The organism is Streptomyces zaehneri (genome assembly GCF_032248645.1).
Taxonomy (GTDB): Bacteria; Actinomycetota; Actinomycetes; order Streptomycetales; family Streptomycetaceae; genus Streptomyces; species Streptomyces coriariae.
In genome coordinates this window covers 167,374-225,044 of the sequence record NZ_JASTTJ010000009.1, presented here as the reverse complement: position 1 = coordinate 225,044, position 57,671 = coordinate 167,374, and the positions used below count along the sequence as shown (strand labels likewise).

Below are 57,671 nucleotides of genomic sequence, written 5' to 3'. Positions count from 1 at the left end.
CCTGGCCATGCCTACCCCGGCGTACGCGGGCTTCTCCTGCGACTTCACGGGCGACGACAGCTACCAGATGGACACCCCCGGCACCAACGGCGAGTCCATGTTCGCCGCGGTCATGCAGTGGGACAAGGACACCAAGCAGTCGACGACGCTCCTGGACGACTCCGGGACGACGACCGGCGCGGTGAAGATGGCGAACCCGCCCGACACGTACACGATGTACGAACTCAACGGCATGCGCGGCATGAACTGGTCCCAGACCTTCAAGGGCCAGGGTGACGCCTCCGAGAACAACGGCGACTGGGGCAGCGGCGCCGACGACTGCTCGGTGATGTCCTACGTCAACAACGGCATCGCCGACTCCATCCTCAACGGCACCAAGATCTTCACCCGGGCCGCCATCTCCATCAAGGAGTCCGCCTCCAACCCCAGCCCGCTCGCCGGCCTCTACGAGGGCCGCGACAGCGTCGTGACGACGCTGAAGGAGAACGTGCTGCGTCCGGCCGTACCGGTCATGATCGTGCTGGTCGGCCTGTGGGTGTTCACCAAGTGGCGCAAGGGCGACATGCGCGAGGTGTGGGCGGGCATCTCGTGGTCGGCCCTGACGATCATCGCCGTCACGGCGTTCCTGACGGGCGGCAACTACGACAAGTTCGTGAGCACCGCCGACTCCTACATCGCCCGGGCGAACTCCGCCCTGACCGAAGTCGTCCTCGCAGGCGTCTCGGGGGAGACACAAGCGCCGTGCGACCTGGACAAGGGCGCTTACAACCGGGGCCTGCGCATCTCCAGTTGCGCCATGTACGACACCCTCGTCTTCCGGCCCTGGGCCCTCGGGCAGTTCGGAGACGCGGGCAAGAACTGCATCTTCAAGAAGGAGGGCGGCGGCGAGATCAAGAACGGCGTCTGCGTCCCTGCCGAGAAGAGCAAGAACTGTGCCTGGGGCAAGGGCGCCCGCTGCGAGGACCTCCGGGTGATCCAGCTCGTGGCCCAGTCCAAGACGAACGTCGACGCGTTCAGCGACAAGAAGCTCGACAAGTTCAAGGACGACTGGATACCCATCCGCCAGGAAATAGCGGGCGGCAAGGACAAGGGCGACGACGTCGAGGACATGCACATCTACCCGGTGTCCTTCGACGAGTGGGCCGGAAAGAACGCCGGCAACCGGGTCGGACTCGCCTTCTACTCCATCATCGCCGCGCTCATCGTCGGCCTGATGGTCATCGTCCTCAGCGGCCTCACCCTGCTGTGGCACGCGGTCACCCTGATCCTGGTCATCCTGCTTCCGCTGGTGGCCACGATCGGCATCCACCCCTCCCAGCAGAAGCTGCTGAAGAGCTGGCTGGAGACGTTCATCCACAGCTTCGTGCTACGCGCCGGCTTCGGCGTGATCCTGACCGTGCTGCTGGTGCTCTATCAGATGATCCTGCCGGCCAAGGTCGCCCTCGGCACCCAGCTGCTCATGCTGCTCCTGGTCACCATCGCCATCGTGATGATGCTCAAGAAGCTCCTCGGCGGGAACTTCACCCCGCAGGTCGCGGGCGGCGAGGACATGCTCGGCCTGCGGGACGTCGCGGGCAAGGTGACCGCCATGGCGCCGGGTCTCGCCGCCTCCACGGCCAAGACCTCGGGCCGCGTCGCCGGCGGCGGCGCGAAGGGCGTCGCCTGGACGGCGGACCGGGTCGTCACCGGCGGCAAGGGCCGCGGCAAGATGCAGCAGTGGGGCTGGGTCGGTCAGTCCAAGCGCGAGCAGCGCAAATCCCAGAACCAGGCGTCGGAAACGACGCGCATGAAGTACGAGCAGACGCGCGAGGAGCACGAGGCACGCGCGGCGGCGGAGCCGGAGGCTCCCGCCGCTCCGAAGCGCAGCGGCCGGGTCAGCGGCGGCACCGGCCAGTCGTCCCCGCAGCCGACGACCCCGTCCGAGCCTCGCCCGGCATCGGCTCCCTCCCCTGCCCCCGCCTCCGCTCCCCGGCAGCCGCAACAGCAGGCCCCGCAGCAAGCGCCCCGCCCCCGCCCCGCCCCGGTGGAACAGCCCCCGGCCCAGACTCCGCCGCCTCCGCCGCCCCGGGACCCGCGCGGCCCCAGCGGCCGCGTCTGACCCCGCCCGGCCGCCCCGCCGTACCTTCCACACCAAGGAGCCATCCGATGCCCGTCCTGACCGCCGACCGCACTCCCGACCAACTGGTCGCGGAACTGCAGCGGCTCATCGGCGTGGACTGGCCCACGGTGTGGGCGGGGGTCCCGGAGGACGCGGAGAAGCGGGCGAGGTGGTGCACGGGGTTCGGCTGGCGGGCCCTGTGGTTCGAGGCGGGCCAGTGGGTCCGTACGACACAGGGCAGCCGCCTACACCTCGCCTCGGTCGCCCCCGGCGGCCCGGTGACCCGCCTCGAGCACGTCCTGTGGTCGGTCCGTGCGGGCGCGGCGGCGGAGAACGAGGCGCTGATGTCCCTCACCGCCAGGAAGTGGCCTGCGTACGTCGCCGCCGTCCAGGAGGTACTGAGCGTGCCGTCCTGGTCCGGCGACTGGGACTCGACGGGCTTCCCGGAGTCTCCCGGCCATGCGTACTGGCGGGACGCCGAGTGGCGAGCGGAGCACCGGGACCCGTACCGGCTGGCGGTGTGGTCCTTCCGTACGCCGGGGGCACCGCTGTTCGTGCTCAAGGCGAACCTCGCGGCGGGTACGGCGGCGGGTCCGGGGCTGGGCAGTGCGACGATCTCTCTCGCCTGCCACGGACCGACCGCCCCCGAGGACGACGGCCCCGGCTGGCTGCTGTGACGACGACCGAGACGAGAGACTGATCATGGGCCTCACTTCAGGACCCCAGGACCGCACCCCGCAGGAACTGGTCACCGAGCTGCGGGGACTGACCGACGTGGACTGGCCGACCGTCTGGTCCGGGCCGCCCCGTCCGGGCCAGGGGCTGGACATGTGGTGCGCCCAGTTCGAGTGGACTCCGCTCAGCTTCGAACGGGTGCTTCAGGTACGGACCGAGACGGGGGGCGAGTTCGTCCTGAACGCACCGGGCGGCAGCTGGGCGCCCGTGAACGCCGTCAGTCACTGGCTCTGGAGCGCCGGAGCCGAGACCGCGGCGGACAATCCCTCGGTGCTGGCGGAGGCGGCTCGGGCTTGGCCGGTCTACCTGACGGCGGCCTGTTCGGCACTGGGTGAGCCTGTCTGGGAGGGGGCCTGGGACGCAGACGACTTCCCCGACTCGATCGTCGGCAGGGAGATCGCCGACCCGGAGGTCCGGATCGAGGAGCAGGACCCGTACCGGCTGGCCTACTGGCTGCCTCCGTCGAGCACTGCCCCGCTCATCGTCCTGCGCGTCGCCCTCGCGGTGGGAACGGCGCAGCACGACTGGGACGGCGCCGCGAATCTGTCCGTGCAGTTCCGTCCGCGTCCTGTCGAGAGGGGAGCAGTGTGAGCACCCAGCCGATCCCGCAGGACATCGAGGTCCTCGCCGTCCGGCTCGCCAACGAGGAGGCGGAGCGCGCCGCTTTCGCCAGATCTGCCAAGGGTCGCCGCGAGATCGTCCAGCGTCTGCGGACGGAAGCCGCGGCCCAGGGTCTTCCGGTCAAGGAGTACATCGAAGCTCTGACCAAGGACCCCAAGGGGGTGACACCTCCGCATGACGCCGCCCCCACCAGCGCCTTCTGGTCGTTCGGCATCGACCATCCGGATGCCCCGACGAACCGCTGGAACGAGAACTTCCTCGACAACCGCTACATCGCCGAAGCCTGGGCGAGCTTGCAGAACGACCGGCAGGAGGGTTCCGCGCGGACACTCGAGACGACCGAGGGCGGCCGCAGGCTGAACGCCATGTACCTCTGGGAAGCGGAGGTCCTGAACGCGCTCGGTGGAGCCGACAAGGGCTTCACCGAGGACTGGACTCGCGAGTGCTGGGCCACGATCTCCGAGACGTACGCCAACGAGGCGAAGGGCCCCGTCGCCGTCTTCGCCCAGTACGCCGACACCCGCTCGATCCTCTACAACCGCGAACTCCCCACCCTCCAGACCAACACGGACGTCGGTCTCGACAACATCCACTTCGCCTACGAGGCTCCGCAGACGTGGCCGAAGGAGACCAGGACCGAGGTCGGCACCGACGCGGCACGTGCGCAGTTGCAGTACAACGACCCGACCAAGGCGCACTACGTCGATCCCAAGACCTACCCGGACCAGGACCCCACGGCCCGCAAGGCCGCCCTGGAGTCGCAGTTCACCTCGGTGACGGCCGAGCGCAACGAGCGCGCTGCCGAGAAGAAGGCGGAGCAGGCAGCCGCGAAGACGACCGAAGCGGAACAAACGGAAACCGCAGAACCGACGAGGCAGACGGAGCAGACGGAGCAGACGGAGCAGACGGAGCAGACGGAGGAGTCGACGTCCGATACGGGGCCTCGGCCCACCGTCGAAGCGAAGGAACAGGACAACCCCAAACCCTCCGCCTCCGTTCCCCTGTGGCAGCTCGGCTTCACCCCCAAGCCGGTCGCCGTCGATGCCGGTTCCTCCAGCCCCGCCGCCTCGACGGCCCCGCCGGCGCCCGACCTCCAGAAACAATCCACCGGACCGGGGCTGGGATGAGCGCGAAGATGAGCAAGAAGCCGAACTCGAGGTCGACACCGGCCTCGAAGCCGACGCCGGCCTCCAGGCCAAAGCCGGGGACAGCCCCGAAGCCGCGGCAGAGCACCCCCGCCGCGACCCGTCCCGCAGGCCCCCTGCCCCGCTTCCGCCGTCTCCTCCACCAGGACAAGAACGACCCCTGGGCGATCAAGCTCCTGCCCCGCATCGTCTTCGGCCTCGCGGCCGTCTACACCTTGTTCACCCTGGCCTCCCAGAGCGGCTCGTCCTTCGTCGCGGTCGGCACACTGATCGTCCTCGGCATCGTCGTCTGGCTGCTCCGCCGCCGCGTCCAGCTCCTGCTGGCCCTGGCCTCGACGACGATCGGCGCCGCACTCACCGGCTACTTCTCGGCCGCGGGCGACGCCGCTCGCTGGAACACGGGCGCGGAAGTCAGCGGACAGGCGGTGTTCGGCTACTGGGCGCTCGCCGGAATGGCGCTCCTCGGCGCCTGGATGGTGAAGGAACACCCGGGCCGACGGGGCGTCACCGTCGTCATCGCGGATGTGATCCTCGTCATCGCGTCCGTCGTCGGGATGTTCCTACCGGAAGCGGGCGTACCGCTCGGATTCCTCGGCGTGATCGGCGTACTGGCGATGCGCGGAAGCAGCGCGAAAGCGGTTGCGGGCCGGGTCCGCCAGGCCTTCGGCCGCCTGCGGAAGCGCAAAGCCAGTGCCCCGTCGGACAGTTGAGGCCCGTGTGAACGTTTCGTCTCGTCACTGTGCCAAGTCGGCACACGCTTTGCAGATGCGTTGCACGGGGTTGACGGAACGCTTTAGGCTCCCCCCCGATCACGTATCACCACGGGGGAAGACACACATGCCTATGGCCAGCCATACGGCGCTGCCCACGCGCCCCGCGCGCGGGGCGGTACGGGGAGCGGGGGCGGGGGCGGGGGTCCACACGCCCGACGCCGCTCTGCCCTGCCAGCGCCGACCGGACGTCTTCCAGCACCCGCTGCTGGAGGCGCCCACGGACATTCCGCACACCTCGCCCGAACAGCGCCACCAGCACCTCGTACTGCTCCGCACCGCCCGTGACCTCTGCGCCTCCTGCCCGCTCTGGGCGGAATGCCTCCAGGACGCCGTCGCCCACGCCGAGCCCTACGGTTACGCGGCCGCGACCACTCTCGACGACCGTCGCTGGATCCGCCGCGCCCTCGGCGTCGGCGACACGAACGGCGACCTGCCCACCCACACGGTGGACGGCCCCGGCGCGGGCCCCGGCTACAGCTCCGGCGAAACGTCCCGCCGGCTGCTGCGCCTGCGCTCCCGCAGCACCGACACGGCCGCCCGGCACGACGCCGAGCGCGGTCAGCCCACGCTGGAGCGAATCCTCGACGCGTTCGACGCACGCCAGGACCAACTGGCCAGGCCACGGCGCGAGTTGCCCGCAATCCCGAGGCAGTTGCACGAGCACACCACCGCACGGCAGCCGCACAGCAGCGGCCACCATCTCAGACCCACCCACCCGGAAAGCAGGAGCGAGGACATGGCAGCGGCCGAGTCCGGGCAGCGGATCGCCTTCTCGTACGAGGATCCCGCCCAGGCCGTACGACAGGCTCTGCTGGCCCCCCTGATCCGCTCCGCACTGCCCACGCTCACCGGCCTGGAACAGCTGGTCGCGATGCTGGCGAGCGTGCCCGGCGGCGAGATCGCGCCGGAGATGCCGGACACCATCCGCGCGGCGCGCAAGGCCGTGGAGGCACTGGCTCCGGAAGGGGGCCGAGGCTCCTGCGACTCCGCCGACGGCACCCCGGACACCACCGGCCCGCTCCGCGCCCTCACCGGCTCGGTCTCCGTCGAACTCGCCACCACCGACCCGGTGGCGGCCCTGCGCCGCGACTTCCTGGAACCCCTGCTGCGCGAACTGGCCTCTTCTCTCGCCAACATAGAGAAGGTGGCGACCATGCTGGCCGCGACCGAGGCCTCGGCAGACGGCGACGAGAACCACCTGGAGCCGATCCGCACCGCGCTGCAAGGCATCCGCGCGTGCCTCCCGCACCCGGCCCCGACCGGCAAGACCTCCGCCGGCACGGGCCAGGCCGCCGCCCTCGTGCCCTCCGGCGCCCCCAGCATCAGGGCGGCCGTGGAGACGGCCGTGTCGACCTTCCCCGGCCCCTTCTCCGCCCGTGACGTCCTGCGCGCCCTCCCGCCGGGCGTCTACGGCGACCCCTCGAAGACGATCAGCAACGTACTGTCCGCCCTCGTCAAGTCGGGCCGCCTTCAGCGCCTCGCCCGGGGCACGTACGCTCGCACCGTCGACGTCCCCATCGACACCGCCGTGGACGTCCCCGAGCAGGACGAGGCGAAGAGCGCCTGAGCCGGAACTGATCCGGAACCGAGCCGGAAGGAACCCCGACCCCCGATGACCGAACCGACGCCGCCACCCCCCGCCACGGCGGACGCCCAGGTGCACGTCTTCTCCCCCAACGCCGGCCTGATCGACGGCGTCCCGGTCACCGCCCCGCCCTACGGCGACATCCAGGACGTGGTCCTGGCGATCCTCCAGCAACGCGCCCAGCAACTCGGCGCCCCCACCCCGGCCACCATCACCGACAACCGCTACGGCGGCGCGATCCGCCTCCTGATCCACCCGGACGGCACGACGGAACAGCTGGGCTGAGCCGTCCGCACCGCCGAGCCGGCTCTCAGGCCCGGGGGCCGGTCCCCCCGGGCGGAGGGCTGACCTCATCGATGTCGGCGAGGATCTTCCGTGTGAGGTTGATGTCGATGTCGAGGATGTCGCGGTCGAACTTCGCCGGTTCCCGCTCGTAGTAGGCCCTGCCCGCCTCGGAGGTGAAGGCGGAGGCGGGAACCGCGTCCTGCCCCGGAGGAATGAACTTCGGAACCTCCTCGGAGGCGGCCAGCGCGTACGCCATCGCACCCCGGTACTTGTGGTGTTCGGATTCGGGAGAGTTCAGCATCTTCAGCCCTGCGCGCCGCGAGACGTCGTGCGCGACCTGAGCGAACTCACCGGGGTCGATGATCTCGGACGGCTCGGGGCCGCCGAAGGCCGGCGGAGGCGGCGGGATCTCGTCTGCCATCAGGAAGGCGAAGTTCCGGTTGCGGCCGCACTGGGTGCACGGTCCCTCGTACACGGCGACGATGTCGTCACCACGCTGCTCCAGGCGGTGCCGACGAGCGAAGTCGGAACTCCCGCACTCACACGGACGCAGGTCCATGTACAGGTGCGCTTCGAGTGAGGAACGGGCTCTCAACATGACATGACCCTAAGGCTGTTGTGCGAAGTGAACATGCATCGGGCCCCGGTCCGGGGGCCTGGCCCGACGCCAGGTGGCGTACGGCCGAGGCCTGGAGCACGTTCGAGTCGGCGACCCGCACCGTGCTCGGCGATCCCGTGTTCTCAGGCGGCTGGGACGATCCGGGGTTCCCTGAGCCTCCGCGCGAGCACCTCTGGCTCGTGCGGCGCGGGAACCGCCTGGAGGACATGGATCCCTGCCGAACGGCCGTGTGGCCGGCCGCCGGGCCAGAGGGCCGCGTCACGGTGCTCACCGTGAACCTCGGGCTCGCGTCTCTCCCGGGAGAGCCGCGAGGCGCACTGATCCAGGACGACTGCTGTCCGCCGGAAGGCTTGTGACCGAGCAACAACCGGCTGACGAAGCCGTCGATCACCTGGTGCAGGAGCACCAACTGTTCTCGCACGACGCCCTGTTCGCCCACATCGCGAAGTGCGCCCTCGCTCCCATCGACGTATCGTCGGGCCCCCGAACCACACTCGGTGAAGGACCCGTCGACCCGGATCCAGCGCCTGCTCCACCCTCTCCGAGCCCTCATCAGCTCACCGGCGGCCAACTGATCCGCCCTCAGGCCCTCGTGATGAACTCTGGGTGTGAGTGAATCCCAGGTCGCCGAGTTCGACGAAACGTTCGTAGCCCTGTTCCAGCACGCGCCGCCAGAGGCCGCCGCCAGGACCGCCGAGAAACTCGGGGCGGAAGCCCGGCTGTCCGTCCTGCGTCAGCAGCGGTTCGGGCCCCCGCAGGGACTGGGCGACTGGGTCGCCGCGCACGGCGGTGCCGATGAGGTACAGGCCCTGTACGACGGCTGGGGCCTGAGCGCCCGTCAGGCAGAGCTCGTCGTAGGACGTCGCGACCTTCTGGCCCACCTCGACAACGGCCTGGTCAAGGCACTCGGCGCCGGACGGACGGAGCTGGCGCCCCCCACGGTGGAACAGCAATGGCGGGCGAGGCCCGCCGGCCGCTTCCGGCTTCCCGGCACCTTCTCCGACGCACCCAGGCCGGAGGTGGAGGACCGCGTGCGGGCAAGGCTCCGCTCCGACGAGCGAGCCTGGGAGTGCGCGTTCGATCTGCTGGCGGGCGGCTTCCCCGGAGACCTCCCCACCCTGCTCCAGACCGCCCTGCGGTACCACTCCACCGTCGCCACACCCTGCAAGCACGTCGACCCGGGCCTCCACGTGAGCTGGCTGGCCCGCATCGCCCCGGGCGATCTGCCCGCGCGCCTCCTCACCCGCCTCGGCGCGTGGCCCCTCTCGGAGGCCGCTTCCGGAAGCGAGCGCGCTCGGCTCGCGCCCCTGATAGCGAACATGGACAACCGGGCCTTGTGGGACGGCGCGTGGGGAGGTCGTGGCAGCTCCTTCAACGAGGTGAAGTCCAAGGACGCGGACGTCGAACGTGCCTTCCTCCACCGCGACGACCCCCGGCTCAACGAGTGGCTGCTCACCGGCATCACCCGCCCGGAACTCCGGCCGGCCCCCGCCACCCGTCTGGCGCTGCTGGAGGGTCGTCCCTTCGGATCCGGCACCACATACCCGCTGCCGCGCACGGAAGCGGTACGGGCCCGGATCGCCTTCCCGCCGCCTACGCCCTGGGACACCGGCCTGCTGAGGCTGTGCTACGACTCCCGGGAGCCGGGGCTCGTCGCCCAAGCGCTGAGTGCCGCCTGGACGAGCGGCGAAGAGGTGCTGACCCCGTACCAGCAGCTGGTGGCCGGCATCCGCCTGTGGGATGCCGGCCAGGCCGACGTCCTGGCGACCCTCGTGCCCGAGGGCCCGGCGGGCATCCGGGAGGAGGGCACGCGCGAGGCATTCGCCCAGGCACTTCGCCTCCACTCCGCGGAGCCTCTCCACGCCGCCGCACGGGCCCACCGGGAGCGGCCTGACGAACACCTGGACGAGGCGCTGCGAACCTGGCGGCTACGACTGCCCTCCGCGCTGGGCGAGTCCGACCTGTACAGGCTGACGCAGAGCGAGGTCGCCGCCGTGAGCCGGTCCATCACGGAGGACCGCTGGTACGACGTCGACTGGGACCTGGTGCGCAGTCGTCTGGACGCGCCCGAGGCGAGCGGCCACCGCAAGGTCACACGCGAGCGGTACGGCATCCTGCTGGCCCGGGCCGACTGCCCGACCGACGTCGCCCGTACGTTGACCGACACGCACTTCACCCCGCTGGACCTGTCGCGGATCTACGCCGACCGGGACACCGCCATCGCCACCCTGTCCACCCGCTGCGTTCCCGCGTGGACCCTGCGGACCGGCGGCGCCCTTGCGCAGTCGGTGGTGCGCGCCGCCTCCCCGCAGCCCGGCTGGGACCCCGCCGTGACCGTCGAGGACGTGCTGCGCCACGCCCGCCCGGCACGAGGCGTCGTCCGGTACGCCGACCCCGCGGCCGTCGGCCGGGTCGTGACCGAGGCCCTCGAAGCGGCACGGTCGGCGCAAGACCTGGACGAGGCGGAGCTGTGGACTCAGTTGTACCGCACCGTCGCGCACTGCACGGTCCCCGTGCCCGAGCTTGTGCGACTGGCCGCGGCGCTGACAGGGGGCGAGGAGCGGGCCGACACGCTGCCGGCCGCCGAGTTCGTCGTCAGCCCCGAGTTCGACGACTGGGCCGGCAAGGTCCGCGGGCGTCTCGACGTGTTCCCCTCCCGCTGGGCCCGGGCGGTACGCCTGCTGGCCGGCGGCTTCGACGGTCCGCTGCCCGCGCTGCTCGAAGCCGCGCAGCGGCGGGAGGACGAGATCCCCAGGCCCAACGGCGCCCTCGCCGACCACTGCGCCCCGGCCCTCCTGCTCGGCCTCGCCCCCGGCCCCGTCATCGAGACCGTCGTGGCCCGTCTCGACCTGCCCCTGTGCACGCTGCTTGCGCGGACCACGTACAGCGGCGTCATCGTGCGGGCTCTGGTGCGGCGGGGTGACAGGCAACTGTGGGACACGCTCATCGACGAAACCAGGACGAACCGGCCGCCGGAGCGGCCGAGGAGCGATCGCTTCCTCGCATGGCGAAAGTTGCTGAAGGACACGCTCATCCCGGCGCTCCTCGCCCAGGACGACCCCCGGCTCAACGCCCGTCTGGTGCGCGAGCAATTCGCCTGGAGCACCGACGCTGAGCGCGTGCGGGCGATCCTCTCGGGTACGCCGTTCGGACCGGGCGACGCACCGGTGCCCGTGGCGGCCGAACTGCTCGCCGACTTCACCGGCTGGACCCCCGACTCCGGCCGGGAGCTGCCTGATTGGACCAGCAGCGAGCACTTCTGGGATCTCGCGGAGCCGGTGCTGGCCCTGCAGGCGCTGATGGCCGTGCGCCAGACCAACCACCAGGACGGACCGTATTCGCGACTGTCCCTGCGCCAGAGCCTGACCGCCGCGACGACGATCGCCGATGCGGGGCGCTTCGACCTCCTGCAGTACGTCATCGACCACTGGCACATCCGCTACCCGTGGCGCGACCACCTCGTCGAACGGGAACTGTTCGAGGAGGCGGTGAACCTGCGCTCCGCCGAGCCGCTCAGGACACGGCTGGCCAGACTGGGCTGACCCGAGCCTCTCGTCCATTCGACCCGAGCGAGAACGACCGTCCAGTCTCGCGTCGGGGAATCGAGGTTCTCGATCCGCTCCGACTTCCGTCCCTGGTCGCGGATCGGGAACACGTCACCGAGTTTCAGCGAATGGTCGGTCGCGACGCTTCGACAACGACGACGAGGCCCTCGCGCTCGCGAAGATGCCGGACGGAGAACCGGGCAAACCCCTTGTTCGCCTGCAAGTCACATCAGAGCGCAATCTCCTGCACCGTCCCCTTCTTCGCGCCGCGATTCTATTCGGCCCTCTTCAGGACAACGCACCAGTCCCTGTCGCCGGGATTCTCCACTCGATCGACCTTCCAAGCCCGCCCCCGAACCAGAAAGGATTCCCCTACTTCAAGGGTGTACCTCTGCTCACCATCAGCAGCAACTCCCAACCGCACCGTCAGCGGCACTTCGGGCCTGGCGTCGACGTGAATCACACCGAATTGAATCCCGTTCTCGAACGCAGGAATACCATGCACGATTCTCACTTCGGACACTTGACCATCACTCCAATGTGACATAGCGGTGGTTGATATATTTCTTGAATTCCGCGACCGTCAGCTCCTCGGGATCGTTCATGTCATGCGGATTCCTCAGGTAGAAGTAGCCTCGGTCGTCCACCTTGGTCACCTCGTAGGCATGTCCCGAAATGAGGTCCTTGGCCAGGGGGGCCTCACTCCTCTCCGTGGACACCGAACCCACGGCCAGGCTGCGGAGTTACTCCCCTGGTTCCTCGGGCTCTCCGACCGCATCCGATTCCCGGCGTGCCGAGATGTCGGTCCGCTGGGCCGGCACATCCGGAACCACTGGTCGTTCGGTCTCGCGGATTTCGCTCACTGTCCGTCCCCCGTCGTGGTCCCCGCGGTGTCCGGTCGTCGGATCGTGCGCTCGAAACACGACAGCGTCCGCCCGAACCGCTTTCGCCACTCCTCCGACGGATCCCCGCAGCAACCCGGTGGCGGCTGGACCCAGGGCCCGCCCCCGAGCTGGCCCGGCCGGCAGCCGTAAGGTCTCGGGTGACCGATCAGGCCCGGGGGCCGGTCCCCCCGGGCGGAGGGCTGACCTCGTCGATGTCGGCGAGGATCTGCCGCGTGAGGCGGAGCTCGATGTCGAGGATGTCGCGGCGGAACTTCCCCGGATCCTTTGCGTAGCGGGCCCTGCCCACTTCGGAGGTGAAGGCCGATGCGGGGACCGCGTCCTGGCCCGCGGGGATGAACTTCTGGACCTCCTCGACGGCGGCCACCGCGTACGCCACCGCGCCGCGCTGCCGGTGGTGCTCGGATTCGGGTGAGTTGAGCAACTTGAGTCCGGCACGGCCGGCGACATCGGCCGCGACCGCCGCGAACTCACCGGGGTCGATGATCTCGGACGGCTCGGGACCGCCGAAGGCCGGCGGGGGCGGCGGGATCTGCTCGGCCATCAGGAAGGTGAAGTTCCGGTTGCGGCCGCACTGCGCGCACGGTCCCTCGTACACGGCGACGATGTCGTCACCACGCTGCTCCAGGCGGTGCCGTCGGACGAAGTCGGAGCTCCCGCACTCGCACGGGTGCAGGTCCATGTACAGGTGCGCTTCCAGTGAGGAACGGGCTCTCAACATGGGATGATCCTAAAGTCTGTTGTGCGGTGTGCATATGTACAGAGCCTGGGGGAGGGCATCACGTGGACACATCGGCCGATCCGCAGATCGTCATGGGCACGCTCCGCACGGGCGGACCCGCGCAGCAGCAGGATCTCGTGTGGGCCGCGAGGCGGGACATGGGTGCGGTGGCGGCCGTCGTCCTGGGGGACAGCCTGGTCTCCCTCACTCCGGCTCAGACCGAGGACGGGCGTCAGTATTTCGTGCTGCGGGACAGTCAGGGGGAGTCCGCCCAGATCTGGGTGGACGCCATTCCGCTGACGACGGGAGCGATCGCCGACACGGCGACGAACACCGCCTCGCAGAACTACGTCATCCGGGTGTCCGACCGCCTTCCCACCGCGATGCTGGGACGAGTCCTCGCCCACGAACTCGGTGAGCTCGCCGCCGTGCGCGAACGCGCGGCCGACGGTTTGGTCCCCGTCCGGGAAGACCTGTTGCGGGAAGGGGCGGAGCTCCCCGCAGACCGTCAGCTGTCAGCCGCGGACAGGGGACGTATCGGGGAGCTCAACTGGCTCGCCGGACAGTGCAAGGACACCGCGCTCTCCTCACAGCAGCAGATGGAGGCGCGCGCGCAGTTCTCCGCACTGCTCGACCCGTACGGCATCCGACCCACCGTCGCTCTGAGCGACGAGGCGGCGTTCCGCACCCAGGAAAAGGCGGCACGCGTCCGATACCTGGTGTCGTACGCCTCTCTCTCAACAGATTCGGTGAGTCTCCTCGAGGATCTCGCCCACCCCATAGAAAACCTCTCCCCCGCCGACGCCACCGCCCTCCAGGCCTCCCGGGACGCCGCGCTGCGGGCCGAGCGGCAGGTCGAGGCGTTCATCGGGCGGCGTGACGTCACCATGCCCATGCCCGGCTACGACCAGAACGGGCTGCCGCTTCCCCGCGACGAGCTGGAGCCGGCCGCCGAGCGGTGGGCCGAGTACCGCGCCCAGGTCAGCGAGCGCACCGTACAAACGCTGGAGGGGCAGCTCGCCGAAGGGCAACTCCCGCTGCGCAAGGTCGTGATCGGCGGCGGGGCGAGTCTCACCGGGCGGGATCCGGAGGCGCTGCTGGTGGACGGGGCGGGCCGCTGGCACCTGGACCCCGGTGCCGGGATCGTGCAGTCGGCGGACCAGGACCGCGACCTCGTGCAGTGGATGGGCGTCGACCCGTACTCGGCGGTCGAGGATCCCCGGCACCGCATCTCCATCCACGCCGTGCGGGTCTGGGAGGACCAGCTCGCCACCCAGGGCGACGTGGTGAACGGCCACGCCCGGCTGCGACTGGGGCAGAACGGCGAACTCCTCGCCGAAGTACGCACCTTGGGCGAGGACGGCGCGGAGAGTGCGACCCCCCTCTGGGTGGCCTGCGACGGCACGCCCAGCATCGCCACCGGCCTCACGCCGGAACTCGTACCGGGAATGCCGCGCGGCGAATTCGCCGTGGAGAGCCGCGGCGAAGCCGTACGGCTGATCGGCGATCGTCTGCGAGAGCTGGAGGGGCAGGGGTTTCCCGGCGCGGGCGAGATGGGCGCCTGGCTGACCCAGGCGGAGCGGGGCGGCGCGGACACCGGTACCGTGCTCGGCGCCCTGAACTCCTATGCGGAACTGAAGGACGCCCTCTCGGCCGGCCTGGGCACCGCGGACGAGACGCGCATGGGCAACTGCTTCACCGCTCTCGACTCGACGCGGAAGTGGGAGGCGGCGCGGAAGGCCGCGGAGGGGCGGGCGCTGCTGGGCGACGAGGTCGCCGAGAGCCGTTTCGATCCGCACGCCGCCCAGGAGTGGATCGTCGTGGGCTCCGGCGGCACGGCCGTCGCCAACGCGGAGATCATCCTGATCCAGAATCCCGACGCCCAGGTCACGATCATCGGCTCGAGGCCGCCGCCGGCGCTGCAGCACCAGGTCCAGTTCCCGGCGATGGAGGCGAAGTACGGACACGGCGAGGGCGGCGAGAGGCGTCTGAGCTTCGTCGAGGCACGCGTCGGGGCCATCGAGACCTACCAGGACGAGAAGGGCGAGACCCGCTTCCAAGTCCCCTACGTCGAAAAGGGAACCAAGGAACAGAGAGTGGCCCGGAGCGACGGATACGTCACCAGTCTCGGCCGCACCAACCCCCTTCCGCCCGCCCTCCAGGTCCTCGCCGACGAGGTGCGCGACCGGGGCGGGGAGATCTCCGGGGACCTGCTGTTCGACAAGGACGACCAGTACATCGGCTACGGGCTCACCTTCGCCGTGGACGGCAGGGAACACCGCGTCGACGTGGACGGCGCGGCCTCCTGGCAACTGCCACGCGAGATCTTCGCCCCGGAGACGGGAATCCAGGGCCGGTTGAACGGGATGGGCGTCCGCGGTCTGCCCTCCGAGACCGGCAACGCGGCTCCCGGCTTCTCGCCCATCGCCCGCCAGAGCGCCCTGCGCGCACGCGCCGTCGCGGCGGCAGCGGCGGGCGACCCCGAAGCCGTACGACGGCTGTCGACGATCCCGGAACGCTGGCGGCGCCCGGACCTGGGCCAGGACCAGGATCACGGCCAGGACCAGGACCAGGACACGAGCAAGGACACAGAGAAGGGCACGGACACCGGCACGGAGGCAAAACCACCGGCTACGGGCACGGAGGCAAAACCACCGGCTACGGGGACGGAGGCAAAACCACCGGCTGCGGGCACGGAGGCAAAACCACCGGCTGCGGGCACGGGCAGCGCCACCCCGCACCAGGAGAAGGCCAAGCCCGCACCGGCACGGGAACAGCAACAGGAAGAAGACCGGGTGCGAGAGCCGGACCCGGAGCCCGTCCCCACCCCCGACTCGGCCACAGCCCCGGGCACGGCCCCGACGACAACCCCGTCCCCGACCACGACGACAGGCCCAGCTCCGGCACCGGGACCTGCCTCTCCATCGACCCCGGCCCCGTCCCCCGCCCCGACGGCACCCGCGGCACCCGCACCGGCCCCGGCCCCGTCCCCCGCCCCGGACATCCCCGGCTCCCACCTGTGGCAGATGGGCGTGCCCCGGGGCGGCGGCAACCGGCCCCCCGCTCCCGTCCGGAAGCCGGAGCAGCAGCCGCCGGGTCACGAGCGGCCGGAGCCGGGCGTCGACATGGGCGAGTGACGGCCGTGGAGAACGAGGCAGGGGCCCGGAGACGAATCTCCGGGCCCCTGCCTCGTACGCGTATGCCTCGGTCCTGCGGTCCTCAGGTCCCGCGGTCCTCAGGTCCTGCGGTCCTGAGGTCCTGAGGGTCTCAGTCGGACGACGGCTGTGACCGCTTGGGCCGCCAGACCACCAACGCGCTGGTCTGCTGCACCTCCTGGTACGGCACCAGGTCCCGCCGGTAGGAGGCGTGCACCGCCGCCTCCCGCTGCTGCATCGCCGTGGCCGCGCCGTCCAGCGCGGCTTCCAGCTCCGCGGCCCTGGCCTGGAGCGCGGCCACCTGGTTCTCCAGCTCGATGATCCGCTTGATGCCTGCCAGGTTGATGCCCTCGTCCTGGGACAGGGCCTGCACCGTGCGCAGCAGCTCGATGTCGCGGGCCGAGTAGCGACGCCCCCGGCCGGCGGTGCGGTCGGGGGAGACGAGACCCAGGCGGTCGTACTGGCGTAGCGTCTGCGGATGCAGGCCCGAGAGCTGGGCCGCCACCGAGATGACGTAGACCGGGGTCTCCTGGGTCAGTTCATACGGGTTACGCCGACGGCCGTCCATCACTCTCATGCTCCCTTCGCGGCCTCGAACAGCTCCGCCCGCGGGTCCTCGCCCGCGGTCGCCTCGTGATACGCCTCCAGCGCCTCACGAGCCTTCCCCGACAAGTCCTTCGGAACACTCACCTCGACGGTGACCAACAGGTCGCCGCGGGTGCCGTCCTTGCGGACCGCGCCCTTGCCCCGCGCCCGCATGGTGCGGCCGTTGGGCGTGCCGGGCGGAAGCTTCAAGGTCAGGGACGGCCCGCCGAGCGTCGGCACCTTGATCTCGCCACCGAGTGCCGCCTCGGTGAACGTCACCGGCACGGTCACCGTCAGGTTGTCCTCCTTGCGGCCGAACACCGGGTGGGCGCCGACATGGACGACGACGTACAGGTCGCCCGCCGGGCCGCCACGCTCGCCCGGGGCGCCCTTGCCGCGCAGCCGGATGCGCTGACCGTCCGTCACCCCGGCGGGGATGCGGACCTGCATGGTCCTGGACGACTTCGCGCGGCCGCTGCCCTTGCAGTCCAGGCAGGGATGCTCGGCGATCAGGCCGCGCCCCTTGCAGTCCGGGCAGGGGTCGGTCAGGGAGAAGCCGCCTCCCGAGCCCCGCGCCACCTGGCCCGTGCCCACACAGGTGGGGCACACGCGCGGGGTGCCGTTCTTGTCGCCCGTCCCCGAACAGGCCTTGCAGGGGGCCTGCGAGGACATGCGCAGCGGGACCGTCGCGCCCTCGATCGCCTCCGTGAAGGTCAGGGTGACCTCGGTGTCGATGTCCTGGCCGCGCCGGGGCTGGGTGCGGGTCGTGCCGGGGCCGCCGCGGTTGAAGAGGCCGCCGAACACGTCCCCGATGCCGCCGCCGAAGCCGCCCTGGGCACCGCCGCCCTGGGCGCCGCCTCCGAAGAGGTCGCCCAGGTCGAAGTTGAAGGAGCCGCCCGCGCCCGGCCCGGGGCGGAAGCCGCCGTTGCCGAAGAGGGCGCGGGCGTCGTCGTACTCCTTGCGCTTCTTGGGGTCACCGAGGATGTCGTTCGCCTCGGAGATCTCCTTGAAGCGCTCCTCCGCCTTGGCGTTGCCCTTGTTGGCGTCCGGGTGGAACTCGCGGGCGAGCTTCCGGTACGCCTTCTTGATCTCGGCCTCGGTGGCGTCCTTGGGGACGCCGAGGACCTTGTAGAAGTCCTTCTCGACGAAGTCTTTGGTGCTCATCCTCGACGTCCCTCCTCTCCATCACTCATCCGGTCGAGCTCAGCCCTCGTCCGGGCCACCGCTCTCCTTGTCGTCGGCCGCCTCGGCCTCGTCGGCCTTCGCCGCCGCCGCGCCGGGCTGCGGTTCGGCCACGGCCACCCGCGCGGGGCGGATGGTGCGCTCGCCGATGCGATACCCGGGCTGAAGGATCGCCACGCACGTCGTCTCGGTGACGTCGGGCGCGTAGCTGTGCATCAGGGCCTCGTGGATCGTCGGGTCGAAGGGCTCGCCCTCCTTGCCGAACTGCTGGAGGCCCATCTTGGCCGCGACGGTCTCCAGCGATTCGCCCACCGACTTGAAGCCGCCGACGAACTCGCCGTGCTCGCGCGCGCGGCCGATGTCGTCGAGGACGGGCAGGAGCTCGGTCAGGAGGTTCGCGACGGCGATCTCCTTGACCGCGATCCGGTCGCGCTCGACCCGGCGGCGGTAGTTCTGGTACTCGGCCTGGAGGCGCTGGAGGTCCGCGGTGCGCTCTCCCAGAGCGGTGCGCACCTGGTCCAGCTGGGCCACCAGACCGGCTGTCTGGTTCGTGTCCCCGGCCGGGGCCGCCCCCGCCGCCGAAGCGGAGGAGGAAGCGGCCTTCGGCTCGGCGTCTTCAGGGGTGGCGCCGGAGGGGACGTCGGGCTTCTCCTCGAAGCCCGGGGTCTCCTCCGTCACGCGGCACCGTCCTTGCGCTCGTCGTCCACGATCTCGGCGTCCACGACGTCGTCGTCCGCCTTCGGGGCGTCGGCCTGGGGAGCGTCGGCGCCCTGGCCGGCCTGGGCGTCGGCGTACATGGCCTGGCCGACCTTCTGCGAGACCGCGGCGACCTTCTCGGTGGCCGTGCGGATCTCGGCGGTGTCCTCGCCCTTGAGCGCGGCCTTCAGCTCCTCGACGGCGGCCTCGACCTCGGTCTTGACCTCGCCCGGGACCTTGTCCTCGTTGTCCTTGAGGAACTTCTCCGTCTGGTAGACGAGCTGCTCGCCCTGGTTGCGGGACTCGGCGGCCTCGCGACGACGGTGGTCCTCGTCCGCGTACTGCTCGGCCTCCTGGCGCATGCGGTCGACCTCGTCCTTCGGCAGCGAGGAGCCGCCGGTGACGGTCATCTTCTGCTCCTTGCCGGTGCCGAGGTCCTTGGCCGTGACGTGCATGATGCCGTTGGCGTCGATGTCGAAGGCGACCTCGATCTGCGGGACGCCACGCGGCGCCGGCGGCAGACCGGTCAGCTCGAACATGCCGAGCTTCTTGTTGTAGGCCGCGATCTCGCGCTCGCCCTGGTAGACCTGGATCTGCACCGACGGCTGGTTGTCCTCGGCCGTCGTGAAGATCTCCGAACGCTTCGTCGGGATCGTCGTGTTGCGCTCGATCAGCTTGGTCATGATGCCGCCCTTGGTCTCGATACCGAGGGACAGCGGGGTGACGTCGAGGAGCAGGACGTCCTTGACCTCACCCTTGAGGACACCGGCCTGGAGCGCGGCGCCGATGGCGACGACCTCGTCCGGGTTCACGCCCTTGTTGGCGTCCTGACCGCCGGTCAGCTCCCTGACGAGCTCGGCGACGGCGGGCATCCGGGTCGAACCACCGACGAGAACGACGTGGTCGATCTCGGAGAGGTTGATGCCGGCGTCCTTGATGACGTTGTGGAACGGCGTCTTGCAGCGCTCCAGAAGGTCGGCCGTCAGCTGCTGGAACTGGGCGCGCGTGAGCTTCTCGTCCAGGTGCAGCGGGCCCTCGGCGGACGCCGTGATGTAGGGCAGGTTGATCGAGGTCTCGGTGGACGAGGACAGCTCGATCTTCGCCTTCTCGGCGGCCTCGCGCAGACGCTGCAGCGCCATCTTGTCCTTGGCGAGGTCCACGCCGTGGCCGGCCTTGAACTGCTGCACCAGGTAGTCGACGACACGCTGGTCCCAGTCGTCACCACCGAGGTGGTTGTCGCCGTTGGTGGCCTTCACCTCGACGACGCCGTCACCGATCTCCAGGAGGGACACGTCGAACGTGCCGCCACCGAGGTCGAAGACGAGGATCGTCTGGTCGTCCTTGTCGAGGCCGTACGCGAGCGCGGCCGCGGTGGGCTCGTTGACGATACGAAGGACGTTGAGACCGGCGATCTCACCGGCTTCCTTCGTCGCCTGACGCTCGGAGTCGTTGAAGTACGCCGGGACGGTGATGACCGCGTCGGCCACCTTCTCGCCCAGGTAGGCCTCCGCGTCGCGCTTGAGCTTCTGCAGGATGAACGCGCTCATCTGCTGCGGGTTGAAGTTCTTCCCGTCGAGCTCGATCGTCCAGTCCGTGCCCATGTGGCGCTTCACGGAGCGGATGGTCCGGTCCACGTTCGTGACTGCCTGGCGCTTTGCCACCTCGCCGACGAGCACTTCACCGTTCTTGGCGAAGGCGACGACGGACGGCGTGGTCCTGGCACCCTCGGCGTTGGTGATGACGGTGGGCTCGCCGCCCTCCAGAACGCTGACGACGGAGTTGGTTGTGCCCAGGTCGATGCCGACCGCACGTGCCATGGTGATCTTCCTCCAGCTGACTTGAGTGGAACGGACTCAAGTGTGCACGAGGCTCACCTCTCGGTCAACAGACCTGAGTCGTACCCACTCAACTCTTATCCGTTCCTTACACGCAAGGACGCGTTGACCTGCGGCGATACGGATCGACCGGTTCGCCGTACACCGGACTGCGGGTGGTGCGCCTGGTCCTCGGATTGACGCCGGGGCGCGTACACCGACGCCGAACCCGACCCGGGACGCCGCTCGGGGCGGGGCACGGAACGGCCCGCGAGCCGCGCCTCCCGAAGAGCACCACCGACACCACGACCGGCACCGCCCGCCCCCCGGGCGACACCCACGCCACGCGGCCGCCGGGCCCGCCGGTCGCGTCGGCCACGCGCGCGTGGGGGCCCGTACACCGTGACCCGCAGCATCCCGAGCACGACGACGAGTGCCCCGCCGGCCACCCACAACACCGCCCGCGCGTCGACCCATCCGGCGTGCACCAGCACCCCGACGAGCACCGCGGCGAAGGTCGCCACCGCGACCAGGACGGTCACGCCCTGCGCGGTGAGCCCCAACCGCCGCAGCCGGTGGGCGAGATGGTCGGACGCGCCGCGCAGCAACGGCCGTCGGGCCAGCCGCCGGGACAGCACGACCAGGACGACGTCGGCCACGGCGACCGCGGTGAGTGCGACCAGCACCCCGGCGCCGGCGACCGGATCGTGCCCCGCGCGGGCGATCACGGCGGCCGCGGCGAGCAGGAACCCCGCGAAGAGCGATCCGCACGCCCCGAGGGCGACACGCGCGGGAGGCCAGTTGTGCATCAGGAACCCGGTCAGCGCGGCGGCGAACACGCTCAGCAGTACCGCCAGCCCGTCCATGACCTCGACGGCGGCACAGGCGGCCACGCCGAACGCGGTGACGACCCCGACGGTTCCGGCCACCCCGTCGGCGTGGTCAAGCGACCGGAAGGCGAGGGCGACGAAGGTGATCCAGCCGACACCGGCGACTCCGGCCACCACCCCGGTGTCGCCGTACGGCACCACGAAGGCGGCCGCGACCGCCGTGCCGACCACCAGGAACCGCGCGTTGAGCCGCCACACGTCCGCGACCAGCCCGAGCGCGGCGACGGCGCCTCCCGCGGCGAGCAGCACCTCGATGCCGTCACCGAGCGGGGCGATACCCGTCCAGTCCCCGACGACCGCGACGAGACAGGTGGCGAGCACCACGGCGGCACCCCCGAACAGAGGAACCCGCCGCTGCCGCTGCCGCCGGTCGAGCAACCCCAGGCGCAGAGCGGGTACGCGCAGCAGCGCGGCGAGGACGGCGGCGAGGAACAGGGCGGTGATGGCGGCGACGATCCCGTAGAGCACGGATATAAATTAGTCACATATGTACCAATTTGGTACGAATAACACGGCCGATTCGTCACCGGATCCCAGTCCGATCCCCAGTCGGACCCCCAGCCGGACCCCCAGCCGGACCCCCGGTCGGACCCCTGCCGGATGCCGGCCGAACCTCAACCGGAACCCAACACTCCACCCACCCGAACGCGACCGGATCCTGAGGCAACCCTCAGCGACTGAGATCACTCCGCACCCCGCTACAGTGCGACGGAGAATACGGGGTAGTCTCAAACGGACTGCATAAGTTACCGCTTAGTAATTTCCCTCGCAGGCCCGAGGAGCCCCCAAATGCAACTCGCCGCGATCATCGTGTCGCTGCTTCTGACCGTGGTCGGCGTCGCCCTGATCGCACGTGCCATCGGCCAGTTCGTCCGGTACTTCAAGCTGGGCCAGCCGCTCCCCGCCGGAACCCGGACCGACAACCCCTACGCGCGCAGTGTGACGCTGGCACGGGAGTTTCTCGGCCACACGCGGATGAACCGCTGGGGCATCGTGGGCTTCGCCCACTGGTTCGTGGCGATCGGCTTCCTGACGCTGCCGCCGACCCTCGCACAGGCCTTCGGCCAGCTCTTCGAGGCCGACTGGGTGCTGCCGGTCATCGGCGACTTCCTGCCGTTCGAGCTCTACATCGAGTTCATCGGCGTGATGACGATCCTGGGCATCGTCGTCCTCATGGCGATCCGCCTGCTGAACCTGCCGTCCCGCGCGGGCCGCAAGTCCCGCTTCGCCGGCTCCAAGTCCGGCCAGGCCTACTTCGTCGAGTACGTCATCCTCACCATCGGCCTCGCCATCTACGTGCTGCGCGGCCTGGAGGGTGCACTGCACCACGTGGAGCACTACGAGGCCGGCTACTTCGCCTCGTACCCGCTCGTCCTGGCCTTCAAGGGACTGAGCGTCACCACGCTCCAGAACCTGGTCTACCTCGTCGCGATGATCAAGATCGGGACGTCGTTCATCTGGATGATCGTGGTCTCGCTCAACACCAACATGGGTGTGGCGTGGCACCGTTTCCTGGCGTTCCCGAACATCTGGTTCAAGCGCGACGCCGACGGCGCCACCGCGCTGGGCGCCCTGCTGCCGATGACGTCGGGCGGCGAGCCGATCGATTTCACCGATCCCGGTGACGACGACGTGTTCGGTGTCTCGCAGGTCGAGCAGTTCTCCTGGAAGGGCCTGCTGGACTTCTCCACCTGCACCGAGTGCGGCCGCTGCCAGTCCCAGTGCCCCGCCTGGAACACCGGCAAGCCGCTGTCCCCCAAGCTGCTGATCATGTCGCTGCGCGACCACGCGCACGCCAAGGCCCCCTACCTCCTGGCCGGCGGCGGCAAGAGCATGGAGGGCGAGGAGAAGGCCTCCGCCGAGCAGCTCGCCGGGGTGCCCGCCGCCGCGCTCGCCGAGGCCGAACGCCCCCTGATCGGCACCGCCGAGGAGAACGGCGTGATCGACCCGGACGTGCTGTGGTCGTGCACCACCTGCGGCGCCTGCGTCGAGCAGTGCCCCGTCGACATCGAGCACGTCGACCACATCGTCGACATGCGCCGCTACCAGGTCATGATCGAGTCCGCGTTCCCGTCCGAGGCGGGCACCATGCTCAAGAACCTGGAGAAGAAGGGCAACCCCTGGGGCCTGGCGAAGAAGCAGCGCCTGGAATGGCTCAAGGAGGTCGACTTCGACATCCCCGTCGTCGGCCGCGACATCGAGGACCTCACCGAGGTCGAGTACCTGTACTGGGTCGGCTGCGCCGGCGCCCTCGAGGACCGCGCGAAGAAGACCACCAAGGCCTTCGCCGAACTCCTGCACATCGCCGGCGTCACGTTCGCCATCATGGGCGGCGACGAGAAGTGCACCGGTGACTCCGCCCGCCGCCTCGGCAACGAGCCCCTCTTCCAGGAGCTCGGCATGGACAACGTCATGGCGCTCAACACCGCCTTCGGCGAGGAACTCGACGACGACGGCAAGGTCACCGAGGAATCGCGCAAGCCGAAGTCGGCGAAGAAGATCGTCGCGACCTGCCCGCACTGCCTCAACACCATCGGCAACGAATACCCGCAGCTCGGCGGCGACTACGAGGTCATCCACCACACCCAGCTGCTCCAGCACCTCATCGACGAGGGCAAACTGATCCCCGTCACCCCGGTCGAGGGCCTCATCACCTACCACGACCCCTGCTACCTGGGCCGGCACAACAAGATCTACACGCCCCCGCGCGAGATCATCGCCAGCGTGCCGGGCCTGCGCAACGAGGAGATGCACCGCCACAAGGAACGCGGCTTCTGCTGCGGCGCCGGCGGCGCACGCATGTGGATGGAGGAGCGAATCGGCAAACGCATCAACAACGAGCGCGTCGACGAAGCCCTCTCCCTCAACCCCGACATCGTCTCCACCGCCTGCCCGTTCTGCCTCGTCATGCTCACCGACTCCGTCAACGGCAAGAAGAACGAAGGCAAGGCCAAGGACACCGTCCAGGTCGTCGACGTCTCCCAGCTGCTCCTGGAATCGGTCAAGACCACGGTCGACGACGAGCCCCCCGCGGGCGAGGCGCAGACCGAGAACGAGCCGGAGCCCCAGCCGGTGGAGTAGCCGAACGGCTGCACCCCAGCTGCACCTCAGCTGTACCGACGCCCCCGTGTCCACCGTGGACACGGGGGCGCCGCCGTTCACGCTTCGACTCCCCCTCAGCCCCCTACGACCCTCCCCTGAAGAACCACTGAATCCCGCCCCGTTACTCCCCTTAGGGGATGTCACAGCTCGGCAGCAAAGCCGTGCCCGGACGGCCGGCCCCGCCACGTCACTCTCCGGGACCAGGTACGTTCGAAGGCGTGGCTGGATTCAGGATGGGACGCGGCGGCCGGGACAACCGTGCCCCGCAAGCGCGACCGCAAGAGCCTCCGTACGGGCAGCAGGCGCCCCAGGGACCGTCGCGGTCCTCGGGGCCGTCGGGACCCTCGGGGCCGTCGTACGGCTACCCGTCGGCCCAGCCGCCGTACCCGCAGCAGCGTCCGCCGTACGGCGGCACGGGCGCGGGCGGCGGACAGTGGCCGCAGGCGAACGGCGGAGGGTACGGCGGCCAGAACGGCGACGAGCCGGAGTACTTCGGCGGCGACGCCCCGTACGGCGCTCCGGGCGGCCCCGGTGGGCCCGGCGGCCCGGGGGGTGCCCCGCACGACCCGTACGCCGCGAACAATCCGGGGCACACCCAGGCCTTCTCGATCGACGACCACCACCAGTACGACCAGTACAACCAGGGTGGTACGTATCACGCGGGCTCCGCCCCGGCGGGTCCGGTCGGTCCGCGTCTGCACTGGAAGGAGCTGCTGAAGGGCATCGTCCTCACCCCCAAGCAGACCTTCCTCCAGATGCGGGACTACACGATGTGGGGCCCCGCCCTCGTCGTCACGTTCCTCTACGGCCTGCTCGCGGTCTTCGGCTTCGACGACACGCGCGCGGACGCGATCAACGCGACGCTGTCCAACGCGATCCCGATCGTCCTGACGACGGCCGTCGCGATGGTGCTGAGCTCCTTCATCCTGGGCGTGGTCACCCACACCCTGGCCCGCCAGCTCGGCGGCGACGGCGCCTGGCAGCCCACGGTCGGCCTCTCGATGCTGATCATGTCCCTCACGGACGCCCCGCGTCTGGTCGTCGCCATGTTCTTCGGCGGCGACGCGTCGTTCGTACAGCTGCTGGGCTGGGTGACGTGGGTGGCGGCCGGCGCCCTGCTGACCCTGATGGTCAGCCGCTCCCACGACCTGCCGTGGCCGAAGGCACTGGGCGCGTCGTCGATCCAGCTGATCGCACTGCTGTCGATCGTGAAGCTGGGCACGTTCTAGAACCCGGCGGACACGGGTAGGGCCCTCGACGGATGGTCGGGGGCCCTTGGCATGCCATCACCGAAAGCGACCTTCCCTGATCACCATGACGTAGCGAGTCATCGCAAATGCCGCATGTCGCACCATGATGAATACGGAGCGTAATATATTGTGACTGTTCCCTACACCTCCTACAAGGAGTGCGCGTGAAAGCTCGCTTTGGCGTGAGGCGGGGAACGGCGCTCGTGGCCGCCCTGCTGGTCGCCGTCATCGCCCTGATCCTCCCGGGATCGGCAGCCGCCCGGACGGACGACGGCCGAGCCCACTCCGACCACTGGGGCGTGATCGCCCGCAAAACGATCGGCTCGCCGGTCGCCGAACTCCGCAACGGGCCCTACGGCCCGTTCGGCACCACGGGCACTGCTGCCGCCAGGCCGCCGTACGGGCGAGGCAGCCTCGGCATCGAGGTGGCGAACAACTCCACCACGCTGAGCCCTCACAGCGAGCAGGTCGACTTCGGCAATGAAGTGGACTTCTTCGGGAAGCAGGTGCTGGGGCTGCGGCGGGTCGGTTTCCACGTGTTCCAGACGGGCGAGAACGTCAGCTACGGCGGCCGGACGAACATGCCGAACATCAGGTTCGAGATCGACCCGAACGTGACGGGAAGCGACGACTACTCCACGCTGGTGTGGGTGCCGGCCGCGTCCCCGGTGACGAACGGCTGGAGCCCCTTCCTCGACGCCACGCGTACCGGCTACTGGTACCTCACGGGTAACGAGACGACCTGCACGAAGGCCGCCCAGTGCACCTTCGCCCAGCTGAAGGCCTCGTTCACCAACGTCAACGCCAAGCCGACGGTCTACACGGTCGCCGTGGGCAAGGGACGCGACTTCATGTGGATCGGCGCGGTCGACGGCCTCCGGCTCAACGACTACGTCTACGACTTCGAGCGGGACGGCGTCAAAGTACTTCGCGCGAAGTGACGAACGGCAACGCGGAGAAACAGAAGAGAACATGAGCCGGATCGGGCCGGCCGCCACCAGAAACGGCCGGCCCGCCTCGCTCATGCCGCAGACGGCCCGTTCCGCCCCATGTCACGGGCGCCCCGCTCCGGGGAGGGCCATGCCCCGCGGGATCGCCAGAGCGCTTCCCCGCAGGGCGTGACGGCCTCGCCCGTGCCCCTGTGAGGGAACGAACGCAGCCGGAACGAACGCAGCTTCCCAAGCTGAGGTCCCCGATACGTCGGCGCAGCCGGCCCCCGTAGAGTCGCTGCATGGTGACTGCGACTGTCCGTGAGTGGTACGACGAGGAAGGGTGGGGGGTACTCGACTCCCCCGAGACACCAGGCGGTTGTTGGGGCCACTATGCCGACATCCGGACGAAGGGCGTCCATACCCTGTCGCCGGGGCAGCGCGTAGATCTCCAATGGGAAGCCCCTGGCTTCAAGCAGGACGGCTACGCCTACCGGGCGGTGAAAATAGTGCCTCGGCCAGCCTGACGTCCACATCCGGCATCCACGTCTGGCATCCACATCCGACATCCACGTCTGGCATCCACGTCTGGCATCCACGTCTGGCATCAACAACGGCAGACAGCAGCAGCTACGAGCGGCCCCGACAGCCATGCCTTCCGGGCGTTCGAAGCTCCTGACGCCCCGTTGACCGAGCGGTCGTGCCAACCCCTGGCCTACCGGGGTCTTCGGCTCCGAGGTCCGAAGCTCGGGATGGACCGGAAGCGCACGGCAGAAGGCACATCGGTTGGCGAAGGACACACGGGCGGCCGAGCGAGAGCATCTCGGTACACCCACCCTTCAAGGCCTGGGGATGCCTACAGGACTTCCTTGGAAGGCGTGATCGGCTCCCCCGACTTACGCACCACAGGCAGAACACTCCACGGGAAGTTGATCCAGTCGTCGATCTGAATGACTTACCATGGCCCCTCGACCAGTCCGCACCACCAGGGAGCGGACGCCGCAGGGGGGGTCAGGCATGGCAAGGATGTACCCGCGTCTACAGACTGGCATGAGGGTTCTCAAGGCTCGACGGATCAGCCGCGACACAGAGACAAGCTCGGCCCTCGATAGACAGGGAACCGAGATAGACGAAGCACTCGCCGGGACTGGGACCGTGACCGTGGCCGACGTGGTCGACACCACCGTCTCCGGGGCCGTGAACCTCGATGCACGGCCGAAGCTGGGTCAGTGGATGAGGGAACCCCTCTGGCATGAGTGGGATGCCATTGTCGTGACGGCACTGGACCGAATCACTCGGGAACAGTGGCACTGGGAACAGTTCGCGGAGAAGTGCCACCAGGGCGGCAAAGAGATCATCTGCCTTGATGACCCAGCCTTGGACATCCACACGACTACCGGACGCCTGATTGCCTACGTCAAGGCATCCCAGGCCGCCGAGTACAGGCAGGCCGTTTCTCGGAAGCGAAAAGGGCAAGCTGAGTCCTTCCGGCAGGCTGAACTCTGGGGCGGGGGTATCTGGCCTTTCGGGTATCGGCCAGTCCCGGTCCCCATGGAAGACGGAAAGATCAGATACAAGCTCTTCCTTGACCCAGTTACTTCCAAGCTGGTTCGAGAGGCATACGACCGGATCGTCAATCAAGGCGATTCCATGGGAAAGATCTGCCGCGACTGGAATGACCGGGGCATACTCACCTCGAAGGACTATCAGCGGTCCGTGAACGCCGCCGAGCAGAAGGCGGGCACTCAAACCAAACTCAAGGGAAGCGTCTGGGCGTCCTCGGCTCTGGGTGCCATCCTCCGAAAGCCGACCCTCAAGGGAATCGCAATGCATAACGGCGAGCCCCTACTAAAGAAGGGGAGGCCCGTCCAGTGGGCTGAGGCGATTCTCACAGACGAAGAATACGCAAACCTCCAAAAGATCCTGGACGGATACCAGGAAGCCAAGAATGGAACTAGGCGGAACTCCGATCCGACTTCCGGCCTGTTTCTCTGCCCCTGCGCAGTTAAGCTTTATCCAGACAAGAGGGTTAACAAGAAAACCAGCAAGGGGGTGGTGATCGGCACCAGGGTTAGCCACTATTACAGGTGCGGCGCACGAATTCTTAACGGCAAGGCTTGCGATTACCAAGCATCATGGCCACGCGAACTACTCCTCTCGGAACTCGAATCGGGGTTCCTGCATCGGATCGGGGACAAGGAAGTAACAACCCGCACATGGATTCCGGGCACCGATCACCGGAAGCAAATCCAGGAACTCAAAGCGGCCAACGCGAACCTACTGACCGCAATCAAAACGGCTAAGAGTCCTACCGTCGTTGCTTCCCTGGTCGAGTCTCAGGAAGAAAATGCAACGCTGCTGGCCGAACTGGAGGCTGAGCCGTACAAGCCCGGTCACTGGCAAGAGCACGGCACTGGAATAACCTACCGGCAGAAGTGGCAAGCCATGGAAACCTGGGAGGAACGCGGCCCGTTCTTGTACCGGTCCGGATTCCGGATGATCCCTATAGGCACTGTCCGCGAGCCGTTCTTCATGCTGATGGCCCCCGAGGATGCCGGTGACGAGAAAACCGAGTTCACCTCAAAGGAATACAATCAAAGCATTCACCGGCACGCGATGAAAACGATAGCGCACCTCGGCAAACTGGTAGCGACTGACAAGGAATAGATAGAGGGGAATGCCGACCCCTACATGGGCCCCGGTCTTCGACCGGGGCTTTTCCATTCCCCCGCTCACCCCTGGCCGTTTAAACGACCTTCCTTGATTCCGCCAGGGGTTCGATGCTATGTCGGGCCTCACCTTTGATTCCGCCACCCCTGCTGACGTAGAACTGGCTCACAGACCAGCGCACAACTCAGGGGGTTCTTTAGTTGATTTCAGCACGGCACAATCAACACCCCTTCCCTGGCCATCCTGCCTAGGACCTTCTCGATGTTCGGTGACTACACGGACGGGACGGACGTGTTTCCGTCCATGGGGAACCATTGCTGAGATGGTCGGGCTATCCAATGCGACGAAGGTTCACCCGCACCGTAAGAAGCTCGTCGAGTACGGATATCTCACCGATACCGGGGTGCGTTCGTCCGCCGACACGGTTGTCTACCGTCTCACTGCCCCGGCTGAGGTTGTTGCAGCCGTCAAGGCCGGACGGGAAGGACGTACCCGCAGGAAGCCGCAGCGCGGCCCTTCGAGGGCCGCTCCAGCAAGCCTCGGCCACTCGGCCCCCTCGGCCGGAGATCGACCTTTCACGGCCCCTGTAGGGCCGATTGAGCTTTCCCTAGAACAGAAGGCTTGGTTCCTGGGCGGGAACGAGCCGCAATGCTGGCCGTGGGCGGAGATTCCTTACGCCCTGGCCGAGCGTGCCTATCGGCTATACACGGGCGAACTAGCGGCCTAGTGCCGCTACCGGTACAGGGGGTGACCCTCTTCGGGGGTCGGGGGAGGAAGCGTCACGGGGCGGCGCGAGGATGACGGCCCGGCTTCACGGCATGTTTCCAAATGTGGCCGTGGGGTCGGGCTGTCTTCCGTTCTGTCGCCGAATGCTGTGCTCCTCTCGAACGATCTCGAAGAGACATGGGACATGAACAACACAGTCGAGCTGAAGTGCTGGGCTTGTGAGAAGCCGTTCAATATCGAGTACGGCCCTGGTAGGCCGCCCCGGTATTGCGGCCCTTCCTGCAAGAACCTAGCCCGCGCCATTGCGCGCCGAGTCCGCTTCATCGAGCGGATTGAGCAACAGCGCGCGACACGCGCTGAAACGTCGAACGTGGTGAACAACTTCGCAACGTAGCGGAGCAATAGCCGCCCCCAAGCCGCCCCATCCATTTCCGGGTGTTGTGCGGCTTTGTCATTCCCGGCCGCTTCCGGCCTCGATCAATGAAGGAATATCAATGACTGACTGCACTGACCTCTATAAGCGCCAGGCAATGGCCGCCCTTGAAGAGCGGAAGAAGCTGGTTACCGAGCTCCGCTCCGTCGTGGGCGACTCGTCCCTTAGCGACGATGCGAAGCGAGGGCGCGTCGAGCGTCTCGACCGGGACATCATGCGCCTGGAGGCCGAGGCCCGAGACGCTGTCGAGCGCGGCGAGCGGGAGACCGAGGTTCGCTCTCTCGCGAGCGGGCTGGGCATGCTGACGCCTACGGCTCGCCCGGCCCGTGATGAGGGCTCCTGGCGGGCTCTGATGCCGTCGCTCAGCGAGTACCGCGCCCTGGTGGCCGAAGGCGTTCCGGGCGACGGCGGTTACACCGTCTCCCAGCAGACGGCCGCGAAGTACATCGACGCTCTTAAGGCCAAGTCGACGTTCCTGCGCGGTCTTCCGGTGGAGAGCATCGTTCCCTTCGATTCGGCGACCTTCTCTGTTCCGCAGCTTGTGTCCACTGACGGCATGGATTACGTCGAGGAAGGTCAGCCCCTTCCCGAGGGAGACATGGTCTGGGGTGAGGTCAAGTTCGAGCCGAAGAAGATCGGCCGGATTCAATGGGCGAGTACCGAAATATTGGAAGACTCCGCTATCGACCTGCGCAACTCGATTGCGAATAACCTTCTGCGTGACGCTTCCCTGAAGTTCGATGCCGACGCCTTTGTCGGCTCCGGTACCAACCCGATTAAGGGAATCCTTTCCCAGGGCACGTCTACAACTCTCGGCACCGGAAAGGTGACCGTCACCTATGACGACCTGGCCGACGCTGTAGCCCGCATTGAAGCCATGAACGGCACCCCTTCAATTGTGTGGGCATCCGTCGATATGGCTGCGGCTCTCCGTAAGGAGAAGGCCGCCGGGTCGGGCACTTATCAGGCTGGCTCCCCCACGGATTCCCCGGCTTCTACGGCCTGGGGTCTTCCGATTCTCGCTAGCGCGTTCCTGCCCCCGAAGACTGTTTGCGTGGCCGATGCTTCCCGGATCGTGGTTGGCGTTCGGCGAAACGCCACGGTGCGAGTCAGCGAAGACGCCCGATTCGATAAGGATCAGGTGGGCTTCAAGCTGACTATGCGTCTCGCGGGTGTCTCTCTGGCCGAGGCTCCCTCGGCGCAGATTGTCAAGGCTGCCGCGAGCTAAGGCAGTCCTTTTGGGCGGTTCGGAAACGGGTTTGGTCACCCCGTTTCCGGGCCGTCTCCCTTTTTTGCTCTCCTCAATGCTTGGGCGTGTGCCCAAAACTTGCCACTACCCGTCAAGGAACTCCCGTGAAATCCTTCCTCGATATGGCCGAAAAGGCCGCCGTTCTCTCATACCTTCGCAGTCGTTCAATCATCTGGCCCGAGTCCGAGGGCGGTTGTTGGGAATGGACTTGCTCGAAGACTCCGGACGGCTACGGCCGCTTCACGGCCGACAATCGGTCTTACTACTCGCATCGTGAAGCTTTCAAGGTTTCGGGCCGCCGAATACCGGAAGGCTGGACTATCGACCACCTTTGCCAGAACAAGGCTTGCTGTAACCCGGATCATCTCTCGCCCGTGACGAGAAGCGAGAACTCGCGCCGAGCGCGTAACGCCTACTGGATCGCCTTCATGAAGGATCACTTCGCGGCCCGGAACGTTCTTCAAAAGATCGGTGGCACTGTGCTCGAAGCCGAGGTTTGTGTGTGATGACTCCACTCGACGAGATCATGGCGGCTTCCAGGCCGATTATTGAAATCGGGTGCCGCATCTGGGAAGGGCGTGTCTCGCCTGACGGCGTGCCGGTCTTTGGCTACCTATTTGATACCCCGGTAACGCGGTATCTGACCGCGAACCGGTATAGGCACAAGGAACTCGTTCCGGTCTTTAGCAACAGATGCGGTAACAAGCTCTGATCAGCTCGACGTCAACCAGAGTCGGGGTTAGCTTCGCCCCTTCAATGTTGCTGATCTTTGTCTGGCTCATAGCGCACCGCTGAGCGAGCCGGGTCTGAGTGATCCCGGCCCGCTTGCGGAGCATCTTCAGCGTCTCGGCTAGGTCGGCTTTGGACTGGCCTAGCTCTTCCGGCTCAAAGGTCAAGGCCCTTCACGTACTCCTCGAAGGGCACAGACTCGGCAAGCGCGATTCGCTGATATTCGAGGAACGGGGTCACGTCTCCCTCGTACAGTTCTCGGCCGATCTGCGTTCCGTCCGCCTCATAGTGCATCAGGACGACTTCCGCTTTGTCGAACATCCAGAAGTCTTCGGCACCCGGCAACGGATTCTCGCGCTCGGTCACGTCAAGGATTCGGATATCCTCCCCGATGGGGGCCTGGTGACGGTAATACCTCTCGAACTCGAAGCGTAGATAGTCAGAGAGAGGCCGAGTCAGGATGTGCACTCGCCCCACACTTGCGCCGGATTCCCTTCGGTTTCGGATCATGGCCGTCCACGAATCCTCGTACGGCCCCGGAAACCGTTCGCCCGCCAGGAAGCGCGAGAACTCTTCGGCCTCTTGCTGCACGCGGTAAGCGGGCAGGGTTTCCAGTCGCCACGCCTCGCTCTGGAAGTCCCGGAACTTGACTTGCCAGGCTTCACCAGCCAAGAGCATTGAATGCCTCCCTCAGCACGCTTTCCGGGATCTCAACCAACCCTTCACCCTCGGGCGGCCTGAAGGCGTCGGACACGTCGCCCTGCACGACGAACGATCCCTTTTCGGTGCGGTACACGTTCGGGCAGTCCCCCTGGCCGCACTCCCCGTTCCCGTTGCCGGTAAGGCGGGTCAGTTCCTCGCGCGCCATGCCGAACCCCTTTGCGTCTGGCCCCTGTTGGGGCCCTTGAACGAGACGGTACGAGGGTTGAACGTGGTCGTCTATGCGGCATCGCCAATATTTGCGTTGTCGGGTACGCCCGGTTCACAGCGGCCGTCCCGGTGCCGCTCGACGCTCGCCATGCCCCGAAGGTGGCCGTACGCGGCCCCGTGCGGGCCGATCCAACCCGAGGGGCACCAGGGGGCGCGGCGGTGGCGTTCAGGCCGCCGGGGCGGCACCGGAAGGTCCCAGACGCCCGAGCAGCAGACCGCGTCCGGGCACACAGAAGCCCCATCCGAAGGCGGGGGCCAAAGCCTGTGACCTGCGCTTACGCGTCCAGGACCGTGGTGTGATGCTGCACCACTGGGGGATCAACCGACCACGGGAAATTAATCCAGATCGAGTCGTCGGTCCGCTTCCACACGTACTCGCACTTCACGAGCGACTGCGGCTTCTCGTAGATGACGGCGCTGCGCACCTCGGCGACGGCGTCCAGGCAGAAGTCACGGACGAGCTTGAGCGTCTTGCCCGTGTCGGCGACATCGTCGGTGATCAGGACCTTCTTGTCCGAGAAATCGATGACATCGGGGACGGGCGCGAGCATGACGGGCATCTCGAGCGTGGTCCCGACCCCGGTGTAGAACTCGACGTTCACCAGGTGGATGTTCTTGCAGTCGAGGGCATAGGCCAGCCCGCCGGCGACGAACACTCCGCCGCGGGCGATGCTCAGCACGACGTCGGGTACGTAGCCGTCGTCGGCGACGGCCTGCGCGAGCGCGCGGACGGCGGTGCCGAACTGCTCGTAGGTCAGGTTCTCCCGCGCCACGCCCGCGCCGGTCAGGTCGTCGCCGCTCACACCTGGGTCCGGTGGAAGTTGAGGAAGGACCGGGAGGCCGTCGGCCCGCGCTGGCCCTGGTACCTGGACCCGTACCGCTCGCTGCCGTACGGCGACTCGGCCGGCGAGGTGAGCCTGAACATGCACAGCTGGCCGATCTTCATTCCGGGCCAGAGCTTGATCGGCAGGGTGGCGAGGTTGGACAGCTCGAGCGTCACATGCCCGGAGAACCCGGGGTCGATGAACCCGGCGGTGGAGTGGGTGACCAGCCCGAGCCGCCCGAGGGAGGACTTGCCCTCGAGCCGCGAGGCGAGATCGTCGGGAAGCGTGATGACCTCGTAGGTACTCGCGAGCACGAACTCCCCCGGGTGGAGGATGAACGGCTCGTCGCCCTCGGGCTCCACGAGCCGGGTCAGGTCGGCCTGCTCGACGGAGGGGTCGATGTGCGGGTACCGGTGGTTCTCGAACACCCGGAACAGCCGGTCGAGCCGTACGTCGATGCTCGAAGGCTGCACCATAAATTCGTCGTAGGGATCGATCCGTACTCGCCCGGCATCGATCTCGGCCCGGATGTCCTTGTCTGAGAGAAGCACGTCCCGAGGATACGCAAAGCGCGCGGAGCGACCACCATCGGACGACTCCGCGCGCCAGACCGGCGGCGCCTCCAGCGCTTCCGGCTCCTGTTGCCGCTACCGCTTCTCGAGCATTACCGGTACGGCACTGCGCAACCGGGTACACCGAGGGCACCGGACGAGCCGCCCGGGACCGAGCCGCTCGGCCTGCTGCATCGGGAACGAAGCGGTGCTGAACACGTGCCCATCGGCACAACGGACGACGGTGCGCTCCATCAAGTCCTAGAGTCCCTTCCCCAAGAGCCCTGTCCGGCTGCTGCCCGCCGGACCACGAAAGCCACATTACGGGACGAACGGGACGACCCTCCAGGCGGCACTCCGACCCCGCCCGACCCCACTTCCACCACCCCACCGTACGCCCCAACTCCGGCCGCCCGCAGCAGGATCCACCCCCTGAAACGCCCTCAGGCCCCATGGCTTCATCGCCCGGGGCCTGGCATGGGGTAGAGTGACGGAGCGCTCAGACACCGGTCAAACCGGCGTCTTACGCGGGTGTAGTTTAATGGTAGAACATCAGCTTCCCAAGCTGAGAGCGCGAGTTCGATTCTCGTCACCCGCTCCATGAAGAAGGCCCAGGTCATCGACCGGGGCCTTTTTGCTGTGCTCGGCGATCACTCGCCGCGTGCCAGAACGGTGATCGTCCGGAGCGGCCGTCCTCGGTTCTGGCACGGCCGCAGCTTCCTGCACTTCCTGGCGGGCCCTACGGACGGTCGCGTCGAGACCGGCTGCAACTTCCTGCTGTCGGTCGTCGTCGGAGTGCTGATAGATCAGCGCGGCCTTCTCGGAGGACTGGCCGGCGCGGACCATCGTGTCCTTGAGAGTGGCACCGGACCGGGTCGAGAGCGTGTGCCCCGTGTGACGAAGGTCGTAGAAACGGAAGCCCTCGGGAACGCCGACGACGACACGGGCCTTACGCCACTTCCGGCCGAAGGTGCTGCGCCGGAACGCCGCTCCCTTCTCGCCGACGAAGACGAGCCCGTGCTGCCCCGGATCGAGCCCAACCTTCGGGCTGCCCACCCATCGACAAGACCGCCAGACGCCCGGCCTGCGGGACCTGGGCGGAAGTGCGAAGCTGGAAGCGGCCTCCAAGGAGAAGCATTCGCGCCAGCGGCACGAGGACTCGTGCTCATTCCTGTCGTGAGACGGCGCCTCCCGGAAGCGAGCTGGACATATGCACATCGAACTCAGCTATGACAGGGCCGGCCGCTTGTGTGCCATTGCCAGCTCGGCGATCACCTATAAACGGCGAGACAGGCGACCTCGCACGCTAGGTTCATGGCCGATCGAATACCAACGGTTCAGTTCACTTCTGAGCTCTGTGACGGCGTCGAGATCACTTATCGTCGATGGTCGAGCCTGCCCAGCACCGTCGGCCAGTGGAGCTGCGAACACAGCAGGTCCGGAACCCAACTGCTGCGCATCGGCCCTCATGACCTGAGGTACGACCCTCACGGCAGCAATGTGTGTGGGGTCGGCCCGCTTGAGATCTTCTATGCCGATCACGGCAGCAGCCCCATCCGGGCGCAGCTTCCTGGCGAGGGCGATTCGCTGTCCGACGAACTACTTCTCACGCTCTTCCTCGCACTGTTCTGGCAGGAGCAGACGCGGGAGGCCAACGACGCGTACTACCCGGCCAGGCGTTGACCGAGGGATGAACTGACGGGCTGCGGGCTCAACTGAGCCGGTATGCGAAGTCCCACCCTTCTGACCAGGAAATCCACGCACCACAAGCCCGATGTCACTGAGTTACAACCTTCTTTACGGGGTTCGAGTGCCGGCGAGTAGACGGTGGGTGCGGGGATGCTCCCATCCCGTCTGCCGTCGACCCAGGGCGACGGGATGGGAGCTGAGGAGAGTGGTGGGTGACGTCAGGTCAGAAGCGCGCCTAACCCCTTGGTGGTCAGTTGGCCGCCTGCTTTACTTCACGGATGGTTACGGGGATCTGGGTCTTAGTCGGCACGATGATCGGGACGGTACTCGTGGCACGGCGAGCCCGGCGGACAGCTGCTCAGGCCGAAGCAGGCGAAGCAGGCGAAGCAGTCTTCTTCCAGGTCGGGGCTAACCTGCCCGACGAGGGACACCGATACAGCCTTGGCCGGGTGCAGGCCGGAAGCGAGTTCCGGTGGAAGCCTCGCTGGCCGTGGACACGGCTGCGTGAACTCCCGACGGATCTGAACTACGTCTGCGCACGCGAAGCGACCTTGCGCGAAGTGTGGCGGCTCCCGACCGGTGCGTTGGTGATCGAATGTGAATCGTCTGCGGGGCCTGTACGACTATGGACCCGCCCGGAATATGCACGGCACGTCGTGGTGATGATCCGACGTGCAGGCACCCCGAACCTTTCGACGCCTTAGCCAGGTACGGCCGCTGGTTGCTCGTTGAAGACGGAAAAGCCGATTCCTGACGTGGGATGGCTGAGCCCAAGGCTGCGAATTGGCCTCACCCTGTGGACGGTGCACCACTGGCTTGACTTGGCCATTGAGACCCCACCACCTCGTACACCACGGACGCACAGCTATCTTCGTGCCCATGGATGCTGGGCTAGCAGCGGTACTCGGTGCCGGCGCAGGAGCGATGGCACCGACGGGAGCTGCGTTGGCGACGGGGTGGGCTTCGCCGGAACAGGCAAAGATCACCGCCCGCGCTGAGCATCGCCGACAGCGTAGGGAGCCCCGATCTCACGATCGGCGCATGGACCGGTTGCAGCACAGCGCCTGGCGGTATGTGGCGGAGGTACTCCCGTCTGACGAGCTCCCGATGCTCGCTGCTCATGCACTCGTCGACGGGCGTGACTCCCCCGCCCTGCGCGAACTGGCCGGCCTGTGATCAAGCCGTGCGCTTACTCGAAAGGTAGAGCAGCTGCTACCAGCATGCGGCTGATCGAGCCCGCGTCCGCGGCGGCTTTGGTGGGGTCGACGCTGCTTTCCTCTGCGACCGTCGTCGCCCAGCAATCCCCCCAGCTCGCCGCCCAGTCGCCGGCCAGGTCGCTGTCAGGGGCGAGATCCTCGGGCTTGCCCGTGATGCCGTAGGCGTCGAGGAGCCGTCGCTCGACTCCGAACGGCTCACCCAGGGCGCGGTCAGGGTATTCACTGATCCAACGTCTGAGGATCCGTCCGCGTTCGGCGATCAGCCAAGCCTCCCCGTCGGCCGAGCAGGGCGGGGCGGGCGATCCGGATCTGCTGGCCCGGCAGCTCAGCCTGGTCTTCGACGGCGCCAGCGCCCGCGCGGGGATTCAGGCCGACAACCTGACCGGGCTCGTCGCGCCCACCGTGACGACCCTGCTCGACGCGGCAGGCGTGCACTGACGCATCGCCGCCCAGAAGACTCCCCTCACCTCCCGCACCTCCCGCACCTCCCGCACCTCCCGGCACCCAATGGATGCCCGATGGCCGTAAGCGTGTTGCCGAGCATGCCGCAGGCGAAGAAGCTTGCGGTCTTGTCGGCATCAGCGCCCGACGACAGGCGCACGGTTTCCCGGATACTCATCCAGTCGGCCCGGACGACCTCACCGATCAGGTCATCGCCCCGCACTTCGCGGGCCGCCACGGCGGCATATCCCTGCATCTGCGTCAGGAGCGTTTCGGGGCGCGTCGAGATCAGCCGCGCATAGGCGTCCGCCATCACCTGCCGGGCTTGCTCGCCGCCCTCCACCCCGTCGGCCGCCTTCTCGAAAGCCTCCAGCGTCGTCGGCCGCGCGTACCGCGCGCCCGACGGTGCCGCCGCCTCGACGGCCGCTTTCAGCGCGTGCTCCATCGCCGAAGAGCGCGCCCGCGACTTCCCAAGCGACCAAGTATACCCGTACGGGGTATACTGGTGGCCCGCGATGGCAGGAAGTACGGACGCTCCTGATGACGGTACGAGAGTTGCCTCGGCCCCAGACCGGCGGTGCCGCGCGCCGGGTACGCGGGCTGCTCGTCACGCTGTGCGCCGTGGTCGCCGTACTGCTCCACCACGGGCTTCCCGACTCGCCGGTCACGGCGATGCCGGCAGCTGCACCGCACGCCATGTCGGGACCGGTCTCAGCTCCTGCCGCCCACCCCCACACGGGCTCGCCGGCAGCGGGCGTCGCGGCACACGGTTCCGACGGCGCCGCCTGCCCTTCCATGGCCATGCAGCTCTGCACGGCCGCCGGCGTCAACGTCGTACAGCTCCCCGCACCGCCTGAGTCGGCAGACCCGTCACTCCCGCCCCTGACCGCGGGGCTCTCGGGCGTGGGCAGGGCACGCTCCGTGAATCGTGCGCCACCCGACCTGTCCCTCCTCTCTCAACTGCGCATATAGGCCGCGTCCTACGGCTCGCCCGTGTCCCCGTGACGCCGGCGAGCCATGTCCGGACCACCCCGAACGCCTATCGCGCATCGAGAAGAGGACCTCTTCGTGAACAGCATCGACCGTCGCTCCGTCCTGCTCGCCGGACTGGGCGCGGCAGGCACTGGCCTGCTTGCCGCATGCAGCAACGACACCTCCGGCAGCCCTTCCCTCCTCAGCCCCTCCGGTTCCCAGGTCGCCCGCACGGAGAAGAGGCGGACCAGTACGGGCAGGGTGCACCGCCTCAACCTGACGGCCGCTCCCGGGACGCTCGACCTGGGCGGCGCCACCATGGCCAAGTCCTGGGCCTTCAGCGGCCGGGCCCCCGGAAAGGAGATCCGCATCTCCGCCGGCGACACCCTCGCCGCCGAGCTGTCCAACCAGTTGCCCGGCAGGACCACGACTTCCATCCACTGGCACGGCATCGCGCTGCGCAGCGACATGGACGGCGTACCGCCGGTCACCCAGACCGCGGTGCGAGCCGGGTCCACCTTCACGTACCGCTTCGTAGCCGACGCGCCCGGCACGTACTTCTTCCACCCGCACGTGGGTGTCCAGCTCGACCGGGGCCTGTACGCCCCGCTGATCGTCGAGGACCCCAGGGAGCCGCTGTCGTACGACGACGAGTGGGTCGTCGTCCTCGACGACTGGCTCGACGGCGTGACCGGCACTCCCGACGAAGCCTTCGCGGAGCTCAGGCAGGGCATGGGCGGCATGGACATGGGCGGCATGGACATGGGCGGTTCCGGCGACGCGTCGGCCCCCTCCGCTTCGGCCGGCTCGTCCGATCACGACATGGGGCACACGGACGGGACGGACATGAGCGGCTCCGGCACGGACGGGACGACGGCAGCGTCCTCCGCCGCCTCCTCCGGGGCCGGCATGTCGATGAGGTTCAGGCTCATGGGTGCCACCAGCCGGCTGCTCGGTGGGGACGCGGGAGACGTGAAATACCCGTACCACCTGGTCAACGGACGGGTGCCGACCGATCCGGCGACCTACACCGGCAAGCCGGGCAAGCGCGTCCGCCTGCGGATCATCAACGCGGGCAGCGACACCGCCTACCGGGTGGCGCTCGGCGGCCACAAGCTGACCATCACCCACACCGACGGCTTCCCCGTCGAGCACCAGGAGGTCGACGCCCTGCTGCTCGGCATGGGCGAGCGGTACGACGTCCTGGTCACCCTCGGCGACGGCGTCTTCCCGCTCGTCGCACTCGCCGAGGGCAAGGGCGCCGCCGGCATGGCCCTGATGCGCACCGGATCGGGAAGCACCCCGAAACCGGACGTACGACCGGCCGAACTGGACGGCCGGATCGTGACCGCCTCGCAACTGCGCGCGACCGACGACGTACGACTGGACACGAAGAAGACCGACCGCGTCCACCGCATCGAACTGACCGGCAGCATGGACAGGTACGACTGGGCCGTCAACGGCAAGCGGTACGACATGGCCGATCCGACCGCGAACCCGCTGCTCGTCGAGGAAGGCCAGCGCGTCCGACTCGACTTCGTCAACACCACCGGCATGTGGCACCCCATGCACCTGCACGGCCACACCTACCAGCTCGGCAGCACCGGTCCACGCAAGGACACCACCATCGTGCTGCCCAGGAGGAAGGTGTCCGTCGTCCTCGACGCGGACAACCCCGGCCAGTGGATGCTGCACTGCCACAACGCCTACCACGGCGAGGCCGGGATGATGGCGCTCGTGGCCTACGGAGCCTGAGCCTTCGGCACCCGGTCCGGGGCGGGACCAGGCAGTCCCGCCCTCCAGGTCCGGGAAGACCGGCCGGCCCTGGTCAGCGAGCACCCCCCTCGCCCGTGGCGGTCTTGGAGAAGCCGTCCTGCCAGGCGGCCTTCGCCCCGGAGTCGCCGATCCGGTACACGTCCACGACCGCGCCCGCGGCCACCCCGACGGACAGCACCACTGCCGCCACACGGACGACCAGCGCGGACCGGGACGTGGCCGACCGGGTCCGTCCCGCCGGGGCGGCCTGCGCCGCGGCCGACTTGCGGGTCGTCCACCAGATCGCCGTCGCCAGCACGAACAGGCCCGCGGCCCAGGGGAGCAGTCCGTCGCCGAGTTCCGCGTGCCTGCGCACCAGGGCGTTGCTGTCGACGTGTTCCTCCAGCCACTCGCCGGCCTCCGTGGCCAGCGGCACACTCGCCAACGTCACCAGGGCCAGCACCGGGAGCACGATCCCCATGCGCCGGGCGGCACTCGGCCATATCGCGCAGACCACGACAGCCAGTGCGCTCAGCGGGACGAGCACGACGACGAAGTGCACGATCAGGACGTGTACCGGCAGACCGTTGACGACGGTGAGGCTCATCGGGTGTTCCTCCAAAGGAAGCGACCGTGAGAAATCGGCTCGGGCACGTCTCCGCGTGGCCGGCCGGGGGGCGCGCCAGCGTGGCACAGGAATCTCTCAGGTTCTTCTGAATCCCCGCCCTTTCGGGAGGCCGTGGACCGGGTCTCGGGTCTCGGGCCTCGGGCCTCGGGCCTCGAAACCTGAACTACCACCCTCCGCGGAGCAGACAGGGACGAACGGCCCCTTGTGGCGCAGCCCGTCCGCGGACGCAGACTGGATGACGAGGGGTGTAGCCGACTCCCCCGTCCGAAAGCGGGTCTGACGCATGAACGGGCAGGTCACCGGCTTGACCGAGGAAACGCGGGTGCTGGTCGTGGAGGACGACCGCAGCATCGCGGAATCCCTGGTGCGTGGCCTGCGGCAGGCCGGATACGCCGTCGAGGGGGTCCGTACCGGCCGGGCCGCCCTGAGCGCCGCGGTTCCCGACGTCGTGCTGCTCGATCTGGGCCTGCCCGACATCGACGGGGTCGAGGTGTGCCGGATGCTGCGCGCACGGTCGGATGCCGCGATCATCGCGGTGACCGCGCGCGGTGAGGAAGCGGATCGGGTAGTGGCCCTGGACGAGGGCGCCGACGACTACCTGGTCAAACCGTTCGGGCTGGCCGAGCTGCTGGCGCGGGTCCGGGCCGTCCTGCGCCGTAGACGCCCCGCCGGTCCGGAGATCCTGCGGCACGGACCGCTGGCGCTCGACCTGCGCACCCGGCAGGTCTCGGTGGACGGCCGTCCGATCGCGCTGACCCCGAAGGAATTCGGCATCCTGGAGTGCCTGGCCGCCGACCCGGGCAGGGTGGTGAGCCGGCGGCAGATCCTGGAGCGTGCCTGGGACGCCCACTGGTACGGGCCCACCAAGGTCCTGGACGTGCACGTCGCGGCGCTGCGCCGCAAGCTCGGCGTGCCGGGGCTGGTCGAGACGGTCTACGGGCACGGTTTCCGGCTCGGTGCGGCCGAAGGGGCGCGGGAGCGGCCGTGACCCGGCGCCTGACCTGGACGCTGCTCGCCCTGACGTCGGTGCTGCTGGTGCTGGCGGTCGTACCACTGGCCGTACTGATGACGGCGCGTGAGCGCGTCGCCTTCCGCGACGATCAGCGAGCGGCCACGCGGGTGATCGCCTCGGCGGCCGAGGAGCATCTTTCCGACCGCAAGCCGCCGACCGGCATGCGCCGGGAACTGAACGCCGCGGCACGGGCCGGGGACTGCGCCGCCGTGTACGACGCCTCCGCGCGACTGGTGGCGAGTACGCCCTGTTCCGCGGCTCGGGGTGAGGAGGCGGAGGAACTGGTGGAGGACGTGGTGGCCGGGCACGAGCCGGAGCCGCCGGAGGACGAGGGCCGGCTGCTGACCGCGGAGCCGGCCGGTGAGGTCCGCCAGCCCGTCGGCGCCGTCGTCCTGGCCCGTTCCGCCGCCCCGCTCGATGCCCGTATCGCCGCGATCTGGGGATGGTCCGCGGCGATCGGCGTCGCGGGGCTCGCCGCGTCCGTGCTGCTGTCCTTCCGCCTCGCCCGCTGGGTGAGCCGCCCCTTGTCCGCGCTCGACTCCACGGCCAGGAAGCTGGGCGAGGGCGCTCTCGACAAGCGGGCCGACGTCAGCGGCGGACCGCCGGAAGTACGCCGTCTGGCCGCGACGTTCAACACCATGGCGGCCCGTACGGAGGCTCTGGTGCACGGCCACCGGGCCGTGATCGCCGACGTGTCGCATCAGCTGCGCACCCCGCTGGCCGCGCTGCGGCTGCGGCTCGACGTCCTCGGCACCGGCGCCGAGGGCGACACCGCGGCGGAGCTGGACGCGGCCCAGGAAGAGGTCGCACGGCTGTCTCGGCTGGTCGACGGGCTGCTCGCGGTGGCGCGCGCCGAACAGGCGACGCCCAGGCCGACCGCGGTCCGGGCCGACGAGGTGGTGACGGAGCGGGTGGCCGCGTGGTCGCCGGTGGCCGAGGAGCGCGGCGTGCGGCTGAGCGCGTCGGCGGGGCCCGCCCTGACCGCGTCGCTGGGCAGCGGTCACCTGGAGCAGATCCTCGACAACCTGATCGCCAACGCGCTGGACGCCGTTCCCGACGGGGGGAACGTGACGGTCGGCCACCAGGTGGTGGAGGGCTCGGCCCAGGTGTGGGTGAGGGACGACGGCCCCGGCATGACCGACGAGGCGAAGGCCGTCGCCTTCCGCCGGTTCGGCAATCCCGAGGCCAAGGGCACGGGGCTCGGGCTGGCCATCGTCCACCGGCTGCTCACCGCCAACGGAGGCGGCGCGCGGTTGGCGGACACGCCGGGCGGCGGGCTGACCGTCGTCATGCGGCTGCCTCTGTGGGCGGGAGAGCGCTGAGATCCTCACCCGCCCTGATCTATACCGGTTCCGAAGAAGAGCTCTGATCTTTACCGGTTCCGAAGAAGACGTGAGCGGGTTCCCGAGTGCCGTGGGCACAGCCTGGAGGTGCACGCAGCCGATTCCGGGCCGCCGATCCACCAGGAGCCGCTGCCATGTCCCCCACTCCCGACGATTTCGATCAGCCCCCGCCCTCCCCCTCGCCCGACCCGGCACGCGCACGCGCACGCGCACGCGACCGGGACCGCGGCCTGCGGCGAGGCCGCAGGCTCACCCGCTGGATCGCCGTCGCCGCCGTGACCGGTGCGGCGGCCCTGGGCAGCCTCTACACCCACCTGCTCCCCGGGAGCTCGGCCTCGCCCGGCCCGTCGAGCCCGCCCGTCCAGAACCGCCCGGCGTCCTCCACCGTCGCCCCGAAATCCGGCGACGACGAGCAGCACGGCGACTCGGCCCGTCACGAGAGCGACGACGGTGACGACGAGGGCGGGGACGACGCGGCAGCGGCCCCCACGTCGCAGCCGGCACCGCAGCCTCCGGCGCAGCCGCCCGCCCCCACCCAGCAGCCGCCCCACACCACGACGGGGGCGTCATGACCACCCGCGCTCCCGCACCGACCCCCGCCGAAGCCGTGTTCCCGGCGCTCGGCACCACGGCCGTGCTGCTCGTGACCGACCCGGACGCCCTGCCGGCCGCGGAGGCGGTCCTGCGCGCGGAGCTGGCCGCCGTCGACCTCACGTGCAGTCGCTTCCGGCCGGACTCCGAGCTCACCCGCGTCAATCTGAACGCGGGACACCCGACGACGGTCGGTGAACGCTTCGCCGAGGCACTCCAGGCCGCTCTCCGTGCCGCTCGGATCACCGACGGTGCCGTCGACCCGACTGTGGGGCGCGCCATGACCGCCCTCGGCTACGACCGCACCTTCGCCACCCTGCGTCCCGGGGACACCCGCCCGCTGCCACCTGCCCGGCCCGCTCCCGGATGGCGGCGGATCGTCTTCGACCCGCGTTCGCGGCGGCTGCGTCTGCCCCCGCACACCCACCTCGACCTGGGCGCGACCGCCAAGGCCCTGACCGCCGACCGCGCCGCCCACCGGGCCGCCGCGGCCACCGGCTGCGGAGTCCTGGTCGGTCTCGGCGGCGACCTCGCGGTGGCCGGCCCGCCCCCGGTCGGGGGCTGGCGGATCGCCCTCGCCGACGACCACGCCCGGCCCGCCACGGACCACGGCCCGGCCGTCGCGGTGACCGGCGGGGCACTCGCGACCTCCGGAATCCGGGTACGCACCTGGCAACGCGCCGGACGCACCCTGCATCACATCGTCGACCCGGCAACCGGCGAACCCGCCACCTCCGCCTGGCGCACCGTGACGGTCGCGGCCGCCACCTGTGTGGACGCCAACACCGCCAGTACGGCGGCGATCGTGCTGGGCGACAGGGCGGTCGACTGGCTGCGCGGCATCGCTCTGCCCGCCCGGCTGGTGGACCTGGACGGCCGCGTCGTGCCTCTCGGCGGCTGGCCGCCCGACTCCGCCCCCGCCCTCATCCCCGGAGCCACTCCTGGAGATCCGCGATGACGAACCTGGCCCTGACCGGAAGTCCCCTGTGGTACGCCAGCCGTGCGACCGGAACCGTCGCCCTGCTGCTGCTCACCGCCACCGTGGTGCTCGGCATCAGCTCCGGCGGGCGGGCCCGTCCCCGCCGCGTCGCCCGCTTCGAGCTCGGTGTGCTGCACCGCAACCTGTCCCTGCTGACGCTGGTGTTCCTCGTCGTGCACGTGGTGACCGCGGTGCTCGATCCGTTCGTCCACCTGGGGTGGGCGGTGTCCGTGGTGCCGTTCGGCGCGTCCTATCGTCCGCTGTGGCTCGGTCTCGGCACCGCCGGGCTGGATCTGCTGCTGGCCGTCGCGATCACCAGCGGACTGCGCCGACGCCTGGGGGTGCGCCGCTGGAAGGCTGTGCACCGGCTGGCGTACGCGGCCTGGCCGCTCGCCCTATTCCACGGGGTGGGGACCGGCACCGACACCCGGCTTCCCCTCCAGCTGTGGCTGTACGCCGGGTGCCTCGGCGCGGTGGTCGCGGCCGTGGGGTGGCGGCTGGTGAAGGCCGGTCCGGGGCGGGTCACCGGGCGCCTGGCGGGCGCCGTCGCCGCGACCGCCGTACCGGTGGTGCTCACCGCCTTCCTCGCCACCGGGCCACTGCAGCCCGGCTGGTCCCAGCGCGCCGCCTCGACGGTGGCCCTTCTCGGGGGCGGACGATGAACCCGTCGGCCGCGGCGCGTCTCGCGCCCCACCCCCTCACCCCCGGACCGGGCGATCCGGCCGCCGTCCGGCTGCTGGCGGGCTGGTACGCCACCGGCCGCCCGGCCACCCTGACCGATCACCTGAGGCGCTACGGGCCGCTCCCCTCCGCCGCCGCGACCGGCGGCCCCACGCCTTCGCCGCTGGTGGACGCCGTGGCCGCGGCCGGGCTCACCGGACGCGGCGGCGCCGGGTTCCCCACCGCCCGCAAGCTGGGCGCGGTCGCCGCACGGCGAGGCCGCTGTGTGGTCGTGGTCAACGCCATGGAGAGCGAACCGGCCAGCCGCAAGGACAGGTTCCTGATCGCCGTCGCGCCCCATCTCGTACTCGACGGCGCCGTGCTGGCCGCCATGGCGGTCGGCGCGGACACCGTGCACGTGTGTCTGCCCCGCGACCGCACCGCCCAGTACCGGCAGCTGAGCACGGCCGTGGACGAGCGCCGACGAGCCCGCTGGGACCGGGTACGGATGCGTCTGCACGCCCTTCCGCACTCCTACGTCTCCAGCGAGTCGACCTCTCTGGTGAGCTGGCTCAACGATGGCCCCGCCCGGCCCCAGGGCGGCCCGCCGCGCAGCCACGAGCGGGGCGTCGGCCGACGCCCCACGCTGGTCCACAACGCCGAAACCCTGGCCCATCTGGCTCTGATCGCCCGCTACGGGCCGGCGTGGTTCCGGCAGGCCGGCCCGCCGGACGAGCCCGGGACCCTGCTCGTCACCGTCTCCGGCGCCGTGCGCACCCCCGCCGTGCTGGAGGTGGCACTGGGCACGCCGCTCGCCGAGGTCCTCGACCGGGCCGGCGGCGCCACGCAGCAACTGCGGGCGGTCCTGCTCGGCGGCTTCGCCGGCACCTGGCTCACGACGGAGCACCTGGACACCCCTCTCACCCGGCACGATCTGGCCCCGCTGAGCGCGGCACCCGGCGCCGGTGTACTCGTCGCACTGCCCGTGGCGTCCTGCGGCCTGACCGAGACGGCCCGCATCCTCGCCTACCTGGCCGCGCACAGTGCCCGCCAGTGCGGCCCCTGCCGTCTCGGGCTGCCCGCCGTCGCCGAGGACTTCACCGCCCTGGCCACCGGACGGGCGGACGCGGCCGTGCTGTCCCGTCTGCGCCGCCGCGTCGGCCTGCTCCCGGACCGGGGCGGCTGCCGCCATCCGGACGGCGCCGCCCGCCTCGCCGCGTCCGCGCTGCACGCGTTCGCCGACGACGTCGACCACCACCTCGCCCAGGGCACCTGCCCGGCCGCCGATCAGCCGCCCCGGCTCCCCGTGCCACCCGCCACCGCCCCGGAGACCTGGCGATGAGCCGCAACCGCACCCTGCGCATCGACCGCATCGCCTGCACCGGGCGGGGCCTGTGCGCCGAGCTGCTCCCGGAACTGATCGACCTCGACGAATGGGGATACCCCGTCCTCAAGGACAGGACCGTCCCTGATCGATTGCGGGCCCATGCCCGCCGGGCCGTCGCCGCGTGTCCCGTCCTCGCGCTGCACACGGACGACGACAGGGCCTGACCAGTGACGTCCACGCGGGCATACGGCCCAGGCGGCGGGGCCGTTCGTCCCCTGGCGCGAGTGCCGTCCGGCGCGGTGTGCTGGAGGAGGACCGGAGCGAAGGCTGCCGCACGGACGGACCGAGGAGCGCCATGCACGAATCGACCAGCGCCGGCCTCACGACGCGTCTGCACCGCCTGACCGATGCCGTGGTTTCCCCACGGCTGGAACCCGCGCTGCTGGCCGTCACGGCGGCGGCTCTGACGGCCGGCGGCATCGCCTGGCTCGCCGGCTCCGGCAGCCTCGCGGACCTGTTCTGGGCCCTGGGCACGATATCCGCCGTCGTTCCCGCGGTGGGGTGGGTGCTGGCCGCGCTGCGGCACGGACACGCGGGCGTGGACCTGATCGCCGTGCTGGCCCTGGGCGGCACCCTGGCCGTGGGCGAGTACCTGGCCGGGGCCCTGATCGCGCTGATGCTCGCCACCGGCCGCACGCTCGAAGCCGCCGCCCAGCGGCGCGCCTCCCACGACCTGCGCGCCCTGCTGGAACACGCGCCGCGCTCGGCACGCCGCCGCACGAGCGCCGGGGTGGACACGGTGCCGCTGGCCGAGGTCGCCGTCGGCGACCTGCTCGTCGTGGGTCCCGGCGAAGTGGTCCCCGTGGACGGCCGGGTGGAGAGCACCGCCGCCGTCCTCGACGAGTCGGTGCTCACCGGCGAGCCCCTCCAGGTCGAACGGCCGCGGGGCGAGACGGTCCGCAGCGGTGTGGTCAACGCGGGCGGCGCCTTCGAGCTCCGGGCGATCGCGACCGAGCCGGACAGCACCTACGCGGGCATCGTGCGCCTGGCCCGGCAGGCCGGGGCCGAGTCCGCACCCGTGGTGCGCCTGGCCGACCGATACGCGGCCTGGTTCCTTCCCCTGTCGCTCGCGGTGGCGGGACTGGCCTGGCTGATCAGCGGATCCGCGGTGCGGGCGGTCGCCGTGCTGGTGGTCGCGACGCCGTGCCCGCTCCTGCTCGCCGCGCCGGTCGCGATCGTCTCCGGTCTCTCCCGGGCCTCGCGCCTCGGCGTGGTCATCCGCGACGGCGGCGCCCTGGAGAACCTCGGCCGGGCCCGCACCCTGCTGCTGGACAAGACCGGCACCCTCACCGGCGGCCGCCCCCGCGTCCTGGACGTGACCGCCGCGCCCGGCCGTAAGCCCGCGGAGGTGCTCCGCCTGGCGGCGTCCCTCGACCAGTACTCACCACACGTCCTCGCCCACGCCATCGTCGACACGGCCCGGGAGCGCAAGCTGGAACTGTCGGTTCCGGTGGATGTCACCGAGGAGCCCGGACGCGGCGCCTCGGGCACCGTGGACGGGCACCGGGTCTACATCGGCCGTCTCGACCCCTCGGAGGTGGAGCCTGCCTGGGCCCGCGCGGTCGGCAACCGGGCCCTCCTCGACGGCGCGGCCGTCGCCTGGCTGACCGTCGACGCGGACCCGGCCGGCGCCGTCCTCCTGCGGGACCCCGTCCGGCCCGACGCGCCCCGCACCCTGCGCCACCTGCGAGCGGCGGGCATCGAACGGCTGCTGATGCTCACGGGCGACCGCGCCGAACCCGCCCAGGAGGTCGCCACGATCCTCGGCCTCGACGACGTGCGCGCCGAGCTCAGCCCGGCCGGCAAGGTCGCCGTCGTACGCGCCGAACGCGAACGCGCGGTCACCGTGATGGTCGGCGACGGCGTCAACGACGCACCCGCCCTCGCCGCCGCCGACATCGGCGTGGCCATGGGGGCTCGCGGCTCCACCGCCTCCTCCGAGGCGGCCGACATCGTCCTGACCACCGACCGCGTCGACCGCCTGGCCGACGCCGTCTCCATCGCCGTACGAGCCCGGCGCATCGCCGTGCAGAGCGCGCTGGGCGGCATGCTGATGTCGCTCGCCGCCATGGCCGCGGCCGCCTGCGGCCTCCTCCCGCCCGCCGCCGGCGCGCTGCTCCAGGAGGGCATCGACGCCGCCGTCATCCTCAACGCCCTGCGCGCCCTGCGCGTCGACCGGACCGCGCGACCGGCCCTGACCCCCACCGCCGAAGCGCTCATCCATCGCTTCGCGGCCGAACACGACGACCTGCAGGACGTCCTCGAAGCCGTACGTGACGCCGCCGACCGACTCTCCGACAGCCCCGGCCCCAAGGCCCTCGCAGCGGTCGAGGAGACGCACCGGCTGCTCACCGAACGGCTGCTGCCCCACGAACACGCCGAAGAACACCAGCTCTACCCTGCCCTGGCCCCCGCCCTCGGCGGCTCCGAGGCCACCGCCACCATGAGTCGCGCCCACGCCGAGATCGAACGCCTCTCCCGCCGCATCGCCACCCACCTGCAACTGGCCCACGCCGACGGCGGCCTCACCCCCGGCCAGCTCGACGACCTGCGCTCCAGCCTCTACGGACTGAACACCGTTCTGCGCCTGCACTTCACCCAGGAAGAGGAGAACTACTTCTCGCTGGCCCCGTGAGCACGCTCCCCGCGGTCGTGACGGGTCGAGCGGGGGACCGCGAGGGGCGGATCATCGCCCGGTCGTCGACGACCGTCCCGCGGGTGGCGGCGGGAACACCTCCTGTAAGGGCGCAGGGCTGGGTCGGGTCGACAGCAACGCCCTTACGACACCTGCCCGTTCGAGAGTGATACGGCCGGCGCCCGTTTCCGCCCGCACCTTCAGCCGTTCGGCCACGGGGCCCGTGACGGCCAGCGGTACGCCCGACACCGTCACGCGCAGGGTGTCCCGCCGTCGCCTCAGCGTGACCCGGGCCGGTCCTCGATCGCCCGCGCCGAGCGCCGCCTCGACGATCCGGTACGCCGACAGGGCCACGGTGGGCGGCAGGTCCCGGGCGGCCTCCGGCAGGCCCCGCAGGGTCACGTCCCGCCCGGTCGCGCGCACGGTCCGGCACAGCGTGTCGAGGTCCGCGACGGTGGGCGCCGGGGCGAGTCCGGGCCCGGGATCCTCCGACTCGCCCAGGCTGTGCAGGAGTTCGCGCATGGCGGCGAGTGCCGACCGGGCCCCGGCGGCCACCGCCTCCAGCCGCCCCTGCCGGGCCTGTTCGACCAGCGCCGCCGTGAGGTGCAGGACGGCGTCGCGCAACTTCGCGGCCAGCCGGTGCCGTTCGGCGTCCGCGGCCCGTTCCGCGTGCCACAGCGCGCCGGCCAGCGCGAAGTCGTCCAGGGCCAGGATCCGCAGCCGTCGGCGGCGCACGGCGAGCCCGGCACCCCACAGGCCGGCGCACACCGCGCCCAGCACCATGGCCAACGGCACGAACATCACCACGGCGGTGGGCCCCATCGGCTCCTCGCCCGACAACGAGCCGTCCGCGCCAGCCGTCGCGACCAGGGTCCCGGAGAGCGAGATCGCCGCCGCGCCCCACGCGGGCCAGGTGAGGGCGGCTCCCCGGCCGTAGACCGCCACCGCGTACACCGCCAGCAGCTCCGCGAGCGCTCCGCCGGCAAGGAACACGAACACCCGCGACGGCAGCCCGGCGCCGACGACCGCAGCCGGCCACAGCCACGACGTGGCCAGCACGCCGAGGAGCGCCGGCCACGGGGCACGCCGCCGCCACAGCAGCGGCACCGCGTGAACGGCCAGCAGCACCGCCACGACGAGCAGGCCGGGCACCGCGGCGCGCAGGCTCGCGCCGGTCCACTCCTCCACCGTGACCAGGGCGAACACCAGGGGAAACAGCGTCGCCGTGCACACCAGCGCGGGATCGGCCAGCCGCTGTTCCCGCAGCACGTCGCGCCGGCCCGCGCCCTCGGTCGGACCCCACGGCCCCGTGACGTCGGGCAGGGTGGCCCGGACCCGCCAGCCACCGCCGGGTGCGGGGCCGGCCGTCAGTTCCCCGCCGACGGCCGCGGCCCGCTCCTTCATCCCCGTCACGCCGCGTCCCGACCCCAGCCCGTCGACTGCGTCGACTGCGTCGACGGCGTCCGGTGCGGAGCCGCGCGGGGGAGCGTTGTCGACGCTCAGCTCCAGGACGCCCTCCCCGCGCAGGACGCTGACCTGCGCGGCGGAGCCCGGGGCGTGCCGCAGGGCGTTCGTCAGGGCTTCGCGGACGATCCCGTGGACCGCCTCGGCCGCCGGTCCGGCCAGGTCGTCGGGGAGCACGGCGTCGATCGGACGCCCCAACCGGCCGAAGCCGGCGATGAGTTCCTCGATGCGCGCGGTCATCGCGGGGGGAGCCGGACGATCGGTGTCGCGCAGCAGGCCGACGAGCCGTCGCAGCGCCGTCAGGGTCTCGGTGCCGGTGCGCTCGGCGAACGCCAACGCCTCGGCCGTCAGCTCGGGCCTGCTGTCGCCGAGTCTTCGCGCGGCGTCGGCCGTGATGACGACCGAGGTCAGGTGATGGGCGCTCACGTCGTGCAGTTCACGGGCCAGACGCCGCCGTTCGGTGTCGCCCGCCCGCCGCCGGGCCTCCTCCGCGCCGGCCAGCAGGCGGGTCGCGAGCGACCGTCCTCCGAGCCACTGCCGACGGGCCTCGCCGAGCCCCGCGCAGACGACGTACAGCAGCGCGCCGAGCACCCACTCGGAGGCGAGCGCGGGCCGGAGCCCGACATGGACGAGGGAAAGGAGCCACTCGACGCCCACGGCCGCGGCGACCGCGCGTACGGTCACGGGCACGGGGCGGCGGACCGCGACCGAATACAGCGCGACCGGCGCGCCCACCCCGAAGTAGCCGTCCTGCCAGGCCATTTGGCCCACCAGGAGAGCGCCGAGGCACCAGGCCAGGGCCCGGACCGGCGCGTGCCGTCGACGGCCCAGCGCGGCCGTCTCCGCGACCAGCGCGCCGAGCACGGCGACGAGTGCCGCCGCCCCGGGCGCCTCCTCGCCGGCCAGACCGGCTCCGGGCCACAGCCAGGCGATCTGTCCGGTGGCGAGCAGGGCGGGGAGCAGCCAGTTGCGTATCGTCTCCATCTCGGCACGAGCGTAGGGCGGGGTGCGGCGGCGCGGTACCGGCCCGGGTAGGAGGTCGGCCTCCATCCTCCGGCAGAGGCGTCGTTCCTGCCCGCGGCCGATGTGGGGACACGGGCCCGCGGGGAGGCTTGTCGCCATGACGCCTCCGCTCGCCGCCCCGGTGCCCACGCTTCTCCCCGAACTGCTCCCCTATCACCGCATGGCCCGGGTCTCGGCACGTCACCGATGGTGGCGTCCCGTGCTCGGCACCGGGTTCGTGGCCGTGGCGTGCGTGCTGGTGGCCGGACTTCTCTACGCCCTCGGCTCCGCCCTGGGAGCGGCCAGGGGCTACCCCGAGGCCGCCGACGGGACCGTCGAGTTCGGCCCCGTCCCGGGCACCGCCCTCGACCTGCTGGCGATCGCCTCCGCCATACCCGTCGTCCTGCTCGCGGTGCGCTGGATCGGCCGCCGCCCGGCGGGCACGGTCTCGTCCGTGACGGGCGGACTGCGGTGGCCCTGGCTGGGGCGGTGCGTGCTGGTGGCCCTCCCGGTGCTCGCCGTGACCACCGGCGCCATGCTCCTGCTGCCCACGGACGACGCCGCGCCGTCGCGGTGGGCGGGCTGGGAGGTCTTCGGCCCGGCCCTCGCCATGCTGGTGGTCCTGGTACCGCTGCAGGCGGCCGCCGAGGAGTACGTCTTCCGCGGCTGGCTCACGCAGGCGGTCGGCGCCTTCCTGCGCTCTCCGTGGTGGGCGCTCGTGCCCCAGGCAGTCCTGTTCGCCGCCGCCCACGGCTGGGGCACCCCGTGGGGCTTCGCCGACCTGGCCCTGTACGGAGTGGTCGCGGGCCTGCTCACCGTACGCACCGGCGGGCTGGAGGCGGCCATCGGCCTGCACGCCGTGAACAACCTCCTGGCCTTCGGCGTCTCGGCCGCCGTCGTCGACGGCCTCAAGAGCGACGACACCGCCGCGGACGCTCCCTGGCAGCTCGTGGCCCTCGACCTGGTCGGCATCGCCCTGTACACGGCGGCCGTCCTCTGGCTGGCGCGTCGCCACCCGCCGACCCGCACCATCGCGGCGCCGGCGCCGGTCCCGTCCCCGGTCCCCGTCCCGCCGCCGTGGCCCTTCCCCGGCCCGCACCCCCAGACCCTCGCCGCGCAGGTCCCCTTCTCCTGGTCCCCTGTCCCGGACCCGGTCCCGGACCCGGACCCGGTCCCGGACCCGGTGGCTGCGCCGGTCCCGGACCCGGTCCCGGTTCCTCTCCCTCTTCCTCTCCCCGTCCCGGCCCCGTACGCCGACCGCACGGAGGCGCACGGCCTGCCACCGAAGTTGCATGATCCGGAACGCGACTGACGGCCCGTCGAGGCATCGTCGACGTGGTGATCTGGATCGCGCCGCTGGCCGTCGCCGCCATCCATGCCAAAAAGTCCGATATATGCCATATCTGCGCATGAGTGGTTCCCAGCCGGATACCCGTACCGCATGGCACGGACACTGAAGCCGCACAAGCGGCACGGCGAGCGGACGGCGGACCGTGCGGACGGGACCGGGCAGGAACCGGTCGCCGCCGGTCCGGACGAGCAGGTGGAGCGGCAGGCCCCCGACAAACCCACGGACCTGCCCAAACGCTCCTGGGGAGCGGTACTGAAAGGCACCCTGAAGGAGTTCAAGAAGGACGAGCTGGCCGACCGCGCGGCGGCCCTGACCTACTACTCGATCCTGGCGCTGTTCCCCGCGCTGCTGGCGCTGGTGTCGCTGCTGGGGATCGTCGGGCAGTCGGCCACGCAGGCGGTTCTGGACAACATCCAGAAACTCGCGCCGGGCGCAGCTCAGGACATCCTGCGCAGCGCGGTGCAGCAGATGCAGGGCAAGGGCGGGGTCGGCTCGGTCATGGCGATCGTCGGTCTGGTGCTGGCGGTGTGGTCGGCGTCCGGCTATGTCGCCGCGTTCATCCGCAGCGCCAACGCGGTCTACGACATCCCCGAGGGCCGTCCGGTGTGGAAGGTGCTGCCGGTGCGGGTCGGCGTGACCGTCGTACTGATGGTCATGGCGGTGATCAGCGCGCTGATCGTGGTGTTCACCGGCAGCCTGGCCCGGCAGCTCGGCGCCACCCTCGGGGTCGGCGACACGGCGCTCACCGCGTGGTCGATCGCCAAGTGGCCGGTGCTGGCGGTCCTGGTCACGGTGATGATCGCGGTCCTGTACTGGGCCACTCCGAACGCCCGCGTGCGCGGCTTCCGCTGGGTCACGCCGGGCAGTTTCCTGGCCCTGCTGATCTGGCTGATCGCGTCCGCCGGTTTCGCGCTGTACGTGGCCAACTTCGGCTCTTACAACAAGACCTACGGCACTCTCGCCGGCGTGATCATCTTCCTGGTGTGGTTGTGGATCACCAACCTGGCCATCCTGCTCGGCCTGGAGTTCGACGCGGAAATGGTCCGCCAGCGCGCCGTCGCCGGTGGCCACCCGGCCGACGACGAGCCGTACGTCCAGCCGCGCGACACCCGCACGTGGGACGAGGAGGACCGCCGCCGCCTCGGGTCCTGACCCGGCGGAGACGGCGGGGCCCACGGCCCGCACCCGATGTCAGAAGCGACGCCATCCGCTCCCGCACCGCCAGGTCCCGCTCCCGGCCCGGCCCCTCCCGCCTCCACGGCCACGCACGCGAGCGGCGCGCCCGGGCCCTGGAGGGCCGGGCGCGCCGCCTGTTGCGCGCCGGTGTGCCGAGTCAGGTGTTCATCGGCTCACCGGGTCCGGGTCGATCAGTGGCGGTTGTCGCCGTGGCGGTTGTCGCCGTGACGGTTGTCGCCGTGACGGTTGCCGTCGTGGCGGTTGTCACCGTGGCGGTTGTCGTCGTGGCGCCAGCCGCCGTGACGGTTGTCGTCGTGGCGCCAGCCGCCGTGGTGGCGGTTGCGGCCCCAGGACTCGTCGTCCACGAAGCGGCCGCGGTCGTTGCGCAGGGTGGCGGTGTCGGAGCGGTTGTCCCACACCTCCCTGTTGCGGTCCTGGAAGAGGTCCCGACGGGTGTCGCGGCCCTCACCGGTGTGGACGCGGACCGTGGAGCGGCCCTCCAGGCGGTAGTGGTGGAAGGTGTAGGTGCGGCCGTCCTCGTTCCTGAGGGTCCAGCCGTCGAGGTTGACCGTGTGACGCGTGGTGTTGGTGAGTTCCACCCACTCCCTGTTCAGCGAGCTCCGGGAGCGGTCGTCACGTCCCGGGGCGTCGTACTGGACGGCGCTGATCCGCACCTCCGGGCGGTTGGGACGAGCGTGGTCGGACGCGGACGCCGGCAGTGCCATCGCGCCGACCAGGGCGCCGGCCGAGAGGGCGGCTGCGGTCAGGCGACGAGCGGTGACAGAAGCGGAAGTGGACAAAGAGTTCCCCTGGGATGTGCGGGCACCCTCCCACCGCGGCCTTCGTGGACGCCGTGGGGGTCGGTGCGATGTGCGGGTGCGGTCGGCTGGCCGCAGACACACTCTGTCCACGGAGTGCGGGAGATGGGTGGGAAACGTGGCGTGTGTTACCTGTTGTCCATATCTCTGTGACTCTCGACTGCAACGTCCATTTAGGTGACTAAGTACTGAAGTTGACGTTCCGACAGCTGATGACCCCTTGTGGGAGTTGGCCTGTACGGCCCGGACGCCATGGCGCGCCACCCCACCTGGAGACGGGCCGTCACCCGAAAGTGAGTAACGGCCGGCCGTCCGCTGTCACCCTCCCGGCGCCGGGTGCCGTCGCTCAGTGGGCGCGGACGGCGTCGGCCGGCGCGGTGCGCAGTGCCTGGCGGGTGGGGAGTTCGATGGTGAGGAAGGCCGTGACGGTGACCATGAGCGCGAGGCCGGGCAGCAGCCAGGCGGGGCCCGCCGGCCAGGGGCGGCCGAGGAAGCCCTGGCCCAGCAGGGCGAGGGGGAGCGCGGAGAGCAGCAGTGCGGTGACGAGTGCGGTGGCGGCGGTCACCGCGGCCTCACGGCGCATCATCGACCGGATCTGCCGGGGCGTGGTGCCGTTCAGCCGGAGGGCGCCCAGCTCGACCCGGCGCTGGGCGGTGGCCGCGACGAGCTTGTTGGCGATGCTGAGCAGCAGGTAGACGAGCAGGACCACGATGGTGGCCAGGTTGATCCACACCTCGGGCGGGGCGTCCTCCAGGCCGTCGGCGGACGGCAGGTTCGCGGGCTGGAGCGCCAGGCCGGGGCGGGACGCCGCGAGCGCCGTGAGGTTCCGCCGGGCCGCCGCCGTGTCGTCCGTACGGATCAGGAGGGACTGGTCCAGCGTCGTCGTGGTGTGTCCGGCGGCCAGGTCGTGGGAGAGCACCACCGAGCCGAAGCCGAGGCCACGGCCGTACACGGCGACCACCTCGGCTTCGACCCGCGCGCCGTCGCCCAGCACCAGGCTCACCCGGCGGCCCACCGTCGCGGAGCGGGTGCGGGCGGCGTCGCCGCTGACCGCGACGGTGGCCCCGCGCAGGCGGCCCAGGCTGCCGTCGGTCACGTCCAGATCGAGGACGTCGGAGGCGTCCGGGGTGAGGATCGTCGCGGGAGCCGACTCGCTCACCGGGTCGCCGAACTGCCGGTACTGCCACACCACGGTGGTCGTGCCGACCGGGGCCGCGGCCCGTACGCCGGCCGTGTTCCGTACGGCGGCGAGCGTGCCGGCGGGCAGTCCGCCCAGGCCGGGAGCGGTCAGGCGCTGCTGGGCGAGGGTGGCGGTGCGGGTGTCGTCGGCGGTGGCGGCCAGCACGGTGGTCTGGGTGAGGGTGTACGTCAGCACGAACACGACCGCCATGGCCAGGGTGCTGACGATCCCCGCGTTGCGCAGGGCGTAGGCGCGCAGGTTGGCCATCGCCAGCCAGGTGGGTGCGGAGGCGCCCGCCCCCGTCGCACGGGCCGCGGCGCCGCCGACGCCCCGGACCAGCGCCGGGCCGGCCAGCGCCAGGCCGATCGCCCCGAGGATGCCCGCGATGGACGTCGCCGTCGCGCCGATGACCGTGCGGGAGAAGAGCGGCAGCGCCGACATCGCGGTCGCGGCGACGATGACGAGCACGCCGACGCGCGTCCGGGTCCGCGACGGCTCGCGCGGCTCGCTGCGCGATTGCGCGTTCGCTTCGGTGGCCGGCATCCGCGAGGTGCGCCAGGCCGAGCAGCGGGCCGACACCTGGACGGCCAGGACCAGCAGGAGGATCGCCACGAGGGCGGGCAACGG

General features: G+C 70.0%; 49 protein-coding genes, 1 tRNA gene and 3 pseudogenes (2 of these 53 only partly in view). 32 read left to right on the top strand and 21 right to left on the bottom strand.

The features are described 5' to 3' along the window. From QQM72_RS17675 to QQM72_RS17645, 7 genes are all read left to right on the top strand, one after another. Positions 1–2,098, top strand: the 3' portion of a protein-coding gene (locus QQM72_RS17675; protein ID WP_314221832.1) for a hypothetical protein. 95 nt of this gene lie to the left of the window's left edge; the window shows 2,098 of its 2,193 coding nt (coding positions 96–2,193); the start codon falls outside the window, past its left edge; its stop codon occupies positions 2,096–2,098. Between the two features lie 47 nt (positions 2,099–2,145). Next, complete coding sequence (locus tag QQM72_RS17670; protein ID WP_314221831.1) at positions 2,146–2,775, top strand: hypothetical protein; 630 nt, start codon at positions 2,146–2,148, stop codon at positions 2,773–2,775. A 25-nt stretch (positions 2,776–2,800) separates the two neighbouring features. Continuing rightward, positions 2,801–3,424 (top strand): hypothetical protein, encoded by a 624-nt coding sequence (locus QQM72_RS17665; protein ID WP_314221830.1) that lies wholly within the window; start codon positions 2,801–2,803, stop codon positions 3,422–3,424. Further along, positions 3,421–4,581 carry a hypothetical protein gene (locus tag QQM72_RS17660; protein WP_314221829.1) on the top strand — a complete coding sequence of 387 codons (1,161 nt, stop codon included), beginning with the start codon at positions 3,421–3,423 and terminating at the stop codon, positions 4,579–4,581. The genes QQM72_RS17665 and QQM72_RS17660 overlap by 4 nt, the downstream gene beginning before the upstream one ends. Positions 4,582–4,589: 8 nt before the next feature. Beyond that, positions 4,590–5,309, top strand: coding sequence for a hypothetical protein (locus QQM72_RS17655; protein WP_314221828.1), 720 nt, complete (start codon positions 4,590–4,592; stop codon positions 5,307–5,309). Positions 5,310–5,442: 133 nt separating this feature from the next. Continuing rightward, on the top strand, positions 5,443–6,939 hold the full coding sequence (locus QQM72_RS17650) for a WhiB family transcriptional regulator (protein ID WP_314221827.1): 1,497 nt from the start codon (positions 5,443–5,445) through the stop codon (positions 6,937–6,939). A gap of 45 nt (positions 6,940–6,984) precedes the next feature. After that, entirely contained in the window at positions 6,985–7,242 is a 258-nt protein-coding gene (locus tag QQM72_RS17645) for a hypothetical protein (protein ID WP_020129155.1), read from the top strand. A gap of 25 nt (positions 7,243–7,267) precedes the next feature. Here the strand turns inward: QQM72_RS17645 and QQM72_RS17640 are convergent, their stop codons facing one another. After that, positions 7,268–7,840, bottom strand: coding sequence for a hypothetical protein (locus QQM72_RS17640; RefSeq protein ID WP_314221826.1), 573 nt, complete (start codon positions 7,838–7,840; stop codon positions 7,268–7,270). 629 nt (positions 7,841–8,469) lie between these two features. Between QQM72_RS17640 and QQM72_RS17635 the strand changes: the two genes are divergently transcribed. Next, a complete protein-coding gene (locus QQM72_RS17635) occupies positions 8,470–11,403 on the top strand; it encodes a hypothetical protein (RefSeq protein ID WP_314221825.1) in 2,934 nt (977 codons plus the stop codon). Between the two features lie 277 nt (positions 11,404–11,680). On the opposite strand, the gene QQM72_RS40905 is transcribed toward QQM72_RS17635, so the two are convergent. The 3 genes from QQM72_RS40905 to QQM72_RS17625 all read right to left on the bottom strand — a co-directional run bounded on the left by QQM72_RS40905 (position 11,681) and on the right by QQM72_RS17625 (position 13,029). After that, the gene (locus QQM72_RS40905) at positions 11,681–11,953 is read right to left on the bottom strand and encodes a DUF6406 domain-containing protein (RefSeq protein ID WP_399077590.1); all 273 of its coding nucleotides are present in this window, start codon (positions 11,951–11,953) and stop codon (positions 11,681–11,683) included. Further along, on the bottom strand, positions 11,937–12,062 hold the full coding sequence (locus QQM72_RS17630) for a hypothetical protein (RefSeq protein WP_314221824.1): 126 nt from the start codon (positions 12,060–12,062) through the stop codon (positions 11,937–11,939). The genes QQM72_RS40905 and QQM72_RS17630 overlap by 17 nt, the downstream gene beginning before the upstream one ends. A 394-nt stretch (positions 12,063–12,456) precedes the next feature. Then, positions 12,457–13,029 (bottom strand): hypothetical protein, encoded by a 573-nt coding sequence (locus QQM72_RS17625; protein ID WP_314221823.1) that lies wholly within the window; start codon positions 13,027–13,029, stop codon positions 12,457–12,459. Between the two features lie 62 nt (positions 13,030–13,091). Between QQM72_RS17625 and QQM72_RS17620 the strand changes: the two genes are divergently transcribed. Then, positions 13,092–16,166, top strand: a complete 3,075-nt coding sequence (locus QQM72_RS17620; RefSeq protein WP_314221822.1) for a hypothetical protein — start codon at positions 13,092–13,094, stop codon at positions 16,164–16,166. A 130-nt stretch (positions 16,167–16,296) separates the two neighbouring features. Here QQM72_RS17620 and QQM72_RS17615 read toward each other — a convergent pair whose 3' ends face one another. The 5 genes from QQM72_RS17615 to QQM72_RS17595 all read right to left on the bottom strand — a co-directional run bounded on the left by QQM72_RS17615 (position 16,297) and on the right by QQM72_RS17595 (position 21,819). Then, positions 16,297–16,752 (bottom strand): heat shock protein transcriptional repressor HspR, encoded by a 456-nt coding sequence (locus QQM72_RS17615; RefSeq protein WP_314221914.1) that lies wholly within the window; start codon positions 16,750–16,752, stop codon positions 16,297–16,299. A gap of 5 nt (positions 16,753–16,757) precedes the next feature. After that, a complete protein-coding gene (gene dnaJ / locus QQM72_RS17610) occupies positions 16,758–17,933 on the bottom strand; it encodes a molecular chaperone DnaJ (RefSeq protein WP_314221821.1) in 1,176 nt (391 codons plus the stop codon). Between the two features lie 39 nt (positions 17,934–17,972). Beyond that, on the bottom strand, positions 17,973–18,629 hold the full coding sequence (gene grpE, locus QQM72_RS17605) for a nucleotide exchange factor GrpE (protein ID WP_314221820.1): 657 nt from the start codon (positions 18,627–18,629) through the stop codon (positions 17,973–17,975). Beyond that, complete coding sequence (gene dnaK / locus QQM72_RS17600; RefSeq protein WP_314221819.1) at positions 18,626–20,464, bottom strand: molecular chaperone DnaK; 1,839 nt, start codon at positions 20,462–20,464, stop codon at positions 18,626–18,628. Before dnaK ends, grpE begins: the two co-directional genes overlap by 4 nt. A 95-nt stretch (positions 20,465–20,559) precedes the next feature. Continuing rightward, positions 20,560–21,819: an MraY family glycosyltransferase gene (locus QQM72_RS17595; RefSeq protein ID WP_314221818.1), complete on the bottom strand. Its 1,260-nt coding sequence runs from the start codon at positions 21,817–21,819 to the stop codon at positions 20,560–20,562. A 321-nt stretch (positions 21,820–22,140) separates the two neighbouring features. On the opposite strand from QQM72_RS17595, the gene QQM72_RS17590 reads away from it, so the two are divergent. From QQM72_RS17590 to QQM72_RS17575, 4 genes are all read left to right on the top strand, one after another. After that, entirely contained in the window at positions 22,141–24,432 is a 2,292-nt protein-coding gene (locus QQM72_RS17590; RefSeq protein WP_314221817.1) for a (Fe-S)-binding protein, read from the top strand. A 158-nt stretch (positions 24,433–24,590) separates the two neighbouring features. Next, a complete protein-coding gene (locus QQM72_RS17585) occupies positions 24,591–25,682 on the top strand; it encodes a Yip1 family protein (protein WP_314221816.1) in 1,092 nt (363 codons plus the stop codon). A gap of 185 nt (positions 25,683–25,867) precedes the next feature. After that, the gene (locus QQM72_RS17580; RefSeq protein ID WP_314221815.1) at positions 25,868–26,644 is read left to right on the top strand and encodes a hypothetical protein; all 777 of its coding nucleotides are present in this window, start codon (positions 25,868–25,870) and stop codon (positions 26,642–26,644) included. A 290-nt stretch (positions 26,645–26,934) separates the two neighbouring features. Next, positions 26,935–27,159, top strand: a complete 225-nt coding sequence (locus tag QQM72_RS17575; protein WP_314221814.1) for a cold shock domain-containing protein — start codon at positions 26,935–26,937, stop codon at positions 27,157–27,159. Positions 27,160–27,488: 329 nt separating this feature from the next. Here QQM72_RS17575 and QQM72_RS17570 read toward each other — a convergent pair. Continuing rightward, positions 27,489–27,575, bottom strand: a pseudogene (locus tag QQM72_RS17570) (phosphoribosyltransferase); the annotation flags it as partial. A gap of 74 nt (positions 27,576–27,649) precedes the next feature. Between QQM72_RS17570 and QQM72_RS17565 the strand changes: the two are divergent. The 3 genes from QQM72_RS17565 to QQM72_RS17555 all read left to right on the top strand — a co-directional run bounded on the left by QQM72_RS17565 (position 27,650) and on the right by QQM72_RS17555 (position 32,216). After that, a complete protein-coding gene (locus QQM72_RS17565; RefSeq protein ID WP_314221813.1) occupies positions 27,650–29,299 on the top strand; it encodes a recombinase family protein in 1,650 nt (549 codons plus the stop codon). A 1,223-nt stretch (positions 29,300–30,522) separates the two neighbouring features. Continuing rightward, positions 30,523–31,689: a phage major capsid protein gene (locus QQM72_RS17560; protein ID WP_314221812.1), complete on the top strand. Its 1,167-nt coding sequence runs from the start codon at positions 30,523–30,525 to the stop codon at positions 31,687–31,689. 125 nt (positions 31,690–31,814) lie between these two features. Beyond that, positions 31,815–32,216, top strand: a complete 402-nt coding sequence (locus QQM72_RS17555) for an HNH endonuclease signature motif containing protein (protein WP_314221811.1) — start codon at positions 31,815–31,817, stop codon at positions 32,214–32,216. A gap of 177 nt (positions 32,217–32,393) precedes the next feature. Here QQM72_RS17555 and QQM72_RS17550 read toward each other — a convergent pair whose 3' ends face one another. From QQM72_RS17550 to dcd, 5 genes are all read right to left on the bottom strand, one after another. Beyond that, positions 32,394–32,606, bottom strand: coding sequence for a helix-turn-helix domain-containing protein (locus QQM72_RS17550; RefSeq protein ID WP_314221810.1), 213 nt, complete (start codon positions 32,604–32,606; stop codon positions 32,394–32,396). Beyond that, positions 32,596–33,117, bottom strand: coding sequence for a DUF6879 family protein (locus tag QQM72_RS17545; RefSeq protein WP_314221809.1), 522 nt, complete (start codon positions 33,115–33,117; stop codon positions 32,596–32,598). The genes QQM72_RS17550 and QQM72_RS17545 overlap by 11 nt, the downstream gene beginning before the upstream one ends. Continuing rightward, entirely contained in the window at positions 33,101–33,307 is a 207-nt protein-coding gene (locus QQM72_RS17540; RefSeq protein ID WP_314221808.1) for a hypothetical protein, read from the bottom strand. Before QQM72_RS17540 ends, QQM72_RS17545 begins: the two co-directional genes overlap by 17 nt. Positions 33,308–33,644: 337 nt before the next feature. After that, on the bottom strand, positions 33,645–34,172 hold the full coding sequence (locus tag QQM72_RS17535; RefSeq protein WP_314221807.1) for a phosphoribosyltransferase: 528 nt from the start codon (positions 34,170–34,172) through the stop codon (positions 33,645–33,647). After that, positions 34,169–34,744 (bottom strand): dCTP deaminase, encoded by a 576-nt coding sequence (gene dcd, locus QQM72_RS17530; protein WP_020133056.1) that lies wholly within the window; start codon positions 34,742–34,744, stop codon positions 34,169–34,171. The genes QQM72_RS17535 and dcd overlap by 4 nt, the downstream gene beginning before the upstream one ends. Before the next feature lie 527 nt (positions 34,745–35,271). On the opposite strand from dcd, the gene QQM72_RS17525 reads away from it, so the two are divergent. Then, positions 35,272–35,345: transfer RNA gene (locus QQM72_RS17525), tRNA-Gly, on the top strand. Here the strand turns inward: QQM72_RS17525 and QQM72_RS17520 are convergent. Then, positions 35,297–35,770: pseudogene (locus tag QQM72_RS17520) on the bottom strand (hypothetical protein); the annotation flags it as partial. The gene QQM72_RS17525 and the pseudogene QQM72_RS17520 sit on opposite strands and share 49 nt — an antisense overlap. Before the next feature lie 288 nt (positions 35,771–36,058). Here QQM72_RS17520 and QQM72_RS17515 point away from each other — a divergent pair. The 3 genes and pseudogenes from QQM72_RS17515 to QQM72_RS17505 all read left to right on the top strand — a co-directional run. Beyond that, positions 36,059–36,427, top strand: a complete 369-nt coding sequence (locus QQM72_RS17515) for a hypothetical protein (RefSeq protein WP_314221806.1) — start codon at positions 36,059–36,061, stop codon at positions 36,425–36,427. 1,047 nt (positions 36,428–37,474) lie between these two features. Continuing rightward, a complete protein-coding gene (locus tag QQM72_RS17510; RefSeq protein ID WP_314221805.1) occupies positions 37,475–37,609 on the top strand; it encodes a hypothetical protein in 135 nt (44 codons plus the stop codon). Positions 37,610–37,929: 320 nt separating this feature from the next. Beyond that, positions 37,930–38,088, top strand: a pseudogene (locus tag QQM72_RS17505) (TetR/AcrR family transcriptional regulator); the annotation flags it as partial. 25 nt (positions 38,089–38,113) lie between these two features. Here the strand turns inward: QQM72_RS17505 and QQM72_RS17500 are convergent. Beyond that, positions 38,114–38,536: a hypothetical protein gene (locus tag QQM72_RS17500; RefSeq protein WP_314221804.1), complete on the bottom strand. Its 423-nt coding sequence runs from the start codon at positions 38,534–38,536 to the stop codon at positions 38,114–38,116. A gap of 95 nt (positions 38,537–38,631) precedes the next feature. On the opposite strand from QQM72_RS17500, the gene QQM72_RS40900 reads away from it, so the two are divergent. After that, entirely contained in the window at positions 38,632–39,063 is a 432-nt protein-coding gene (locus tag QQM72_RS40900; protein WP_399077574.1) for a DUF6153 family protein, read from the top strand. A gap of 96 nt (positions 39,064–39,159) precedes the next feature. After that, a complete protein-coding gene (locus tag QQM72_RS17495; protein WP_314221803.1) occupies positions 39,160–40,818 on the top strand; it encodes a multicopper oxidase family protein in 1,659 nt (552 codons plus the stop codon). 73 nt (positions 40,819–40,891) lie between these two features. On the opposite strand, the gene QQM72_RS17490 is transcribed toward QQM72_RS17495, so the two are convergent. After that, positions 40,892–41,425 (bottom strand): DUF2231 domain-containing protein, encoded by a 534-nt coding sequence (locus QQM72_RS17490; RefSeq protein WP_314221802.1) that lies wholly within the window; start codon positions 41,423–41,425, stop codon positions 40,892–40,894. 304 nt (positions 41,426–41,729) lie between these two features. Between QQM72_RS17490 and QQM72_RS17485 the strand changes: the two genes are divergently transcribed. The 8 genes from QQM72_RS17485 to QQM72_RS17450 all read left to right on the top strand — a co-directional run bounded on the left by QQM72_RS17485 (position 41,730) and on the right by QQM72_RS17450 (position 50,053). After that, positions 41,730–42,434, top strand: coding sequence for a response regulator transcription factor (locus QQM72_RS17485; RefSeq protein WP_314221801.1), 705 nt, complete (start codon positions 41,730–41,732; stop codon positions 42,432–42,434). Further along, positions 42,431–43,780, top strand: coding sequence for a sensor histidine kinase (locus tag QQM72_RS17480; RefSeq protein WP_314221800.1), 1,350 nt, complete (start codon positions 42,431–42,433; stop codon positions 43,778–43,780). The genes QQM72_RS17485 and QQM72_RS17480 overlap by 4 nt, the downstream gene beginning before the upstream one ends. Positions 43,781–43,935: 155 nt before the next feature. Then, entirely contained in the window at positions 43,936–44,373 is a 438-nt protein-coding gene (locus tag QQM72_RS17475; RefSeq protein ID WP_314221799.1) for a hypothetical protein, read from the top strand. After that, positions 44,370–45,350, top strand: a complete 981-nt coding sequence (locus QQM72_RS17470; RefSeq protein ID WP_314221798.1) for an FAD:protein FMN transferase — start codon at positions 44,370–44,372, stop codon at positions 45,348–45,350. The genes QQM72_RS17475 and QQM72_RS17470 overlap by 4 nt, the downstream gene beginning before the upstream one ends. Continuing rightward, positions 45,347–46,033, top strand: a complete 687-nt coding sequence (locus QQM72_RS17465; RefSeq protein ID WP_314221797.1) for a ferric reductase-like transmembrane domain-containing protein — start codon at positions 45,347–45,349, stop codon at positions 46,031–46,033. Before QQM72_RS17470 ends, QQM72_RS17465 begins: the two co-directional genes overlap by 4 nt. Further along, on the top strand, positions 46,030–47,373 hold the full coding sequence (locus tag QQM72_RS17460) for an NADH-ubiquinone oxidoreductase-F iron-sulfur binding region domain-containing protein (protein WP_314221796.1): 1,344 nt from the start codon (positions 46,030–46,032) through the stop codon (positions 47,371–47,373). The genes QQM72_RS17465 and QQM72_RS17460 overlap by 4 nt, the downstream gene beginning before the upstream one ends. Further along, complete coding sequence (locus tag QQM72_RS17455; RefSeq protein WP_314221795.1) at positions 47,370–47,582, top strand: ferredoxin; 213 nt, start codon at positions 47,370–47,372, stop codon at positions 47,580–47,582. Before QQM72_RS17460 ends, QQM72_RS17455 begins: the two co-directional genes overlap by 4 nt. 131 nt (positions 47,583–47,713) lie before the next feature. Then, a complete protein-coding gene (locus QQM72_RS17450; RefSeq protein WP_314221794.1) occupies positions 47,714–50,053 on the top strand; it encodes a heavy metal translocating P-type ATPase in 2,340 nt (779 codons plus the stop codon). A 51-nt stretch (positions 50,054–50,104) separates the two neighbouring features. Here the strand turns inward: QQM72_RS17450 and QQM72_RS17445 are convergent, their stop codons facing one another. Next, the gene (locus QQM72_RS17445; protein WP_314221793.1) at positions 50,105–52,501 is read right to left on the bottom strand and encodes a sensor histidine kinase; all 2,397 of its coding nucleotides are present in this window, start codon (positions 52,499–52,501) and stop codon (positions 50,105–50,107) included. Positions 52,502–52,637: 136 nt separating this feature from the next. On the opposite strand from QQM72_RS17445, the gene QQM72_RS17440 reads away from it, so the two are divergent. Next, positions 52,638–53,831 (top strand): CPBP family intramembrane glutamic endopeptidase, encoded by a 1,194-nt coding sequence (locus QQM72_RS17440; protein ID WP_314221792.1) that lies wholly within the window; start codon positions 52,638–52,640, stop codon positions 53,829–53,831. A 129-nt stretch (positions 53,832–53,960) separates the two neighbouring features. After that, on the top strand, positions 53,961–55,022 hold the full coding sequence (locus QQM72_RS17435) for a YihY/virulence factor BrkB family protein (RefSeq protein WP_314221791.1): 1,062 nt from the start codon (positions 53,961–53,963) through the stop codon (positions 55,020–55,022). A 215-nt stretch (positions 55,023–55,237) separates the two neighbouring features. On the opposite strand, the gene QQM72_RS17430 is transcribed toward QQM72_RS17435, so the two are convergent. Further along, positions 55,238–55,846, bottom strand: a complete 609-nt coding sequence (locus QQM72_RS17430; RefSeq protein WP_314221790.1) for a lamin tail domain-containing protein — start codon at positions 55,844–55,846, stop codon at positions 55,238–55,240. Positions 55,847–56,210: 364 nt separating this feature from the next. Further along, on the bottom strand, positions 56,211–57,671 hold the 3' portion of the coding sequence (locus QQM72_RS17425; RefSeq protein WP_314221789.1) for an ABC transporter permease. It continues 1,074 nt past the right edge of the window; only the last 1,461 of its 2,535 coding nucleotides appear in the window; its start codon lies off the right edge, out of view; it ends in the stop codon at positions 56,211–56,213.

What these genes read in the sequence shown, in the direction of transcription:
- QQM72_RS17670 (WP_314221831.1), top strand. Translation starts at nt 2,146, where the DNA reads ATGCCCGTCCTGACCGCCGACCGCACTCCCGACCAACTGGTCGCGGAA.
- QQM72_RS17665 (WP_314221830.1), top strand. Translation starts at nt 2,801, where the DNA reads ATGGGCCTCACTTCAGGACCCCAGGACCGCACCCCGCAGGAACTGGTC.
- QQM72_RS17655 (WP_314221828.1), top strand. Translation starts at nt 4,590, where the DNA reads ATGAGCAAGAAGCCGAACTCGAGGTCGACACCGGCCTCGAAGCCGACG.
- QQM72_RS17650 (WP_314221827.1), top strand. Translation starts at nt 5,443, where the DNA reads ATGGCCAGCCATACGGCGCTGCCCACGCGCCCCGCGCGCGGGGCGGTA.
- QQM72_RS17645 (WP_020129155.1), top strand. Translation starts at nt 6,985, where the DNA reads ATGACCGAACCGACGCCGCCACCCCCCGCCACGGCGGACGCCCAGGTG.
- QQM72_RS17640 (WP_314221826.1), bottom strand. Translation starts at nt 7,840, where the DNA reads ATGTTGAGAGCCCGTTCCTCACTCGAAGCGCACCTGTACATGGACCTG.
- QQM72_RS40905 (WP_399077590.1), bottom strand. Translation starts at nt 11,953, where the DNA reads ATGTCACATTGGAGTGATGGTCAAGTGTCCGAAGTGAGAATCGTGCAT.
- QQM72_RS17625 (WP_314221823.1), bottom strand. Translation starts at nt 13,029, where the DNA reads ATGTTGAGAGCCCGTTCCTCACTGGAAGCGCACCTGTACATGGACCTG.
- QQM72_RS17615 (WP_314221914.1), bottom strand. Translation starts at nt 16,752, where the DNA reads ATGGACGGCCGTCGGCGTAACCCGTATGAACTGACCCAGGAGACCCCG.
- dnaJ (WP_314221821.1), bottom strand. Translation starts at nt 17,933, where the DNA reads ATGAGCACCAAAGACTTCGTCGAGAAGGACTTCTACAAGGTCCTCGGC.
- dnaK (WP_314221819.1), bottom strand. Translation starts at nt 20,464, where the DNA reads ATGGCACGTGCGGTCGGCATCGACCTGGGCACAACCAACTCCGTCGTC.
- QQM72_RS17590 (WP_314221817.1), top strand. Translation starts at nt 22,141, where the DNA reads ATGCAACTCGCCGCGATCATCGTGTCGCTGCTTCTGACCGTGGTCGGC.
- QQM72_RS17585 (WP_314221816.1), top strand. Translation starts at nt 24,591, where the DNA reads ATGTCACAGCTCGGCAGCAAAGCCGTGCCCGGACGGCCGGCCCCGCCA.
- QQM72_RS17575 (WP_314221814.1), top strand. Translation starts at nt 26,935, where the DNA reads ATGGTGACTGCGACTGTCCGTGAGTGGTACGACGAGGAAGGGTGGGGG.
- QQM72_RS17565 (WP_314221813.1), top strand. Translation starts at nt 27,650, where the DNA reads ATGGCAAGGATGTACCCGCGTCTACAGACTGGCATGAGGGTTCTCAAG.
- QQM72_RS17560 (WP_314221812.1), top strand. Translation starts at nt 30,523, where the DNA reads ATGACTGACTGCACTGACCTCTATAAGCGCCAGGCAATGGCCGCCCTT.
- QQM72_RS17545 (WP_314221809.1), bottom strand. Translation starts at nt 33,117, where the DNA reads ATGCTCTTGGCTGGTGAAGCCTGGCAAGTCAAGTTCCGGGACTTCCAG.
- QQM72_RS17540 (WP_314221808.1), bottom strand. Translation starts at nt 33,307, where the DNA reads ATGGCGCGCGAGGAACTGACCCGCCTTACCGGCAACGGGAACGGGGAG.
- QQM72_RS17515 (WP_314221806.1), top strand. Translation starts at nt 36,059, where the DNA reads ATGGCCGATCGAATACCAACGGTTCAGTTCACTTCTGAGCTCTGTGAC.
- QQM72_RS17510 (WP_314221805.1), top strand. Translation starts at nt 37,475, where the DNA reads ATGGACCGGTTGCAGCACAGCGCCTGGCGGTATGTGGCGGAGGTACTC.
- QQM72_RS17500 (WP_314221804.1), bottom strand. Translation starts at nt 38,536, where the DNA reads ATGGAGCACGCGCTGAAAGCGGCCGTCGAGGCGGCGGCACCGTCGGGC.
- QQM72_RS40900 (WP_399077574.1), top strand. Translation starts at nt 38,632, where the DNA reads ATGACGGTACGAGAGTTGCCTCGGCCCCAGACCGGCGGTGCCGCGCGC.
- QQM72_RS17490 (WP_314221802.1), bottom strand. Translation starts at nt 41,425, where the DNA reads ATGAGCCTCACCGTCGTCAACGGTCTGCCGGTACACGTCCTGATCGTG.
- QQM72_RS17485 (WP_314221801.1), top strand. Translation starts at nt 41,730, where the DNA reads ATGAACGGGCAGGTCACCGGCTTGACCGAGGAAACGCGGGTGCTGGTC.
- QQM72_RS17475 (WP_314221799.1), top strand. Translation starts at nt 43,936, where the DNA reads ATGTCCCCCACTCCCGACGATTTCGATCAGCCCCCGCCCTCCCCCTCG.
- QQM72_RS17470 (WP_314221798.1), top strand. Translation starts at nt 44,370, where the DNA reads ATGACCACCCGCGCTCCCGCACCGACCCCCGCCGAAGCCGTGTTCCCG.
- QQM72_RS17465 (WP_314221797.1), top strand. Translation starts at nt 45,347, where the DNA reads ATGACGAACCTGGCCCTGACCGGAAGTCCCCTGTGGTACGCCAGCCGT.
- QQM72_RS17460 (WP_314221796.1), top strand. Translation starts at nt 46,030, where the DNA reads ATGAACCCGTCGGCCGCGGCGCGTCTCGCGCCCCACCCCCTCACCCCC.
- QQM72_RS17455 (WP_314221795.1), top strand. Translation starts at nt 47,370, where the DNA reads ATGAGCCGCAACCGCACCCTGCGCATCGACCGCATCGCCTGCACCGGG.
- QQM72_RS17450 (WP_314221794.1), top strand. Translation starts at nt 47,714, where the DNA reads ATGCACGAATCGACCAGCGCCGGCCTCACGACGCGTCTGCACCGCCTG.
- QQM72_RS17445 (WP_314221793.1), bottom strand. Translation starts at nt 52,501, where the DNA reads ATGGAGACGATACGCAACTGGCTGCTCCCCGCCCTGCTCGCCACCGGA.
- QQM72_RS17440 (WP_314221792.1), top strand. Translation starts at nt 52,638, where the DNA reads ATGACGCCTCCGCTCGCCGCCCCGGTGCCCACGCTTCTCCCCGAACTG.
- QQM72_RS17435 (WP_314221791.1), top strand. Translation starts at nt 53,961, where the DNA reads ATGGCACGGACACTGAAGCCGCACAAGCGGCACGGCGAGCGGACGGCG.